This is a genomic window from Vibrio viridaestus, from assembly GCF_003856525.1.
GTDB classification, from domain to species: Bacteria; Pseudomonadota; Gammaproteobacteria; order Enterobacterales; family Vibrionaceae; genus Vibrio; species Vibrio viridaestus.
Map to the genome: position 1 here is coordinate 692,059 of NZ_RJVQ01000002.1, position 56,401 is coordinate 748,459.

General features: G+C 42.1%; 67 protein-coding genes and 1 riboswitch (2 of these 68 running past the window's edge). Of the genes, 39 read left to right on the forward strand and 28 right to left on the reverse strand.

Going from position 1 to position 56,401, the window contains the following annotated elements:
* Positions 1–230 carry the beginning of a 6-pyruvoyl trahydropterin synthase family protein gene (locus EES38_RS07155; RefSeq protein WP_124936473.1) on the reverse strand. The gene continues 367 nt to the left of window position 1, outside the view, so only the first 230 of its 597 coding nucleotides appear in the window; the start codon lies at positions 228–230; its stop codon lies beyond the left edge, outside the window.
* A 336-nt stretch (positions 231–566) separates the two neighbouring features.
* Here EES38_RS07155 and EES38_RS07160 point away from each other — a divergent pair, with 336 nt between their 5' ends.
* Positions 567–881 (forward strand): cupin domain-containing protein, encoded by a 315-nt coding sequence (locus tag EES38_RS07160; RefSeq protein WP_124936474.1) that lies wholly within the window; start codon positions 567–569, stop codon positions 879–881.
* Between the two features lie 34 nt (positions 882–915).
* The gene (locus tag EES38_RS07165; protein ID WP_124936475.1) at positions 916–1,512 is read left to right on the forward strand and encodes a DJ-1/PfpI family protein; all 597 of its coding nucleotides are present in this window, start codon (positions 916–918) and stop codon (positions 1,510–1,512) included.
* 59 nt (positions 1,513–1,571) lie between these two features.
* Here the strand turns inward: EES38_RS07165 and EES38_RS07170 are convergent, their stop codons facing one another.
* On the reverse strand, positions 1,572–2,309 hold the full coding sequence (locus tag EES38_RS07170; RefSeq protein ID WP_208020407.1) for a DUF4396 domain-containing protein: 738 nt from the start codon (positions 2,307–2,309) through the stop codon (positions 1,572–1,574).
* 191 nt (positions 2,310–2,500) lie between these two features.
* Between EES38_RS07170 and EES38_RS07175 the strand changes: the two genes are divergently transcribed.
* Entirely contained in the window at positions 2,501–3,166 is a 666-nt protein-coding gene (locus EES38_RS07175; protein ID WP_124936476.1) for an adenosylcobinamide amidohydrolase, read from the forward strand.
* On the opposite strand, the gene EES38_RS07180 is transcribed toward EES38_RS07175, so the two are convergent.
* Positions 3,163–4,050, reverse strand: coding sequence for a LysR family transcriptional regulator (locus tag EES38_RS07180; protein WP_124936477.1), 888 nt, complete (start codon positions 4,048–4,050; stop codon positions 3,163–3,165). The two genes, EES38_RS07175 and EES38_RS07180, sit on opposite strands and share 4 nt — an antisense overlap.
* A gap of 128 nt (positions 4,051–4,178) precedes the next feature.
* On the opposite strand from EES38_RS07180, the gene EES38_RS07185 reads away from it, so the two are divergent.
* From EES38_RS07185 to EES38_RS07215, 7 genes are all read left to right on the forward strand, one after another.
* Positions 4,179–4,607 (forward strand): CidA/LrgA family protein, encoded by a 429-nt coding sequence (locus tag EES38_RS07185; protein ID WP_124936478.1) that lies wholly within the window; start codon positions 4,179–4,181, stop codon positions 4,605–4,607.
* 3 nt (positions 4,608–4,610) lie between these two features.
* Complete coding sequence (locus tag EES38_RS07190; RefSeq protein WP_124936479.1) at positions 4,611–5,306, forward strand: LrgB family protein; 696 nt, start codon at positions 4,611–4,613, stop codon at positions 5,304–5,306.
* A gap of 147 nt (positions 5,307–5,453) precedes the next feature.
* On the forward strand, positions 5,454–6,044 hold the full coding sequence (locus tag EES38_RS07195; RefSeq protein ID WP_124936480.1) for an HAD-IB family phosphatase: 591 nt from the start codon (positions 5,454–5,456) through the stop codon (positions 6,042–6,044).
* Between the two features lie 29 nt (positions 6,045–6,073).
* The gene (locus EES38_RS07200) at positions 6,074–6,367 is read left to right on the forward strand and encodes an antibiotic biosynthesis monooxygenase family protein (RefSeq protein ID WP_124936481.1); all 294 of its coding nucleotides are present in this window, start codon (positions 6,074–6,076) and stop codon (positions 6,365–6,367) included.
* 21 nt (positions 6,368–6,388) lie between these two features.
* A complete protein-coding gene (locus EES38_RS07205; protein WP_124936482.1) occupies positions 6,389–7,009 on the forward strand; it encodes a class I SAM-dependent DNA methyltransferase in 621 nt (206 codons plus the stop codon).
* An 8-nt stretch (positions 7,010–7,017) separates the two neighbouring features.
* Positions 7,018–7,329 (forward strand): putative quinol monooxygenase, encoded by a 312-nt coding sequence (locus EES38_RS07210; RefSeq protein WP_124936483.1) that lies wholly within the window; start codon positions 7,018–7,020, stop codon positions 7,327–7,329.
* A gap of 90 nt (positions 7,330–7,419) precedes the next feature.
* Entirely contained in the window at positions 7,420–8,796 is a 1,377-nt protein-coding gene (locus EES38_RS07215) for an HD-GYP domain-containing protein (protein WP_124936484.1), read from the forward strand.
* Here EES38_RS07215 and EES38_RS07220 read toward each other — a convergent pair.
* Positions 8,774–9,682: a LysR family transcriptional regulator gene (locus tag EES38_RS07220; protein ID WP_124936485.1), complete on the reverse strand. Its 909-nt coding sequence runs from the start codon at positions 9,680–9,682 to the stop codon at positions 8,774–8,776. The genes EES38_RS07215 and EES38_RS07220 overlap by 23 nt on opposite strands.
* A gap of 90 nt (positions 9,683–9,772) precedes the next feature.
* On the opposite strand from EES38_RS07220, the gene EES38_RS07225 reads away from it, so the two are divergent.
* Positions 9,773–10,552 carry an NAD(P)H-dependent oxidoreductase gene (locus tag EES38_RS07225; protein ID WP_124936486.1) on the forward strand — a complete coding sequence of 260 codons (780 nt, stop codon included), beginning with the start codon at positions 9,773–9,775 and terminating at the stop codon, positions 10,550–10,552.
* Between the two features lie 21 nt (positions 10,553–10,573).
* Here the strand turns inward: EES38_RS07225 and EES38_RS07230 are convergent, their stop codons facing one another.
* Positions 10,574–11,473, reverse strand: a complete 900-nt coding sequence (locus tag EES38_RS07230; protein ID WP_124936487.1) for a response regulator — start codon at positions 11,471–11,473, stop codon at positions 10,574–10,576.
* A 102-nt stretch (positions 11,474–11,575) separates the two neighbouring features.
* Here EES38_RS07230 and EES38_RS07235 point away from each other — a divergent pair, with 102 nt between their 5' ends.
* The 3 genes from EES38_RS07235 to EES38_RS07245 all read left to right on the forward strand — a co-directional run bounded on the left by EES38_RS07235 (position 11,576) and on the right by EES38_RS07245 (position 13,663).
* On the forward strand, positions 11,576–12,295 hold the full coding sequence (locus EES38_RS07235; protein ID WP_124936488.1) for a chromosome partitioning protein ParA: 720 nt from the start codon (positions 11,576–11,578) through the stop codon (positions 12,293–12,295).
* A gap of 82 nt (positions 12,296–12,377) precedes the next feature.
* Positions 12,378–12,857 (forward strand): GNAT family N-acetyltransferase, encoded by a 480-nt coding sequence (locus EES38_RS07240; protein ID WP_124936489.1) that lies wholly within the window; start codon positions 12,378–12,380, stop codon positions 12,855–12,857.
* A 35-nt stretch (positions 12,858–12,892) separates the two neighbouring features.
* The gene (locus tag EES38_RS07245; protein ID WP_124936490.1) at positions 12,893–13,663 is read left to right on the forward strand and encodes an autotransporter outer membrane beta-barrel domain-containing protein; all 771 of its coding nucleotides are present in this window, start codon (positions 12,893–12,895) and stop codon (positions 13,661–13,663) included.
* A 39-nt stretch (positions 13,664–13,702) separates the two neighbouring features.
* Here the strand turns inward: EES38_RS07245 and EES38_RS07250 are convergent, their stop codons facing one another.
* On the reverse strand, positions 13,703–14,605 hold the full coding sequence (locus EES38_RS07250; protein ID WP_124936491.1) for a DMT family transporter: 903 nt from the start codon (positions 14,603–14,605) through the stop codon (positions 13,703–13,705).
* 357 nt (positions 14,606–14,962) lie between these two features.
* Here EES38_RS07250 and EES38_RS07255 point away from each other — a divergent pair, with 357 nt between their 5' ends.
* Both EES38_RS07255 and EES38_RS07260 read left to right on the forward strand, forming a co-directional pair.
* Positions 14,963–15,520: a sugar O-acetyltransferase gene (locus EES38_RS07255; RefSeq protein ID WP_124936492.1), complete on the forward strand. Its 558-nt coding sequence runs from the start codon at positions 14,963–14,965 to the stop codon at positions 15,518–15,520.
* A 175-nt stretch (positions 15,521–15,695) separates the two neighbouring features.
* Complete coding sequence (locus tag EES38_RS07260; RefSeq protein ID WP_124936493.1) at positions 15,696–16,112, forward strand: GFA family protein; 417 nt, start codon at positions 15,696–15,698, stop codon at positions 16,110–16,112.
* Between the two features lie 194 nt (positions 16,113–16,306).
* Here EES38_RS07260 and EES38_RS07265 read toward each other — a convergent pair whose 3' ends face one another.
* A complete protein-coding gene (locus EES38_RS07265) occupies positions 16,307–17,140 on the reverse strand; it encodes a helix-turn-helix domain-containing protein (protein WP_124936494.1) in 834 nt (277 codons plus the stop codon).
* Between the two features lie 205 nt (positions 17,141–17,345).
* Here EES38_RS07265 and EES38_RS07270 point away from each other — a divergent pair, with 205 nt between their 5' ends.
* From EES38_RS07270 to EES38_RS07285, 4 genes are read left to right on the forward strand one after another with little or no spacing between them, the layout of a single operon-like run.
* Positions 17,346–18,485: an ornithine cyclodeaminase family protein gene (locus EES38_RS07270; protein WP_124936495.1), complete on the forward strand. Its 1,140-nt coding sequence runs from the start codon at positions 17,346–17,348 to the stop codon at positions 18,483–18,485.
* A 40-nt stretch (positions 18,486–18,525) separates the two neighbouring features.
* Positions 18,526–18,945, forward strand: coding sequence for a RidA family protein (locus tag EES38_RS07275; protein WP_124936496.1), 420 nt, complete (start codon positions 18,526–18,528; stop codon positions 18,943–18,945).
* A 54-nt stretch (positions 18,946–18,999) separates the two neighbouring features.
* On the forward strand, positions 19,000–20,292 hold the full coding sequence (locus EES38_RS07280; protein WP_124936497.1) for an NAD(P)/FAD-dependent oxidoreductase: 1,293 nt from the start codon (positions 19,000–19,002) through the stop codon (positions 20,290–20,292).
* Positions 20,293–20,330: 38 nt separating this feature from the next.
* Positions 20,331–21,731 carry an APC family permease gene (locus tag EES38_RS07285; protein WP_124936498.1) on the forward strand — a complete coding sequence of 467 codons (1,401 nt, stop codon included), beginning with the start codon at positions 20,331–20,333 and terminating at the stop codon, positions 21,729–21,731.
* 60 nt (positions 21,732–21,791) lie between these two features.
* Here EES38_RS07285 and EES38_RS07290 read toward each other — a convergent pair whose 3' ends face one another.
* A complete protein-coding gene (locus EES38_RS07290) occupies positions 21,792–22,127 on the reverse strand; it encodes an SdpI family protein (RefSeq protein WP_124936499.1) in 336 nt (111 codons plus the stop codon).
* A 167-nt stretch (positions 22,128–22,294) separates the two neighbouring features.
* Between EES38_RS07290 and EES38_RS07295 the strand changes: the two genes are divergently transcribed.
* Genes EES38_RS07295 through EES38_RS07305 form a run of 3 tightly spaced genes read left to right on the forward strand, consistent with a single transcriptional unit; the run spans position 22,295 to position 25,522 of the window.
* Positions 22,295–23,320 (forward strand): sensor histidine kinase, encoded by a 1,026-nt coding sequence (locus tag EES38_RS07295; protein ID WP_124936500.1) that lies wholly within the window; start codon positions 22,295–22,297, stop codon positions 23,318–23,320.
* A gap of 7 nt (positions 23,321–23,327) precedes the next feature.
* Positions 23,328–24,815 (forward strand): TrkH family potassium uptake protein, encoded by a 1,488-nt coding sequence (locus tag EES38_RS07300; RefSeq protein ID WP_124936501.1) that lies wholly within the window; start codon positions 23,328–23,330, stop codon positions 24,813–24,815.
* 26 nt (positions 24,816–24,841) lie between these two features.
* Positions 24,842–25,522 carry a response regulator gene (locus EES38_RS07305; RefSeq protein ID WP_124936579.1) on the forward strand — a complete coding sequence of 227 codons (681 nt, stop codon included), beginning with the start codon at positions 24,842–24,844 and terminating at the stop codon, positions 25,520–25,522.
* Here the strand turns inward: EES38_RS07305 and modA are convergent.
* The 4 genes from modA to ohrR form a co-directional block, all read right to left on the reverse strand.
* Positions 25,519–26,271: a molybdate ABC transporter substrate-binding protein gene (modA, locus tag EES38_RS07310; protein ID WP_124936502.1), complete on the reverse strand. Its 753-nt coding sequence runs from the start codon at positions 26,269–26,271 to the stop codon at positions 25,519–25,521. The two genes, EES38_RS07305 and modA, sit on opposite strands and share 4 nt — an antisense overlap.
* A gap of 32 nt (positions 26,272–26,303) precedes the next feature.
* On the reverse strand, positions 26,304–27,131 hold the full coding sequence (gene modD / locus EES38_RS07315; RefSeq protein WP_124936503.1) for a ModD protein: 828 nt from the start codon (positions 27,129–27,131) through the stop codon (positions 26,304–26,306).
* Between the two features lie 189 nt (positions 27,132–27,320).
* Positions 27,321–27,464, reverse strand: coding sequence for a hypothetical protein (locus EES38_RS22135; protein WP_166434220.1), 144 nt, complete (start codon positions 27,462–27,464; stop codon positions 27,321–27,323).
* Positions 27,465–27,627: 163 nt separating this feature from the next.
* Complete coding sequence (ohrR, locus tag EES38_RS07320; protein ID WP_124936504.1) at positions 27,628–28,089, reverse strand: transcriptional regulator OhrR; 462 nt, start codon at positions 28,087–28,089, stop codon at positions 27,628–27,630.
* 111 nt (positions 28,090–28,200) lie between these two features.
* Here ohrR and EES38_RS07325 point away from each other — a divergent pair, with 111 nt between their 5' ends.
* The 7 genes from EES38_RS07325 (at position 28,201) to EES38_RS07350 (ending at position 32,554) form a co-directional block, all read left to right on the forward strand.
* Positions 28,201–28,626, forward strand: coding sequence for an organic hydroperoxide resistance protein (locus EES38_RS07325; RefSeq protein WP_124936505.1), 426 nt, complete (start codon positions 28,201–28,203; stop codon positions 28,624–28,626).
* Between the two features lie 192 nt (positions 28,627–28,818).
* Positions 28,819–29,259: a hypothetical protein gene (locus EES38_RS07330; protein ID WP_124936506.1), complete on the forward strand. Its 441-nt coding sequence runs from the start codon at positions 28,819–28,821 to the stop codon at positions 29,257–29,259.
* A 52-nt stretch (positions 29,260–29,311) separates the two neighbouring features.
* Positions 29,312–29,515, forward strand: coding sequence for a DUF1289 domain-containing protein (locus tag EES38_RS07335; RefSeq protein ID WP_124936580.1), 204 nt, complete (start codon positions 29,312–29,314; stop codon positions 29,513–29,515).
* Positions 29,516–29,675: 160 nt separating this feature from the next.
* Positions 29,676–30,497: a transporter substrate-binding domain-containing protein gene (locus EES38_RS07340; RefSeq protein ID WP_124936507.1), complete on the forward strand. Its 822-nt coding sequence runs from the start codon at positions 29,676–29,678 to the stop codon at positions 30,495–30,497.
* Between the two features lie 204 nt (positions 30,498–30,701).
* On the forward strand, positions 30,702–31,790 hold the full coding sequence (locus EES38_RS07345; protein ID WP_124936508.1) for a glycerophosphodiester phosphodiesterase: 1,089 nt from the start codon (positions 30,702–30,704) through the stop codon (positions 31,788–31,790).
* Between the two features lie 252 nt (positions 31,791–32,042).
* Positions 32,043–32,186 (forward strand): hypothetical protein, encoded by a 144-nt coding sequence (locus tag EES38_RS22140; protein ID WP_166434221.1) that lies wholly within the window; start codon positions 32,043–32,045, stop codon positions 32,184–32,186.
* Positions 32,187–32,299: 113 nt separating this feature from the next.
* Positions 32,300–32,554: a DUF1127 domain-containing protein gene (locus EES38_RS07350; RefSeq protein ID WP_124936509.1), complete on the forward strand. Its 255-nt coding sequence runs from the start codon at positions 32,300–32,302 to the stop codon at positions 32,552–32,554.
* A 42-nt stretch (positions 32,555–32,596) separates the two neighbouring features.
* On the opposite strand, the gene EES38_RS07355 is transcribed toward EES38_RS07350, so the two are convergent.
* A complete protein-coding gene (locus tag EES38_RS07355) occupies positions 32,597–33,976 on the reverse strand; it encodes an MFS transporter (protein WP_124936510.1) in 1,380 nt (459 codons plus the stop codon).
* A 362-nt stretch (positions 33,977–34,338) separates the two neighbouring features.
* Here EES38_RS07355 and EES38_RS07360 point away from each other — a divergent pair, with 362 nt between their 5' ends.
* Together EES38_RS07360 and EES38_RS07365 are read left to right on the forward strand one after the other, a co-directional pair.
* A complete protein-coding gene (locus EES38_RS07360) occupies positions 34,339–35,301 on the forward strand; it encodes a glycosyltransferase family 2 protein (protein WP_124936511.1) in 963 nt (320 codons plus the stop codon).
* Complete coding sequence (locus EES38_RS07365) at positions 35,276–37,063, forward strand: GtrA family protein (RefSeq protein WP_124936512.1); 1,788 nt, start codon at positions 35,276–35,278, stop codon at positions 37,061–37,063. The genes EES38_RS07360 and EES38_RS07365 overlap by 26 nt, the downstream gene beginning before the upstream one ends.
* Positions 37,064–37,129: 66 nt before the next feature.
* On the opposite strand, the gene EES38_RS07370 is transcribed toward EES38_RS07365, so the two are convergent.
* The 3 genes from EES38_RS07370 to EES38_RS07380 form a co-directional block, all read right to left on the reverse strand.
* Positions 37,130–38,464 carry a PepSY-associated TM helix domain-containing protein gene (locus EES38_RS07370; RefSeq protein WP_124936513.1) on the reverse strand — a complete coding sequence of 445 codons (1,335 nt, stop codon included), beginning with the start codon at positions 38,462–38,464 and terminating at the stop codon, positions 37,130–37,132.
* Between the two features lie 33 nt (positions 38,465–38,497).
* Entirely contained in the window at positions 38,498–38,872 is a 375-nt protein-coding gene (locus EES38_RS07375) for a DUF2946 domain-containing protein (protein WP_124936514.1), read from the reverse strand.
* 127 nt (positions 38,873–38,999) lie between these two features.
* Positions 39,000–39,827, reverse strand: a complete 828-nt coding sequence (locus EES38_RS07380) for a sugar phosphate isomerase/epimerase family protein (RefSeq protein WP_124936515.1) — start codon at positions 39,825–39,827, stop codon at positions 39,000–39,002.
* A 305-nt stretch (positions 39,828–40,132) separates the two neighbouring features.
* On the opposite strand from EES38_RS07380, the gene EES38_RS07385 reads away from it, so the two are divergent.
* The 3 genes from EES38_RS07385 (at position 40,133) to EES38_RS07395 (ending at position 41,900) form a co-directional block, all read left to right on the forward strand.
* Positions 40,133–41,293 carry a GGDEF domain-containing protein gene (locus EES38_RS07385; protein ID WP_124936516.1) on the forward strand — a complete coding sequence of 387 codons (1,161 nt, stop codon included), beginning with the start codon at positions 40,133–40,135 and terminating at the stop codon, positions 41,291–41,293.
* 116 nt (positions 41,294–41,409) lie between these two features.
* A complete protein-coding gene (locus EES38_RS07390; protein ID WP_124936517.1) occupies positions 41,410–41,709 on the forward strand; it encodes a hydroxymethylglutaryl-CoA lyase-like TIM-barrel protein in 300 nt (99 codons plus the stop codon).
* Positions 41,682–41,900 carry a helix-turn-helix domain-containing protein gene (locus tag EES38_RS07395; protein WP_243694163.1) on the forward strand — a complete coding sequence of 73 codons (219 nt, stop codon included), beginning with the start codon at positions 41,682–41,684 and terminating at the stop codon, positions 41,898–41,900. The genes EES38_RS07390 and EES38_RS07395 overlap by 28 nt, the downstream gene beginning before the upstream one ends.
* Here EES38_RS07395 and EES38_RS07400 read toward each other — a convergent pair.
* The 4 genes from EES38_RS07400 to EES38_RS07415 form a co-directional block, all read right to left on the reverse strand.
* Complete coding sequence (locus EES38_RS07400) at positions 41,884–42,252, reverse strand: hypothetical protein (RefSeq protein ID WP_124936519.1); 369 nt, start codon at positions 42,250–42,252, stop codon at positions 41,884–41,886. The two genes, EES38_RS07395 and EES38_RS07400, sit on opposite strands and share 17 nt — an antisense overlap.
* Before the next feature lie 121 nt (positions 42,253–42,373).
* Positions 42,374–42,973, reverse strand: coding sequence for a PqiC family protein (locus EES38_RS07405; protein ID WP_124936520.1), 600 nt, complete (start codon positions 42,971–42,973; stop codon positions 42,374–42,376).
* A 10-nt stretch (positions 42,974–42,983) separates the two neighbouring features.
* Positions 42,984–44,633: an intermembrane transport protein PqiB gene (gene pqiB / locus EES38_RS07410; RefSeq protein WP_124936521.1), complete on the reverse strand. Its 1,650-nt coding sequence runs from the start codon at positions 44,631–44,633 to the stop codon at positions 42,984–42,986.
* A complete protein-coding gene (locus EES38_RS07415) occupies positions 44,614–45,882 on the reverse strand; it encodes a PqiA/YebS family transporter subunit (RefSeq protein ID WP_208020408.1) in 1,269 nt (422 codons plus the stop codon). Before EES38_RS07415 ends, pqiB begins: the two co-directional genes overlap by 20 nt.
* Before the next feature lie 409 nt (positions 45,883–46,291).
* On the opposite strand from EES38_RS07415, the gene EES38_RS07420 reads away from it, so the two are divergent.
* Positions 46,292–47,683, forward strand: a complete 1,392-nt coding sequence (locus tag EES38_RS07420) for an ammonium transporter (protein ID WP_124936522.1) — start codon at positions 46,292–46,294, stop codon at positions 47,681–47,683.
* Positions 47,684–47,738: 55 nt separating this feature from the next.
* Here EES38_RS07420 and EES38_RS07425 read toward each other — a convergent pair whose 3' ends face one another.
* From EES38_RS07425 to EES38_RS07445, 5 genes are all read right to left on the reverse strand, one after another.
* Complete coding sequence (locus tag EES38_RS07425) at positions 47,739–48,863, reverse strand: M14 family metallopeptidase (RefSeq protein WP_124936523.1); 1,125 nt, start codon at positions 48,861–48,863, stop codon at positions 47,739–47,741.
* 57 nt (positions 48,864–48,920) lie between these two features.
* A complete protein-coding gene (locus EES38_RS07430) occupies positions 48,921–49,358 on the reverse strand; it encodes a DoxX family protein (protein ID WP_124936524.1) in 438 nt (145 codons plus the stop codon).
* Positions 49,359–49,512: 154 nt separating this feature from the next.
* The gene (locus EES38_RS07435; protein WP_124936525.1) at positions 49,513–50,343 is read right to left on the reverse strand and encodes an aldo/keto reductase; all 831 of its coding nucleotides are present in this window, start codon (positions 50,341–50,343) and stop codon (positions 49,513–49,515) included.
* A 249-nt stretch (positions 50,344–50,592) separates the two neighbouring features.
* Entirely contained in the window at positions 50,593–50,877 is a 285-nt protein-coding gene (locus EES38_RS07440) for a putative quinol monooxygenase (protein WP_124936526.1), read from the reverse strand.
* A gap of 102 nt (positions 50,878–50,979) precedes the next feature.
* Positions 50,980–51,897 (reverse strand): LysR family transcriptional regulator, encoded by a 918-nt coding sequence (locus EES38_RS07445; RefSeq protein WP_124936527.1) that lies wholly within the window; start codon positions 51,895–51,897, stop codon positions 50,980–50,982.
* Between the two features lie 134 nt (positions 51,898–52,031).
* On the opposite strand from EES38_RS07445, the gene EES38_RS07450 reads away from it, so the two are divergent.
* Both EES38_RS07450 and EES38_RS07455 read left to right on the forward strand, forming a co-directional pair.
* On the forward strand, positions 52,032–53,129 hold the full coding sequence (locus tag EES38_RS07450) for an NADH:flavin oxidoreductase/NADH oxidase (protein ID WP_124936528.1): 1,098 nt from the start codon (positions 52,032–52,034) through the stop codon (positions 53,127–53,129).
* Positions 53,130–53,330: 201 nt separating this feature from the next.
* Complete coding sequence (locus EES38_RS07455; protein ID WP_124936529.1) at positions 53,331–54,098, forward strand: MipA/OmpV family protein; 768 nt, start codon at positions 53,331–53,333, stop codon at positions 54,096–54,098.
* A 55-nt stretch (positions 54,099–54,153) separates the two neighbouring features.
* Here the strand turns inward: EES38_RS07455 and EES38_RS07460 are convergent, their stop codons facing one another.
* Genes EES38_RS07460 through EES38_RS07470 form a run of 3 tightly spaced genes read right to left on the reverse strand, consistent with a single transcriptional unit; the run spans position 54,154 to position 55,203 of the window.
* The gene (locus tag EES38_RS07460; protein WP_124936530.1) at positions 54,154–54,465 is read right to left on the reverse strand and encodes a hypothetical protein; all 312 of its coding nucleotides are present in this window, start codon (positions 54,463–54,465) and stop codon (positions 54,154–54,156) included.
* Between the two features lie 55 nt (positions 54,466–54,520).
* On the reverse strand, positions 54,521–54,832 hold the full coding sequence (locus EES38_RS07465; RefSeq protein WP_124936531.1) for a hypothetical protein: 312 nt from the start codon (positions 54,830–54,832) through the stop codon (positions 54,521–54,523).
* Positions 54,833–54,891: 59 nt separating this feature from the next.
* A complete protein-coding gene (locus tag EES38_RS07470) occupies positions 54,892–55,203 on the reverse strand; it encodes a hypothetical protein (RefSeq protein ID WP_124936532.1) in 312 nt (103 codons plus the stop codon).
* Between the two features lie 367 nt (positions 55,204–55,570).
* Positions 55,571–55,739: riboswitch (FMN riboswitch) on the forward strand.
* A gap of 87 nt (positions 55,740–55,826) precedes the next feature.
* Between EES38_RS07470 and EES38_RS07475 the strand changes: the two genes are divergently transcribed.
* Positions 55,827–56,401: the 5' portion of a DMT family transporter gene (locus EES38_RS07475; RefSeq protein WP_124936533.1), read on the forward strand. Its footprint extends 358 nt past the window's final position; the window shows 575 of its 933 coding nt (coding positions 1–575); the start codon lies at positions 55,827–55,829; the stop codon falls past the right edge of the window.

The following is a 56,401-nucleotide window of genomic DNA, read 5'->3' on the forward strand; positions in this document are numbered from 1 at the left end:
GATTCTTTATTCCACATGGAATAAGCGTGATCGAACCCGTCGATAAAGTCTTTCATGTTGTCTTTCATCAGACCAAAATCCATGACCATCATACCGTTATCAAACCCTTGCGATTTAACAAAAATTTCAACGGTATAGCTGTGTCCATGAATCGATTTTTTGCATCGTTCTGATGAACAGTTTCTGACGATATGAGCACCCTCAAATTTGAATAACTTACGAATGATCATATAACCCCTTGTGTACTCTACTTGGTAATGGCATATATTAAGAATCTGCAAATAAAGCCGATTTGTAATTATAAAATTGAATCAGCAGCATTTATTTTCATCCAACAAAAGCAATGGAATAACGTATCACTTTTACGGTTTTCCCACTTTTAGTTGGGTAAAGCGGCGCATTATATCACTGTTTTCTCTAATTGAAATATAAGAATACCGAAGGTATTGCATACATGTATATGCTTGAAATTATTAAGTTTAATGCATGTTTTTAGTGTGGTTTTATCGTTAAAACAAGCGGTTACGATTAAAGACAGTGATAGATGTGAAATTGAAGGAAATCGCATGACAAACGTATTTACCGATATCCCTGAGACATTACCGCAAGAGATATTTCAGGACATCATCACCACTGGATTAGTGCGTATCGAGCGCATTCTGTCCCAAGGACACGTATCACCTGAGAATGGATGGTATGACCAAGTTGAACATGAGTGGGTTATCGTGCTAAAAGGGAAAGGCATTATCGAGTTTGAGGATGGTCGCCAGGTGGCGTTAGCTCAGGGTGACTATTTCAATATCCAAGCTCATGAAAAGCATCGTGTTATCTATACCTCGGATAGTGAAACCACGATTTGGCTGGCGGTTTTTTATCAATAAACTTATTGCTTTCGCACCTAAGGAAATGACCTATATGGATATCGCAATACTGACCTTCGACGGTTTTAATGAATTGGATTCGTTCATCGCGCAGGGTATTTTGAATCGGATGAAATCGAAAGGATGGAATGTTCAGATCACTTGTCCGAGCGAACGCGTGACATCAATGAATGGCGTGACCATTAAAGCACAGCAACCACTGGAATTTGCAAATAATGCCGATGTGGTTTTATTTGGCAGTGGTGTACTTACCCGAGATATTGCTAAAGACGACGCCATTTTATCGCGTTTAGAACTCGATCCCGAAAGACAACTGATCGGCGCGCAATGCTCGGGGACCTTACTAATGTCGGTACTGGGATTATTAAACCAAATTCCTGCCTGTACGGATCTCACCACGAAACCTTGGGTAATCGAATCAGGTGTCGATGTCGTTGAGCAACCGTTCTACGCTAAAGGTAATATCGCGACCGCGGGTGGTTGTCTCGCCTCTCAATACCTCGCGACTTGGGTCATTGCTAAATTGGCTGGGCAAGAGGAAGCAGAGTCTGCGATTTATTATGTTGCACCAGTGGCAGAAAAAGATGACACGGTTGAGCGTTGTCTAAGCGCGATACGGGATTTTATTTAGATCGAATCTTGAGCCCATTTTATGAGGGCTCAAGTATTTACGAATAACATTGCGCGTCACTACATGGCTTCTTTTACACCCATTCGAATCAACAAATAGTTGACGGGAAATGCGGTAACTAATCCACAGAGCATGGCTATTTGCATCATCAGCCAAAAGGCAGCGCTGTTAACAACCAATTCGGTACCAAACAGAGATGGGAACAGCCAGAAGTGTGCAATGGCCATAAATCCATACATACCGATCTGCCATGCCGTGAGCGACAAAAAGTCCGCTTTTAGCGCTGCAACAATCGCTTCTCCACGAGACATATTTCCCATTGGCTTGATTGCAAAATACTGAAAGACAATTCCTAAGCCAAACGCCAAAATGAAATCCAATATCCAGATAGCAAATATTTTGTCATCAAACAACGATTGGTAGCCAAACAGAAGTGGAATACTGGGGAGCAGAAACGCAAGAGATTCAGCAATAATATCACCCAATGTACAACCGCTACCGCAGTGCAATGCGCCTTTTAGAACGCTGCCTGCTGACGGAGACTGACTATGTTGCATTTGATGGTGATGATCATGATGTTCGTGATGAGAATGATGAGTCTCAGGTTGGGAACGACCAACAGAGAGATAAATCCATACGACAAGTAAATGTCCGAACAAGCCGCAAAGAGGCCAAACCCAATGCATGATTGCCATATGTTGAGGCCGACGGTTGATATCTAACCACATCCAAAATGCAGAGATGAAGCCTAGGATAATGGAAATCCAGGCGATGATACTTATCCAGTTAGGAATCACGCGTTATCTCCTTTTTGTTTTGTTGTACCTCTCAAAAAAAAATCAATATATTACGTAATCATTACAACACTAATCATCTTCGATCACAAATTCTGGCGTTTTTATGGCAGGAGTACTCCAAGTTTTTCTTATTTTTAATTCGCTTTGTGTTTATCATAAGTAACCCTAAGTTAGGCAAATAAGAAGGTTTGATGTCGCCCGTTAAACATATTCTCCATGAGGATTATCTGGTATTAATTCCCGAGAGCCGTTGTCGTTTATTGGGCTCTGCGGTACTCAATGGCGGGATATCAGAGGCGTGTTCCTTTCTCAATTTACGAGTGGATAAAGCGGCACCACCGCCTTGGCTTCCACCGCAAGAAACACTGTCCATAAAAGCGAATCAACTGGATCTGCCTCAGCCCACGACGGCAATGATGACTGCGGCATCGATGCGCTCCTTGGGTTATAGCCAACAACAGCGACAGAATTTAGTTGTGCAATGTTGGGTGACTGCAGGGCTGAGTAATACACGTCGTGTGGGTGACCCAGCCGACGAAAAACCGCGAGCTGGGACGATCAATATTTGGCTCTATATAAACCAGCGGTTGACAGATGCGGCTCTTGCAGAGGCGTTGATTATGCTGACGGAGGGTAAAGTTACAGCCATTCGAGATGCAGACATTACCAGCCCCATTTCAGGATTACCTGCCAGTGGCACCGGCACTGACAGCCATGTCGTTTTTTGCCCCGTTGATGGAGAAGCCCAAGAATATTGTGGGAAACACACTTTAATAGGCGAGCTAATAGGACTGGCTGTTCTTAGTGCTTGTCGTGACAGTCTGGATAAGTGTTTAAGTAAAATCGAAGAACGTTAGTTTTTATTCTGGCGATACTCCTGACATAGCTTGATCCAGGCATCAGCAGTTTTCGATATATAGCGTTCTGAATGCCAAATGACGCCCAGTTTCCAGTCAATCGAAGGGGCTATCGGTTTTACCAAGACGCCTTCGCCGCGGATTCGACGACATAAAGGCTCAGGCAGGAACGCTACGCCGACACCGCTTTTGACCAGAGCGACTAAAAAGTCCCATTGACTGCTACGAGCGGAGATTTGCGGTTTAAATCCGGCTTGTTGACAGTGATAACGTATGTAATCGCTGAGGGTAAATTCTTCGGTGTAGATATAGAAAGGCTCTTCTTTTATATCATCCCAAGATATGGAATCTTGAGCTTGCCACTTGTCATTATCTGGAAGGACCGCATGCACAGGGTAGGCATCTAATGCGAGACTGGCGAGGCAGTGATCGTTATTCGGTGTGAGCATGGTCATCGCGACATCAAGGTCGCCATTAATTAAAGCCTGCTCAATTTTTCGGCCGCCATACTCCACAATTGTCAGTTCAATATTTGGATAAAGCTGTTTGTAACGCCGGATTAAGCCTGCATAAAGGTGTCCCACCATTGGTGGAATCCCCAGCCTTAGATGTCCTCGTTCTAATTCATTCAAGTCGACAATTTCTGCTTTCAACTGCGCAGCTACCTGCAGAATTTGCTGAGCCCTTGCATAAACGACTTCACCGGCATCCGTTAACCAAAATCGTCTCCCTTCCCGATGAATGAGTGGTTGGTTCAATGACTGCTCCAGATTCCGTATCATTTTCGATATGGTAGGTTGGGTTACGAACAGTTTTTCTGAAGCACGCGTAAAGCTCTGCTGATCAACCAGTTCGACGAAGTAACGTAGCGCTTTAATATCCATTTGTGGCCCATAAAAGCAGTAAATTCTAGTATGCCATTTTGGCATGATTTAGATAAAAAAAATTCATTTTATGATGGTTTATCTTGTGCATATACTGTGATTAGCCTCACAAAAGGAAACAAATAATAATGAAAAAAGTCGAAAATGGATTCCTGATCCTATTTCAGGTAGTCATTCTGTCAGTGATTTGGTTTGCTGCCGACTACTTAGTAACGCTGTTCCACTTGCCGATCCCGGCTAACCTAACGGGGATGTTGATCCTGTTAGCGTTGGTTTTCTGTAAGGTGGTTAACGTTAACTGGTTGCGTCGCGGTGCTACCTGGTTACTGGCTGAAATGTTGTTGTTCTTTATTCCAGCAGTTGTTGCTGTCGTTAACCACAAAGAGTTGATGGAGCAGGAAGGGCTTAGAATTCTGGCTGTGCTTGTTATCAGTACAATTATCGTTATTGCAGTGACAAGTCTGGTCGTTGAAAGAGTCTACTTGCTAGAGCTAAAACTGGCTCGCCGCAAAAGTAATCGTCATAGCCACATGCTGGCTAAGAATATGGAGCATTAAGAGATGTTCTGGTCAAATTATGGGTTAAGCTTTTTCTGCCTGTTTATGACATTGGCTTTTTACTACGCGAGTAAAGCTCTGTATCGTCGTAAAAAGAATATTCTACTGATGCCTTTGCTGTTTGCTCCGCTGCTGTTGGTTGTGATTGTGATGTTTTTTCAGATTCCATACCAATCGTATATGGCGGATTCACATTGGTTATTATGGATGTTAGGTCCTGCAACCGTTGCTTTTGCGATTCCAGTTTATGATAACCGCCATTTAATCCAACGTCACTGGTTGTCACTTTCAATCGGCGTATCGGTATCGGTTGTTGTAGCGGTAGGCAGTACCGTTTTATTGGCTCGGTTGTTTAACTTGCCTGAACTCCTACAGCGTAGCTTGGCAATGCGTTCAATTACCACCCCATTTGCAGTTGAAGCAACAAAATCAGTAGGTGGCGAAGCTGATTTAACCGCCTTGTTTGTTGTTATGACGGGTGTTATAGGTATGGCTGTGGGTGAGATTATTCTTACTGTTTTGTCGATTCGTTCTAGGTTAGGACGTGGAGCGAGCTTAGGTGCCTCAGCGCATGGAGCCGGTACCGCAAAAGCCTATCAAATGGGCGCCTCCGAAGGGGTTGTGTCGAGTGCGGTAATGATGATTGCTGGTATGGTAACCGTGCTTGTGGCTCCGTTTATCGGACATATTCTTTGGTAAATTACGATTCCCTGCTTCGGCGGGGAATCTCGTTTTTATCTCTTGTAGCCTTTTTCTTTCTCTTCTCTACAATTATTTGCAGAATTGCACCAAAAAATATGCGACAGTATGACGCATCATTTCTTTCCAGAATTCGGATTCTTTTGAATGAACTTAGCGCTGTTTGACTTTGATGGCACCATCACGAGTGAAGACACGTACAGTAAGTTTATTTTCTACTCGACATCTAAATGGCGTCTTGGTTTTGGCTATCTTTTCGCTTGGCCTATCGTAACCTCCTACTGGCTCGGCTGGGTAAAACCGAGTGTCACCCGTCCGATCGTTTCACGGATCGCCTTTGCTGGTCGTCGTGTCAAGGTAATCGAAGATATTGCGCATAAGTATGTCGCAGAGTATCTACCGAGCGTTATTCGTCCCGAAATGCACGCGAAAATAGCCTGGCATCAGGAGCAGGGCGACGATATTTTTGTTGTATCAGCATCGGTTGATATCTACCTTCGACTATGGTGTGAACAACAGGGCATAGGGCTTGTATGCAGCGAACTTAAAACCTGTGGAGCCTATTTTACTGGCGGTTACGTTCAAGGAGATTGCAGCCTGGAACGCAAGGTTGCATTTTTACAGCCTCATATCAATTTATCCAATTACCAAACCGTTTACGCTTATGGCGACAGTGATGAAGACAAACCGTTACTCGATATCGCTGACGTAAAATATTATCAGGGAAAGCGGATTTAAGCTTTCTAGCACACGCAAAGGAGCAGCAGGTGTTTGCAGTGATTTTTAAGGCGAAGACAGGGCAGCAAGACTCACACTATTCTGAAACGGTCAAAATCATGCGCGATTTAGCATTTGGTACCTACGAATGTCAGGACTTCATAGCAGTAACTGAAGGTGATCAAGAAATCGCTATCTCTTATTGGCTATCAGAAGACGATATTCAGAAGTGGCATCAGGACACTCAGCATGCGGTCGCGCAACAGTTGGGTAGGGAAAAGTGGTATCGCTCGTATACCGTCGAAGTTGTCGAAATCAAGCGTCAGTACAGTTTTGGAGAATAGAATACAGACAAAGGAGAGGTCATGAAAAATTACTTTGATACGGTTGCACATGAGTGGGACAACAGTCCAAGCAAAGTAGAAAGAGCAGAAAAAACCGTAGAGCAGATTAAGCAAGTTCATTTTCCAAGTACAGCCAGTTGTGTTGATTTTGGCAGTGGTACTGGATTACTTGGCGTTCAGTTACGGGGGCTATTCGATACGGTTCACCTCGTCGATGAGTCATCCGAGATGTTAAACGTTGCCCAGCAGAAATTATCCGCTGCGAATATCGACAGTATTCAGACGCATTGTATCAGTTCTCTTAGTCAACTCACGGGAACACACTCTGCCATCGTTACCTTAATGGCACTTCATCATATCGTCGATACGGCGACATTTTTTCGAGAAGCGAATAGCGCCCTTGAGCCTGAGGGAATACTTATTGTTGCCGATTTATATCAGGAAGACGGTTCTTTTCATCACCATAATCCTAACTTTAATGGGCACAACGGATTCACGGAACAGTTATTAAGAGAGCACGCTTTGGATACAGGCTTCACTGTGGAAAAAATGGCGTCATACTATGAGATAGAAAAACAAAACTCGTACGGTGAATTGGTTCGTTATCCTCTGTTTTTCTTTGTTGCCCGCAAAGCAAGTTAGGAGACAGCATGTTAACGATAATGGCTACTCTGAAAGTTAAGCCGGAGTATCTAAGTGAATATCTACTATTAGCTAAGGAGCTGACCAGAGAAACGTTTGGTAAGCGAAAAGGCTGTCTTGCATATTCTTTTCTTCAGCAGCGTGATAATCCGACCCAATTTGTTTTGTATGAGCAATGGGACTCACAGGACACTTTAAACCATCATATTCAGTGGCTTATTGAAAAGCTAGGTCCAGCAAAACCGGATGGTTTTCTACCGCAAAAGCTAATGGATATGTATCAGGATGGGCACGTTAATTATTATCGAGTGATGGAATAGTGGCTGAGCTAACATTCAAAGCCTAATTGATTTTACATTGGCGCACTTCAATCTATTCTTAAATAAGGAAAATTTTGCTGGAAGTTGAGAATGGAAACCACGCAGTCATCTGAGCTTTTACCGTTATCTGAACTGATACTCTCACTCACAACTGCTCTTGATATGACAGAAGGTCAACCACTGGAACACTGTATTCGCTGCTGTTGGATAGGAATGCACATCGGTGAACGTTATGGTTTGAAAGACCAAGAGCTCTATGATCTTTTCTTCACCTTGCTACTTAAAGATGCTGGATGCAGTAGCAATGCGGCACGTATTTGCGAACTGTATCTGACTGACGACCGCGAGTTTAAAAACGAGTTCAAAAAAGTCAACGGCAGTTTATCCAGCGTATTGAACTTTGTTTTTCATCAGGCCGGCAAGGGTCAAAGCTGGACTAAAAGAATCAGTACTACTATCGATATTCTGAAAAATGGTAGCGATTATGCACAAGATTTAATTCAAACCCGCTGTTCTAGAGGGGCTGATATAGCAAAAGAGCTTGGTTTTAGTGATGCGACTGCACAAGGGGTGCATAGCCTCGATGAACACTGGGATGGCAGTGGTCGACCGGATCAATTAAGTGGTGAAGCCATTTCTCTATTTTCTCGTATCGCTTTGATTTCCCAAGTTGTCGACGTTTTTCAGTTTGAGCAAGATATCGATTCTGCCGTCAAGGAAGCGACGCAACGGTCTGGTGAATGGTTCGATCCTGAGTTGGTTAAGATCGTGGAGCTTTTGGCACAGGATGACGAATTCATCACTGGACTGAGTAATGCAAATATCAAGCACAAGGTGATGGAGCTGGCTCCTGCACAAGCCAATATCCGTGTTGACGATGAATACTTTGATAGTATCGTCACCGCATTCGGCAAAATCATTGACTCGAAAAGCCCATATACAGCAGGGCACAGTGAGCGAGTTGCTGTTTTTACTGATCTGATCGCGGAAGAGCTAAATATACAAGAGGAAGATAGAATTTGGCTGCGCAGAGCCGCACTGCTTCATGATGTGGGTAAACTGGGTGTGAGTAATACGATTCTAGATAAGCCTGGCAAACTTGACCCGCATGAGTGGGAGGCAGTGAAAGCACATGCGGCATTTACCGAAGAGATTTTAGATAAAATTTCACCTTTCAAGTCTCTTGCCCGTATGGCTGGTGCGCACCACGAGAAACTCGACGGAACAGGCTATCCGAGAGGTGTATCCGCTAACGATATTAGCTTGATGACGCGGATTATTACCACGGCAGATATTTTTGACGCTATTACCGCTGAGCGTCCCTACCGAGCCGCAATGCCTGTAGCAAAAGCGTTGAGTATTATGCAAGAAAATCTGGAAACGGCAATCGATCGACGCTGTTTTGATGCACTTAAACTCTCGCTCGATAAACTGCCAGTGGGATTTACAGAGCGGTTGAGCGATTAGCGATTACGAACTGTTCTCTCAGCCATTGATGAGCCGGATCTCGATGACTACGCTCATGCCATAACATAACCAGTTCAAACCCCGGTATGTCAATCGGCGGCTCAATAACAGTAAGATTGGATTGGCCGATGAGTAGTCTTTCTGGCAGCAGGGCAACAATATCGGAATTTGTCACTGCGGACATTAGAAAATGGAAATGAGGTACCGATAAGACAACCTGTCTGGATAGGTTATGCTGAGCGAGAATATCGTCTGTGATGCCTTTAAAACCTCCGCCATCACTTGAAACCAAACCATATTTTAACTGGCAAAAAGTGTCTAGATTGAGGTTATGGTTGAGACTTGGATGACCTTTTCTTCCGACCAATTTATAGCGTTCGGTGAATAATGTTTTGCTGCGTAAATTGGCCAGTTTTTCGTCTCTCAGATGAAACGCTAAATCGATTTCCCCCCGTTCTAATTGTTTGCTTATCCGGCTTGGTATCATATGGGTGATGGACAGTTGGCTGTGAGGCGCCTTTTCATACAGAGAGTTTAATGCGGCTTTGATTGCTGTAAATTCGCCATAGTCAGCCGCGGCAAGCCGCCATGTATTTGTTGCGCTAGCAGGGTCAAAGATTAGACCAGTATTGACCGCCGAGCCCAAAACATCCATTGCGTCTGCCAACGGTTTTCTCAATTGCTCGGCCAGTGCTGTGGGCCGCATTCCTTTCGATTCAGGAATTAAAAGCTGATCATTGAATATATGTCTAAGTTTGGAGAGGTGAACACTGACAGAGGGTTGAGATAAATGAAGTTTCTCTGCGGTTCTAGAAACACTGTGTTCAACGAGTAGAATATTTAAGGTACGCAATAGATTGAGATCGATATGATTGAAATTAACCACGCTAATACCTCGTATAAATGAAATTAATTACAACTATATCAAAGTCCTTTCTATGATGAATCAAGACTTTTATCCAAGAGAGGAAAAATAATGAACGTACTTGTTGTCTATGCGCACCCTGAACCTACTTCGCTCAATGGTGCCATTAAATTGGAAATCGTGAAGCATCTACAGTCGCTTAGACACGATGTGAAAGTATCCGATTTGTATGCCATGAACTGGAAAGCTGTTCTCAATGAGCAGGACAGGACAGACAAAGATCCCAGCACTCCTTTTCATCCATCAGAGGATTCCCGTGAAGCCTTTGTCAATGGCACTCAATCAGCAGACATAACGCAAGAACAGGAAAAACTGCTTTGGGCTGACTTGGTTATTTTCCAGTTTCCGCTCTGGTGGTTTTCTATGCCAGCTATCATGAAAGGATGGTTTGAGCGAGTTTATGCTTTTGGATTTGCTTATGGCTACGGTGAACACTCAGATACACATTGGGGCGATCGATATGGCGAGGGTAAGTTATCCGGTAAAAAGGCAATGCTAGTGATCACTGCTGGAGGATGGGAGTCGCACTATAGTGGCAGAGGTATTAATGGTCCAATAGAAGATTTGCTGTTTCCAATCCACCATGGGATGCTGTTTTATCCCGGAATGGAAGTATTACCTCCGGTCGTTGTGTACAAAACGCATAAGATGGACGATGACGGTTTTAGTCATCTGAGCGATGAATTACTCCACCGACTTCGTCAAGTAGACACGGTGGACCCCATACCATTTCGCCGTCAAAATTTGGGTGATTATTCTATCCCAGAGCTAACACTCAAATCTGACATAACGCCTGAAACCGTTGGGTTTTCAGCGCATTTACAGGATTAATCATCAACGTGGTTGCGATAATCAGAAGCCGATCATCGTGACCTTGCCTTGGGCTAAGCCCTCAACCTGACAGGAAAAATCAATTCGCCTGCCGTCTGCGGCATTAAACAATGCCTCAAGCTTTTCAAAGCTATCATGAAAAACGTTTAGTGATTTAAGCTTGAGGCTTTTGCGCGAGTGCTGATCGAGAAAGGCCAGTGAAGTATTAACCAGGACTTTTTTGCACGTCGCCAACACTTCGTCTTCGACGTTTTTTTCCAGCATCATCGATTTAAGTCTTTGCTCGTTAAGATCGGGGTTTCTGGATGAAAAGACGCAAATGGCATAGATATCAAGTAACGCCACCGCGCGAGTTTTGTGGGTTTCTTCATCAATGTAAATCGCTGCCAAGCAAGGTAATTTCGAATTATCAAACGCTTGTGGATGAATTTTATTGATCCGGACAGAGGAACCAATCACCTTTTTTAATAACTTTTCTAATTGAGGCAGCTTGGGTAACGCGATTCCTTCGGAGTATCCACCGGAATCATGATCTGGAATAATTTGTGCGTCTTCGGTTTCTTGAACCACCCTAAGCAGGTGTCGATGCAATTCGGCGTCATCAAATGGCTTGGCAAGAACAAAACTTGCGCCCGCTTTTTTTGCCTGACGAACCATTAATTCATCATCTACCGTGGTAATCATGCCCACTTTAATGGCTAGATCTAATTTCATAACAGCCTGAATAAACTCGAGGCCAGACATTTCCGGCATGTGCCAGTCGGTAAGAATAATATCTGGCTGCCAGCTTTTCAGCAAAGAAAGCGCCTCTAACGGATTATCGAGTTTCTTTATTTCTAAACGTCGGTAATCAAATTTCATTAGCGCCCGACGCACAATCTCAAGGGTCGCTTTGCTGTCATCAACTACAAGAATATTCACAGATGCACATGTTTATTTGTTAAAACATTTCGTTAGTATATGTATAAATTGTTATTACAACTACAATTAGTGCCAAAACTATTAAAAAATGTGAGAGATATAATGACTGACTGGGTGCCAGACAATGTGCTAATGATACTTGCGGTAAATCTTGGACTACTGATTTTGCTGGTTTGGTTTATCATTTTACTGCTTATTATCCGAGAGTTTCGTAAGTTTGCTCGCCAGGTTGGTGGTAATTCACCTCAACAAGATAAAACATTGTCTCTCTGTCAGGAGTCCGTTGATAACGCAATAAATTATACCAGCGCAAATGCGGAAACTATCAATCAGCTGATGGCTATTCAGCAGGCTCTTGAAGCGCAAATCAATCATTTTTCTCAGACCACGAATCAGAATATTTCAGATGAAGACAGAAAGACTATCGAGAGCCTAAATCAACAGCTCGATCAATCTTATAAATTGATCAAGCGTCTCAAGGCGAATCTGGATAGGAGCGTTAAAGGACTCAAAGTGACACGCGGCAAGCTGTACTCTCAGTATGAGACAGTGGATGAGCTTAAAGCAGAGAAAGAAGAGATAGAAAAGAACTTTGCTCAGCTAGAACAAGAATACATTCGTATAGCTCAATCCGTTGAGCAGCAGAAGCAAGCAGCCGCAGGAGCTGGGGGAGAGGACTCGACTGCTCAGTCAAAGCAAGTCCAGGCGATGCGCCAGGAACTTGAGTCGATGCAGGCTAAATTACAGCATGTTGAAAAAGAGAAGAACTTTATCGAAAAGCGCTATCTAGATATGATGAACGAAGTTGAAGGAAAAGATTAAATATTTAAATCTTCCGTAATTGTGTGATAAAGGTATGATGTAACGAATATTTTAACTTTTTTCGTGCTACATCTTACCTGTTATGCAAATTGTTCCTGTCAATCAATCGAATCAACACATTTATCTTAATTTGGCGCAGGCATACGAAGCTGAATTTTCGCAAATAATGCAGAAAGCACCTGACACAAATGGTATTTTTCCTCTTGATACAGAATTGGGCGGTCAGGTACAGGGTTTCCTGTTGTACGTTAATGATACTCCAGCGGGACATACTGCAATCGAATTTGGCGAAGACACTCATTTCGAGGTTTGCGATTTCTATGTTGCACCTTTCTTTCGTCGCAACGGATATGCCCGTTATTTTATAAAAACCTTGTTTGCTCAGCTTGGCGGTTCATGGACGATCAAACAGGTCGCTGGCGCCGAACATGCGGTCTCGTTTTGGCGTTCTGTTCTCAATGACTATACCAATAGCCACTATACTGAAGATCAGTTTCACGACGAAAAGTGGGGCGTGGTTACCCGCCAACGTTTTATTCATAGCGAACTGGTCGATGCCTGATTTTGCTATTAAATCATTCACTTATAGGTCTATATATGAAAGTATATTTTTATACCGCTGGTGTGCTGTGTTGCTGCTTTAGTGTTGCGTCTCAAGCACAGGAAGTTGAAGGGGGGATCGATTTAATCACATCTCACTTCCGCTATGAGGAACCAAATTTCATGGAGATGAAAGGCAGTATGATCGGGATTGGTGGTGATATTGCGGTGCGAAATAATGGACTAATGTTAGGGCTCCAAGGATCTTACATTGAGGGTGACATTGACTACACAAGCAATGGTAGCGGCTCTGACGATGGCGTGCCAAATTCTATTTGGGAAGTTCGTGGTTTGGTGGGCACGGATATGGCAGGTCAAATGAACACTCGTGTAACACCCTATACCGGGTTAGGCTTTCGCCGCTTGTTTGATGATCATGGTGGAAGGCAAACGACGACAGGAGCTAACGCTTATGACCGGATTCAAGACTATCTCTACCTGCCTATTGGTATCGCGGTTCAAACAGAGTCAACAGGCTGGCAGGTACGTGGCGAACTTGAATATGATTACCTGATTCGTGGTGAGAATCAGACTAATTTGAGTGATGCTGGTAATTATCCAGATCTTAAATTTACGCAAAAGAATGGGTATGGGCTTAGAGCCTCTCTAACTCTTTCTACAGCCGTTAATTTAGGTGTGATTTCTAGTCTCGGTATTACACCGTACTTTAAATATTGGAATATCGATCGTTCAAACGTAAACAGCGGTTACTTAGAACCAAGTAACAATTCAACAGAATTAGGCCTTAAAGCCCGATTGGGTTTTTAAATTGAGTGGACGGTACTTGCTAGGTACCGCCCTTTATCATTAAGCGTATTTCTTACGTAATGCATTGATATGCGAGCCAAATACGTTGATCAACGCACCTGAAACGATCAGCACCCCACCTAGATAGGTCCATACGGATGGGATCTCATTAAACACCCAAACCCCGATTAAACCGGAAAAAATAATTTGCACATAAGAGTATGCCGATGCTTTACCCGCAGTTTGTGTCTGCATTGCCTTGGTAAGCCCATATTGTCCAACTTGCGTGCAAACTCCAATTAACACCATCATCAAAGTCTGGTGTAAATCAGGCATAACAAAATCGTCTCCGATTAATAAAGCAGAAACCGGTAGAGCGACCAAGGGGAAGTAAAAAATAATCACTGAGCTGTCTTCAGTATTACTCAGTTTTCTGACGATAACGTAGGCAATAGAGCTTCCCAATGCGCCAATCAGAGCTATCCCGACACTAAAAAGAGGCAAATGGTAGTCAATGTTGTCTTCCATACTTGGAAAAACCATGACAGATAAACCAAATAGGCACAGAACGATACAAATCATGGTTGGGACCTGAATCCGCTCTTTCAGGAAAAAAACGGCCAGTATGGCGGTAAAAACCGGATGAACATATTGTAATATTGTTGCTGCGGCGAGAGGTAGGGTGGTTACCGAGTAGTATACGCAGATTAGAGCGAACGTCCCAAACGTTCCCCGAGCGAATAACAGTTTCTTGTTATTTCCCCAGATAGAAATTCCTTTTCTCTTAACGTCCGCATAACTAATGATGAGCGAGACAAGTGCTCTTGCAGCAACAATTTCAAATAAAGGGATGCCATAGGTACCGACAAGCTTGACGGTCGCTGACATGAAAGCGAATCCTAGGGCCGAGAGCAGCATGAAGCGCACGCCCAATGGGAGATAGTTGTCTAATCGACTGGACATATGTGAGTGTTTTGACGACAGTGAGGTTAGTCACTATTTTATCACACTATGAAGCAAATTGAAGATGAGAAAAAGAGTCTTTCTCAACAGAAATAACGTGTTTTTTCATAAGAAACAGTATTTTTTAGGGAATACTCATTCATAGAAGAAGAGACTCTCCAAATCTGGAGAGCCTCTTTTGTTACACTTTAAACTGACTAATCAGCGTTTGCAGTTCTTTTACTGATGTTATCTATGACTGGGCCTGACGGGATGAAGGAGCTTCAGAAGTACAGTCATCAGCAACATCATTTATTCTGATTAAAAGATAACTTAACTTATTTAACGAACAATTCATCTAATGACGAGAGAGTATTGATGGACGAATTAACTAAAATGCGTACAGGTGAGCTCTACAATCCCTATGTTGAGCAACTCATCAACATTAGAGTAAAGACAAAAGAGCTGTTGCATCAATTCAACACTCTCAAACCGGGTAAAGACTCAAAGCCTATTCTTTATGAGCTTTTTGGCCGTTCTGGACGAGATATATCGATCAGTCCAAGTTTTCGCTGTGATTATGGCATCAATATTTATGTTGGTAACAATTTCTACGCAAACTATGACTGCGTAATATTGGATTGTGCTGAAGTTCATATTGGCAATAACTGTTTGTTGGGACCTCAAGTAGGTATTTATACCGCGTGTCATCCCATCGATCCGAAGGAGCGTGCTTCGGGTCTTGAATTCGCAAAACCAATTGTGATTGGTAACAATTGTTGGATCGGTGGTCATGCGACAATCAATCCTGGGGTGACATTGGGCAATAACGTGGTAGTTGCGTCAGGTAGCGTTGTCACTAAGGACTTTCCCTCCAATGTCGTCATCGGAGGGAATCCTGCACGGATTATTCGTTCATTAGATAGTGAGAATTAACTGATACATAAAATGACGATTCGCGTCTTTCTATCTCTCTAGTTTCAGGGTTGCATCGTGGTCAACATGAAACTTACACCTTCGTCACTGTTTATATTTTAATCGGTTGTTTTACCGTATAAGAGCACTTATTCTCGATGCGTGTGCAGTATTGAGATAGAGAAAGGTGACAACTATGGTAACTAAGCACTCTGGCTCCTGTTTATGCGGTACAGTCCATTTTGAAATAGAGGGAGATTTCGACTCTTTCTATCTTTGTCATTGTAAGCACTGTCAGAAAGATACTGGCTCCGATCATGGCGCCAATTTATTTTCTCAGTCAGCAAAACTGACCTGGCTTCAGGGGCACGAAGCCGTTAAGACGTATCAATTGCCTAACACCCGCCACGCGAAAGCGTTCTGCTCGAATTGTGGCTCTGCATTACCCAATAGTGAAAAGCCATTTGGTTTCTTAGTTGTTCCGGCAGGTTGTTTGGATAGCGCTTTGCATCAAACTCCGAACGCTCATTTGTATGCGGGAAGCCGGGCTCCCTGGTCACAACACTTAGAAGCGATCCCTAGTTTTTGGACAGTGCCTAACGCTGAAGACTGAGATTGAACAAGAAAGTGATTGGAAAATAGACAACCCGCTCTCGTTAGCGGGTTTCTTTTTATCTTTTTAGTATGAATTATTTGAAGTAAGTATAGAAAATTTTTATTCCATTCTCAGTGGAAATAAGGAATGTTTTGGTTCTATTTTGGTGCAATTGCCTCATTGTGATGCAACAAAGCGATAGTTACTAGCGGTTAATAACACTGAATTCGGTCGAGATACTCTCGTTGTTTGACGCGATTTTGGTACTCTAATGGTGTGGCGCTAACGAGCTTCTTAAATTCCCGCAGAAAATGAGACTGGTCACTGAAACCTAGGTCGAATGCGAGGTCGGTGAAGGTAACACCATTTCCATGATTAATGTCATAAATTGCTGATTGACAACGAATTGCTCGACTAAAACCTTTCGGAGTTAAACCAATATCATTTTTGAACTGGCGCTGAAGAGTTCGCGCGGTATAGCCTGAATAGCGTTCGAGATCCTGAATCTGAATATTCCCCTTATGCTCACATATTTTGGCAACGATCTGAGCAGTCAGGTTGGAAGGTCTGCGAGCTTGCTTCTTTTGTAAAAACAGCTTAACGGTTAAGACCTGTTCTTCAAATGATTGGGTTGCAGCGATCTGTTCTACGAGCTGATCTGCTCCTTTAAGAACATTTCTCAAATCACATTGTTTATCAATCACTTCACTGGCAGTAGTGTCCAAAAAGTCTGGAAACGTTCCTGGATTAAATCGGACACCAAAGTAGCGGCGATTATAATTAAACTGCACCGAACGTGCTTCTAAAGTGGTGCCACAGACCATCGCAGAGGGTGATTCGGCATCACAATCGAATAATAGATCAATACAGCCATCAGGCACAGCAATTGTTGGGTCGCTTTTCGGGCCAGACTTGAAGCTGTAGTAATGTGAAACAGACGGATTATCGGTTTTTAAATGGGTAAAAAACTGCTGTGCACTCATAACAAACCAAGGCTGCTTTGAGTGGATTCCAGCTACTTTACAAACGGTCGCTAAATTGTCCATACGCCGATACCCTTTTCCAAAATCGTTAATGTTTACCCGTTGGATATTGCAAAGTGAGTGCCAGCTTTTCTGGAGGAAAGCAGCTCTCAGTAATGTCGTAAAAGTTCAATACGCGCATAAATTCTCACCATAGTATCGATAACGAAAAGGCTACCAGACGTGATGGTAACCACTGGATACAATGTAAAAGGATGTAGGTGAGAGTATGTCGGATACTACTAAAATAGATTTTATCTATCTGTCTGAACAAGACATGATCAAAGCGGGTGTAACAGATATGCCTGCATGTGTGGATACGATGGAAGAGATGTTCACGCTACTTTATAAAGGCGATTATCGCATGGCGGGTCCAAACAGTGACTCACACGGTGCGATGATTACATTTCCCGACGAATCTCCTTTCCCTAGTATGCCAAAACCAACGGCTGATCGTCGCTTGATGGCTATGCCTGCTTATCTTGGTGGCAGTTTTCAGACCTGTGGTGTGAAATGGTATGGCTCGAATATCGCAAACCGCGAAAAAGGTCTGCCACGTTCTATCCTTATGTTCATTCTGAATGATATTGAAACTGGTGCACCACTCGCGTACATGTCTGCAAATCTACTTTCTGCTTACCGTACCGGTGCTGTACCTGGCGTCGGCGCGCGTCATTTGGCTCGTAAAGATTCTAAAGTGATTGGTCTACTTGGTCCGGGTGTGATGGGCAGAACTGCCGTTGCTGCGTTCATCGCGGCATGTCCCGAGATTGATACGGTCAAAGTTAAAGGTCGTGGACAAAAGAGTTTGGATGATTTCATTACCTGGCTCAATGTTAATTATCCTCAGGTTACGAATATCAAAGTCGTCGATACGCTTGAAGACGTTGTGCGTGACTCCGATATCGTCACTTACTGTAATTCAGGCGAAGCAGGTGATCCTTCTACTTATCCAATTGTGAAACGGGAGTGGGTTAAACCTGGAACATTTTTGGCGATGCCAGCGTACTGCAGTCTTGATGATGATATGGAAAAAAATGATGTTCGTAAGGTTCTGGATAACACTGGTTTGTACCAAGCTTGGTATGAAGAAGTGCCTAAGCCAGCCCACAACTATATCCCTCTGCCAGGCGTACGATTCATGGACATGATCGCTGAAGGCAAACTTACTCTAGAACAGCTAGAAGACATCGGCAAAATTACCGCAGGTGATGCCCCTGGACGCAAAAATGATGAAGAGATCATCATTATGTCTGTCGGTGGTATGCCGGTTGAAGACGTTGCTTGGGGAACTCGTATTTATCGAAACGCTGTGGAAAAAGGCATTGGCATCAAACTCAATCTTTGGGATGAGCCAGCGCTCCGTTAATTCATTACAACAATAAAAAACCTGTTTAGGAATAGTCCAAATGACTCGTATCGTAAAAGTAAAATCAGGCTCAAAACTGGAAGATGTCGCGAGCTACTCACGCGTAGTCTCCGTCGATAATTGGATCTTCGTTTCCAATACTGCCGGTCGTAACCCAGAAACAAATGAAATGCCAACAGATGTATTTGAACAAACCGATCAGGTGTTTAAAAACATCGAGCGCGCATTAGCTTCTGTAGATTCGTCTTTAGCCGATGTGGTGACATCAAAAGTGTTCATCCAAGACCCTAAAGATGTGCCAGCAGTAATGGAATATATCGGTGGAAAATTTAAAGGGATTGACCCGGCTACAACAGTCACTTGCCCGCCATTAGGTTCCACTATCTATAAAGTAGAACTTGAAGTCACTGCATTTCGTGGTGCGGCACAAAGTGATGTTGAGAAAGTTAGGTTGAAGTAAACAAGGTCGTTTGGCTGGCATCTTGGTGATGTCAGCTTACTTAGGAATATCGCTATGATCAAAACATTAGAGTATGTCGAAACCCCAAATGAACTGCCGAAATCGACCAGTGTGGTCATTATCGGTGGTGGTATTGTTGGTATAAGTGCTGCACTGACACTGGCTGAACGCAACATTCCAGTCGTCGTCCTAGAAAAGGGATTTGTTGGCGCGGAGCAGTCAGCCCGAAACTTGGGTTGGATCCGTAAAACCAACCGCCATGCGGAAGATATACCTTTGGCACTTGCTGCCGATCGTTTGTGGGCAGATATGCCTAATCGTATTGGGCGTGACGTTGATTACCAACGTAGCGGAATAATGTTCCTTTCTCCTAATGAACAACAAACAGCAGTGCAGGAAGCGTGGCTTAAGTCGGTTGAACACCTCAACATTGACTCAAAAATGCTGAGTAAAAAAGAGATTGACGCTATGGTTCCCGGTGGCGTTGGGCAGTGGAATGGTGGGTTATACACAGAATCTGACGGTAGAGCTGAGCCTTCTATCGCGACCAGTGCCATGGCAAAGGCGGCGATTCAGAAAGGGGCGATAGTTGTTCAAAACTGCGCAGTACGCGGCCTGTCTCGTTCCGCTGGAAAAGTTAGTGGTGTCATCACGGAAAAAGGCGAAATTCAATGTGAGCAAGTACTCTTGGCAGGAGGTGCTTGGTCAAGACGTTTCTTAGGCAATCACGGTGTTTCGTTACCGTCTCTTCATCTGATTTGTTCTGTATTGAGAACAAAACCAATGGAAGGACCGACAGATATTGCTGTTGCTGCTCCTAACTTCTCTTTCCGTAAGCATCTTGATGGTGGCTTTGTCATCATGCAGCGTGGCGCAATCGAAGCTCCATTAACGTTAGATCATCTCTTAATTGGTCACCGTTATTTACATCAACTCAAAGAGCAGGGAAGCGCACTGCGTATTTCTCTGGGCAAACATTTTCTTAAAGATTTAAAAATTCCAAGACGCTGGTCAATCGAAACACCAACGTTCTTCGAAAACATTCGCACTATGGACCCGATTCATAACCCAAGTTTGAATCAGGAAGCATTGACTAATCTTCGCAAAGCTTGGCCGCAGTTTAAGCAGGCGGATATTGCTGAAGAATGGGCCGGAATGATCGATGTAACGCCGGATTCAAAACCCGTCATTGACCAAATTAGTGCAATACCTGGCTTAACGATAGCGACCGGATTCTCTGGTCATGGCTTTGGCACAGGACCTGCAGCAGGTCATTTAGCCGCAGATCTTGTCAGTGGGGTAGAACCTATTGTTGATCCGAAGCCCTATCAGTTTAGTCGTCTATAAATAATGGATTTGATTTTAGTGACATAAGGAAGAGCAAAATGAGCGAACTAGCACAGTCGACTAAATTGAGGACCGCTGAAGGATCAGCAACTAATAATCAAAAAGCGAAAATGGGTTTACCGACCATGATGGGTATTTGCATCGGGTTGGTGATTGTTCAAGGTGCCATGATATCGGCAACTCAAGGTATCGGCTTAGGCGGAATGTCTTTTGTCGCCGCAATGATTTGTGCTTTTGTTTTGGCACAATGTAATGCCATGAGTTTTGCTGAGTTATCGCTAATGTTTCCTGAGGAAGGAACACTCGCGACTTATACTCGAAAAGCGATGGGACATTTCCCTGCTATCGTCTCGGTATTTGCCGGATATGTCGTTGTAGCTGTATTAGCGTTACCCGTCGAAATGTTTTTGGTGGAAACAATGTTAGGGCAGCTTTTCCCTGGCGCGGCGTCAGATAAGCTGATACCTATCGTTATTCTGGCACTCCTTACTGTGACCAACCTTGTGGGTACGGATATTTTTGCCAAAGTTCAGAATTTATTGGCATTTATTCTGGTTGCTGCCTTAGTGATTGTGGGCTTTTGCGCAGTAACGGGTGTGAGTGAACCTCATCCTGAATTGACTGGTACGACGGTCGATTGGAGCTTCAATGGCGTAATGGATGGTAGTTTTGTTGGTTTGATTGCGTTAGCTATGTGGCTGATGGTAGGTGTGGAATTCATCTGTCCGATGGTCAACGACGTGAAAAATCCAATGAAGAATATTCCACGCGCTATGCATCTCTCTCTTGTCATGATCTTTTGTATCTTTTTGGCATTTGCGTACGGAGCCAGTCTGTATCTGAATGTGGATACATTAGTTAATGCACCGATACCATACCTTGATTATATCAACGCAGTATTTGGTAAAAGCGGTTTGATTATCGCCACCGTTATGGCTTTAGCTGCGACTTGCAGCACGATTAATACTATCTTGGCATCGGTCCCGCGCATGTTGCATGGTATGGCTATGGAAGGTCAGGTGTTCCCAATGCTTAAAGCACAAAATAAATTCGGTGCACCTTGGGTTGGTATTCTAATGATTGCTGTGTGCACGACGATACCGTATCTGTTGGTCGATGTGGACTCGCTAATCATTCTGGTTATCGCTGCAACAACCAGTTGGTTACTAGCATATATCGTGGCGCACATTGACGTTATCGTGTTACGTAAGCGCCTTCCACAAGCGAAGCGTCCTTATAAAACACCATTTTATCCTGTGCCACAGATCGTTGGTATCGTTGCAATGATTTATGTGGCCTTGAATAACTCACCCTCTCCGGAGATGACCACGATGGTATACAGCATCACTGGCGGAATTCTAGCCTTGGTTGCTCTAATCACGGTCGTTTGGGTGAAGTTCTTTATGAAGAAAGGGTTATTTACACCTGATATGGATTAGTGTTTGCCCTAATGTCTTTCAGTCGTGTTTGGAGCTGGATGGTCCGATTCAGCTCCTTTTTTATTTTCGCAAGGTTTTGGCATACAGCATTGTCTGGTAAAAGGGCACAATCAGAATTAAAGGGGCGAGCTCTGAGAAAAAGGTTGTCGTAGTGCCAAATGTTGGCAAAAACAAAGTAGCAACCCCAAAAGCAATGACGTAATAAGACCAACTAATGAGTTTTTTGGCACCGAATTCATTAATTAAAAACCAATTATCAGTTGAATGGAAAGAGGCCTTATGTCGAATACCGTACCAAGGATTCATGCGAATTTTTCTACGTAGCAGTGGAATGGAAATAACGACGATTATCAACCCTAAGAATATATTTTCACTGCCGATCAAACTGTTATGCATATCGGTTCCCTCCGATTTCCTCTGACCTTCTATGTTGTATCAAAATACCGCTCGTGTTTCTAAGAGCAATATCTGAAAAACAATTTTACGCCTTTTTTACGCGCTTAACTTTCAAGGTGGTGTTAAAGTCTTTTGTACTCTCAATTCCAAGTATATTTGTTATCTTCATGAAAAGTTGGCGTATTAACGATTTTCTATTTTCGCTTATTGTATTGATATGCGGATTAACCAGCAGTTTGTTAATCGATGAGACTTTTCACTCGACGATTTCAGTATTGTCTATATTGCAATTAGCCGTTGTCGTGATTGCGTTGAAGTGTAATTCTAAATTGGCCTATATTTCCGCTTTTATTGAGGCCGTTAGCTACAATCTGCTATTCACATCACCACGTTACTCCTTACAAATGTTTCATACAGAAGATGTTCTGAATCTTGTGTTCTTTCTGATTGTTGCGTTGCTGACCAGTCAACTGGCAGGCCATTATCGACGCCAGCAAGATGCATTGAAGCAGGAACAATTGCGCAGTAGCATTTTGTTGTCTGTATCGCATGACTTAAGAACGCCACTTGCGGCAATTATCGGTACTCTGACAACGTTAAAAGAGTATATGGATAAGCTCGATACTGAGCAGAAACATGAGTTGCTCGACAGTGCAACGATGGAAAGTCATCGTCTGCATCAGTACATTGAAAATCTGTTACAGGCCACTAAGCTGCAACACGGTGCTTTAAAAGTAAAACGGACAGATGAGTCATTAATTGATGTCGTGCGCCAGGCAATATTGCGCTTCAATGAGAAACAAAAGCGGATTAATCTTGATTGCCACGGGGAGTTATCGAATACCAAGATTAGTGCGTCTCTTATTGAACAAGCGGTGTTTAATGTTCTTGATAACGCGCTGTTCTATTCGCCCGACGATGACATCATTGACGTAATAATCTATCAGCAAGACACATTTCTAGTGATTGATATTCAAGATCGCGGCATTGGCATTACGGCTGAACAAGCAGAGCAAATGTTCGATCTCTTTTATCGAAACGCAACAGGGAAAAAGAGTGAAGGTGGCGTAGGGCTTGGTTTGGCAGTAGCTAAGGGGATAATTGAAGCCCATCAGGGGCGTATTGAAGCAATACCTATGGAGCAGGGATGCCTGATCCGTTCTATGATCCCAATTATTCACGATACGTACTAGGGGAACTATGTTAATTCGCATAAAACCCCATGATTTCAAGACAAGTTCCCGCTTCAATACTGTTTTTCACATCTGCAGTTTTTTGGTCGTGATCTACAGTTTGACGATGCTTGTTCCTGTTGCTGTATCCTGGTACTACCGCGATGGCTATGTTTCTCCCTTTCTGGTGACCTTTTCCGTGTCCCTGAGTATTGGTCTGTTTGGCTGGAAAATTACTCAACATCAGAACCACCATTTGCAAAAGCGCGATGGGTTTATGGTAGCGTGCCTCTTTTGGCTCATCTTCTCCTTGATGAGTGCACTCCCTTTCTATATCGATACACGTTTAAACTTAAGCCTCAGTGACGCCATGTTTGAAGGGGTTTCGGGCATCACAACGACAGGAGCCTCTATATTTTCGGATATCGATAATTTACCAAAGTCTGTGTTGTTCTATCGGGCACAGTTAAACTTTTTAGGTGGGCTAGGAATTATTGTTTTGGCTGTCGCAGTTATGCCGTTTCTCGGTATCGGTGGGGCGAGGTTATATCAAGCCGAAATGCCTGGACCAATGAAAGAGGAGAAGTTGACTCCTCGGCTGGCTGATACTGCAAGAAGCTTGTGGGGGTTATACGCTGCACTTGCGGTCGCGGGAACAGTCAGTTTTCACTTCGCTGGTATGGATTGGTTCGATGCGATTTGTCATAGCCTTTCGACGGTGTCTCTTGGAGGTTTCTCGACACACGGTGATAGCATCGGTTATTACCACAGTGTTCCGATTGAAATCGTAGCCGGTGTCTTTTCGATACTCGCTGCGGTGAATTTCTCGTTGTATTACATCGCTATCGTAAGACGTACGCTAAAACCTATCTGGTCGAATGCTGAGTTTCAATTTTTCGCGCTGATCCTTTCGATTGTTGTTGGTATTAGTGTGGTGGAGCTGTCCAGAAGCGGTACATTTTCAGTCAGTGATTCGGTGGTGCATGGATTCTTTCAGGCGGTTTCAGTGATGACGGATAATGGACTCGGTTCAGCAGGTTACCCCAACTGGCCCACTCAAGTCGTGATATTACTAATCGGGATGAGTTTTTTTGGTGGCTGTTTCGGTTCAACTTGCGGTGGAATAAAAGCTATGCGTTTCTTTTTACTCTATCGGCAGGCTAACCAAGAGGTACAACAGCTTATCCGTACTAACGCGGTTTACACGACAAAAGTCAGTGGGCAACCCGTTTCTGAGCGAGTAATGCGCTCAGTGTGGGGACTGTTTTTCCTCTATATCTTCTTTAGCTGCGCCTTTATGTGGGGATTGGTCGTATTAGGCCACGATTTTGAAACGGCATTTGGTACTGTCGCTGCTTGTATTAACAATATGGGGATAGGATGGGGTGCGACCTCATCCGGATTTGAACCGTTGAGTTCTGGTGGCAAATGGTTAATGTGTGTTGCGATGCTCTTTGGAAGGTTAGAAATCTTCCCGATTTTAATTATCTGTTCACGATCATTCTGGCAATTTTAATTGGTTATATGTGAAAGGAGTCAATGGTGACCCAGACTATTCTCGTGGTTGAAGATGAACCTCAAATTCAGACGTTTATTCGTATTTCACTTGAGGCTGAGGGGTACCGATATGCAGGTGCTAAAACACTGCATTCTGCACATGAACAATTCATTTCGGTTGAGCCTGATGTGGTGATTCTCGATTTAGGACTACCAGATGGGGATGGGATCGAATTGTTAAGACGTATCCGGACAAATAGTGCTGTTCCTGTCCTCATTTTGACCGCGCGAGACCAGGAAGACGAAAAAATTCGACTCCTTGAATCCGGAGCGAATGACTATTTAAGTAAGCCTTTTGGCATAAGAGAGTTAATGGTAAGGATAAAGGTATTAGTGCGGGATTTAGTCACCCCACAAAAGCTGGATGATCGGCTAATTGCTGGAAGACTTGCTTTACAACGTAGCACTCACCAGGTTTGGCTTGATGAATGTGAAATAGCCTTAACCAAAAAAGAGTTCGCTTTTCTGGAATACCTGATACTTGATGCCGGGAAGTTGGTGTTGCAGGAAAAACTCCTTGAGAATATTTGGGGAACTTCTCATACCGAAGATACACATTATCTGCGTATTCTTGTCAGCCAGCTACGGAAAAAACTGGCTGACAGTGCTGAACAACAAGAATTGATCAAAACTGAGGCTGGATTAGGTTACCGCCTGATAATCTAATCAGGCAGGTCATAACCGTGTGCCTGAATGATCTTTTGGCCTTCCTCGCTGGTTAGAAAACTGAGTAGCTGCGTGGCTTGGGGGTTATTTTCTGCCTGTTTAAGAGCCACAGCCTGCTCTATCATTGGTGGATAAAAGGTTTGCGGTATAATCCAGTACGAACCTCGGATTTTCTTATGCTGGTGATAGATCAATGAGTAACTGATAAAGCCTAATTCGGCTACACCAGTATCGACGTATTCGAATGTTTGCAAAGCGTTTTTACCTTCCACCAGACGTGTTTTAACTTCCTCATAGATACCCATATTCTTCATTGCCTCAAGCGCAGTGCGACCATGAACGCCAACTTTAGGATTAGGAATGGCGAGATGCTGATAACGACTCGTTGTGAGAACGTGCCCTTGCGAGTCAATCAGCGTTGAGTCTGCTGACCATAACACCAATTTACTGATACTGTGGCTAATGCGACTTCCCGGAAGCGCCAGTCCAGCTTCTTCGAGGCGTTTTGGGGTATTCGTATCAGCACTTATGAACACATCGAATGGCGCTCCATGCTGTATTTGAGCAAACAGGGCACCCACTGATGCATATGAGGTTTTTAAGGTTATCCCCGTTTTTTGTGTAAATGCTTTTTCAATATCAATCATCGCAGGTCTAAAACCACCCGCTACTGCCACGTTGAGTGACGATGAAGCATGGGATAAGGTTGAAATGATGAATAGAGTCAATAGGGTGATGATATGACGCATAGCTTCCTCCCTGAAGTTACGCTTTGATTTTGTTAGTCTTCAAAGACCACTTTGATATCTTTGGGTTTCGCATAGTATGGCGCAGAGGTGACAATCAGATCTGCACCCGCTTCAGCATACTGAGCTACGTTACCTGGATTAACGCCACCCGCGATAGCTAAACGTGTTGTGCTATAGATGTTCTGACAATGGATCTTGCATTCTGTGACTTGGTCAATGGAAAACTTGTCGAGTTGCAGGACTTCGACGCCTGCTTCAATCCACATTTTTGCATCCTCAACACTGTGAACTTCAAGTACTACTTTGTGCTCCGGAGATGACTTATGAAGATAGTCGAGCATGTCTTTGGGGTTTTTATAATTAATAAATTGCCTATGCTCAGCAAAGACGAGAATCGTTTCTGAAAGGCCTAAGCGGTGCATAACCGCGCCACCGGATCGTATGGCTTTAACTGATAACGCTTTGGTGAAAGGCGTCTGCTTTCGAGTACAGGCTACAGGAGTATCACCGGCAGATAACACCATAGAGTTGGCCGAACTGGCAACGCCACTCATCCACTCCATCAGTATTTGGGTGGCTTTCCATACGATGAACAGTTGGGAAGAATGCCCCTTTGCACTGAGGATATGTTGGCCTTGACTGAGTTTGTCTCCAGACTGGCAAAAGCCTTTTACGTCAAGATTTTTCAGGCGCATCATTTGAATGGCTTCTTCTACACCACTGACGATCATGTCTTCTCTTGCGTAGAAATGAATATTGAGTTCAGGCTTATCAACGAGCAGCGACGTAGTAAGATCGCCGAAAGGCGCATCGTCAATCAGCAGTTGCATCGCTTCACCGTCGCTTAATACGGATTCCATATCTTTTCTCCCTTCCATGGGTTGATTAAGAAATGATATTCATAATGCGCTTTTTGAGTAAGGGTGTAACGGGCTAATTGATGTTTTTATGTCATGAATCAATAAATATAAACGAGAGGGAAAATGATAGGGCTAGAAACAACAACAGCCAGTAATAACTGGCTGATAGGACGGATAGCTGACGATTGATTAATTCGTATTTAGAATTTTATCAGCTGCTTGTTTATAGCTATTGCTAGCTGCACGCAGTTTTTGCGCTGTTATAACCAAGTTTGAATGAATATGCTCCAGCGCTTCACGAGCTGCTTGTTGAGCGAATTGTTGGTCAGACATAGCTACTAATCTCCTAACGATAATAAAATAATTTCGTTAGCCAGACAGTCGTTGTGTTTTCCTCTGAGAGAGGTTCTTATTATATCAAGAGTATTCCCCTTAATTCCTGACTAATATACTAGGTTATTATGTGCATATCAATAGATTATTTATTGACCGGATTCTATTGAGCCAAGATCTTTTCGCACAGCATTTTCAATGTCAGTAATTCATCCAAACTCAGATTAAATCGACAGGCGATAGAGCCGGGTACAGACTGTGCTTGTTTTCTTAGCTCGATTCCCTCTTTGGTGAGCTGTAAAACACGAACTCTTTCATCAGTTACACTTCGTTTTCTTTCGACCAGTGCTTTGCTTTCCAATCTTTTTAGTAGAGGGGTGAGAGTACCGGAATCGAGATGTAGCTTATCGCCGAGAGTTTTAACACTAATTCCCGATTCCTCCCAAAGCACTATCATCACTAAATATTGCAGATAGGTGAGATCAATTTTCTCAAGAATAGGGCGGTATGCTCTAACAATTGCATTTGCTGCGCTGTAAAGAGGAAAGCAAACCTGACTTTCCAACGTAAGCGGAACGTCAGACTCATTGAGACAGGTATTGTCACTGTTTGAGGTTTTGTTCATGGTGGAAACCTGCATTTAATAAATTGTGCACAATATACTTGCATTCCTCAGTTATTTCGATATAACATTGCAAGCAATTAGATTGTACACAATATAAATGAGAGGTAAATCATGAAAGCACTATACACAACAAAAGCGACTGCACTTGCTGGACGTAATGGCCAGGTCGCAACTGATGACGGTCTGTTATCACTAGGATTAGCCTATCCAAAAGAAATGGGTGGCTCTGGCCAGGCGACTAATCCAGAGCAACTATTTGCTGCGGGTTATGCGGCTTGTTTTTCTAACGCAATCCTTCATGTTGCAAGAGAGGCTAAAGTCACTCTAAAAGAGGCACCTGTATCGGCACATGTTTCTATTGGTCAAAATGCCGAAGGTGGATTTGAATTGGCGGTTAAATTAGAAGCGACCCTTGAACTGGACAATGCTCAAGCGCTTGAGCTTGTGGCGACAGCTCATAAAGTGTGCCCATATTCAAATGCAACACGCGGAAATATCGATGTCAATGTCATCGCAAATGGGCAAAACATCGCTTAATTCGTTCTATGAATAAGAGTGATAATCAGGGTGATAATATTCACCCTGAAATTTATTTTTATAATATATATTTATTTTAATTATAATGTTAAATAATTAAGAAAAATTTAATAAATAAGTATTGTAGTGATGTTTTGTTCATCTATTATGGAATAATAGTATTGGTTCATCTTTTTACGATTTTTTCATTTTATGAAACGACATTATTTTATATTTTTAGTTATATCCTGTGTGCTAACTGGATGTTATTTTGATCAGGGCAAATCTCGATTAGAAGCTCTTCTGGCAAAAACAATCGAAGTGAGTAAAGAAGGCTGGAAAATAGATGCGATTAAAGAGCAAGCCAGTCGCTATATGGTTATTGTGACCATGGGGGATACAGCAACATCACTCTACGATTTAAAAACCAGAATCGTAAAAAAAGAGTCAGACAGTGCAAAATCGTTGTCTCGAAATATCAACGCAATAAATGAAGAGTTTAAAGTAAGCTTGGAATATATGTGTGAGTCTGTAATACACTCATCGAGTGAAAGAGGAACACATAAAGAAATAAAACCTTTCGAATTGGTTCTTCGCAAAGAAAAAGGGGATAAAAGGCTAACAAGTTACCTATGCGAGCCCATGTCCTTTTGATATTCGCTGTTGAGTAACTATACTTTCTATATCTATTTTCTTGGTACACATGATGAAAATAATTAGGGAAAAGAATCGAGAAAAGTTAATCCCGAATCCCTGCATTCGAAACTGCTGTCTCGATGACGATGATATTTGCTTGGGTTGTAGGCGCAAGCTCAGTGAAATCCTTGAGTGGCATGATGCGTCAGTCGAACGCAAGCAGCAAATTTTGGACGATAGTCGCCAGCGAAAGTCTCATCATTCGAACCAATAGGGTGGTCAAATCTTCACCACATCATACTGATTGGAATATATTATAAAGAATAATATATTGCTAATTTTGTTTAACTCTTCGATTATTCACGCCTCCTGTAGCTAATAATATTGAATTCGGCTGCAGTCATTACAAATTATAACGATGTGGATGTATCAAAATGACTTCTAAACAGATTAAACACCGTCTGGCAAAATTGGTCTTAGCGGCTAGTTCTGCTCTGGCACTTATTTCTTCGGGGACCGTTGCTGCTCAAGAAAGCGCACTGTCTGAAATTTTAAAGTCTGGAGAGCTCAAGTTCTGTTTTGAAGCCGGATACATTCCTTTTGAAATGACAAGTAAAGATGGTCGCTATGTTGGTTTTGACATCGATATTGCCAAACAGATGGCTCGGTCGATTAACGTTAAATTTGTACCAGTAAATACGGCTTGGGATGGTATTGTACCTGCTCTTAAAACAGGTAAATGCGATTTTATTGGCGGTATGACGATTACACCTGAGCGTAATCTAAGCGTCAACTTTGCTAACCCTTATATTCAGGTTGGACAAACTGTACTGATTTCGCCAAAACTGGCAGACAAAGTTAAAACATACCGCGACCTAAATAACTCTCAGTATACGATCGCGACTCAAATGGGTACCACTGGTGCAGAGGCTGCCAAGAAATACTTATCTCGTGCCAAGGTTGACCTATATGACACATCTGCTGACGCCGTCTTGCAAGTGAGCAACGGACAGGCAGATGCGTTTGTTTATGATTTACCTTATAACGCTATGTATGAAGCTCAACACAAAGGACAAGTGATTCATCTAGATCAATCGTTTACTTTTGAACCTCTTGGGTGGGCAGTACGTCAAGGCGATCCTGATTTTCTTAACTTTTTGAATAACTTCCTTCAGCAGATTAAAGGCGACGGGACGTATCAACGAATTTATGACAAATGGTTTAAGTCAGATAAATGGACGACGACTATTCAATAATATCTTTTCTTTTAGAGAATATTACTCCGCAGTGTGGAGTAATATTCTCGCTCCACCAAAATCCTTTCTGAAATTTGTATCTTTAATACGTCATTATTTTATCTAATTACGCCTGTGATGTTTTTTTAACCTATTGACTTTGCTAGGGTAGGGAATCAAGTCGTGTAGTAACACGAGAGTTGTCCCGCAAGACAAGGAGTCAAAGTGATTAATATATTAAACAAAAAATTACGGTTATATTCGCTCAGAATCAGCGCGTTGATTATTATTTCTTTTGCTGTTAACAATGTCGCTTCAGCGGCTATTCCTAATCCGGCGATTATTGCCCATCGGGGTGATTCATATAATGCTCCGGAATCGACACTTCCTGCTTATCAGCTAGCATGTAAACTGAATGCTGATTATCTAGAACTTGATTTGCAACGGACAAAAGATGGTCAGTTAATCGCGCTTCATGACAACAATTTACAACGCACCACGAACATTAAGGATGTGTATCCAGAAAGAGCAAGTGAGCCAGTCAGTTCATTTACTCTGGCCGAACTGGAAAAATTAGATGCTGGGAGTTGGTTTAACAACACGTATCCTGAAAGAGCACGGAAGAGCTTTGCTGGCTTGAAGGTGGTTACTCTCAAGCAAGTAAGTGATATTGCTAAATCATGTCCTGGTCACCCCGGTCTTTATATTGAAACCAAAGTTCCCAAATTGTTTCCTGATATTGAAAAAGATCTACATCAATTTCTTGAGAGTAACGGCTGGTTAGAACATCCAGAGGATGGGAAAATAATTCTGCAAACCTTTGAAAAGCCAAGTTTAGTAGAACTACAAAAGGTAATGCCGAATGTGCCCAAAATATTGTTACTCTGGACTGGCGATGGTTATATCGACGAGAAGCCGGGAACAAAAAAGGCGGATTCGGAAAGTTATGCTGATTACTATGCTCGCGTGGATGTTGCCTCTAAAAAGGCGTTTGAAGAATGGTTAGATTTTGCTAAAGAAAATGGCGCGATTGGTGTTGGTCCATCAACGATACAAGACGATCATGCAGGTACATTTTCGAGTCAGTTCTCATACATGGATTTAGCGAAACCTTGGATGGTAAAGATGAGTCATGATAAAGGCTTGTTAGTACACGCTTATACGGTGGATCAGATATCTGATTTCAGTACGCTTAGAGAGCGAGGAGTGGATGGATTCTTTACTAATCGTCCTGATTTAGCGGCTAAATTTTTCAAACGATCGGTGAGTAGATCTCCAGAACAAATGTTGGATGAATTAAATTATTCGAAGTAAATTTATAAAAAGGGGTCCTGTGACCCCATTTATTTTATTTTTTAAGGTAAGACAGAATAAATATAAGGTGAATTGGAGATAACTTGGAGTATTTGTTTGGTTAAAAACTCATCATTTATTGGATTTTAGAATAATCCCATTTATTTATTATATCTGTATTTAATTGGTTGAGTTTTGTTCATTAATCTTTAGTATAAAAATTAACGAGACAGAAGTCTCACCCACACGGATCAATGATAGCAGGAGGCGCACATGAATACTTTTCGTATCGAACTACGTTTTGCGCCTCAAACTCATTCGAATTCTATGCTTCTTTCTTCGATGATAACACGTACTGATCTACCCCGAGTACATTCTAATATCGTCATTAAAGATGCAGCGAAACGTCGAGCTTAAGTTGATCCGTATGCTCATGTTAGGCTGCGGAAAAGGCAGCTTAACTAGACGACCCATCTAAATTACCTGCCTCTTCTCCCAGTTTAACAACTCGTTTGACTAAGGAGAGTAACATGAAACATTCACTATATATCACATTGGCAACTTGGCTTATCCGTGCAGATATTCGTCACGAAGAACGTCGTTGGAAAAGAAAAATCAATCGAACTGCCCGCGATATTCCTTGGGATAATCCTCATTTGCTGCGCGATATCGGTCTCAGCCCTGATGGAAGCCGAGTGAATGAAGAACGCATGGATTCAACAGCCAAAGCGACAAGTAAAGTGATGAAAATTCGTCAGTGGCTAAGTACGAGAATACCAACATGATATAACCGGCCCTTATTGCAAGGGCCGGTATTTAATACTCGCTTATTTTGGTCTTTTCAAAAATGTACCAATGCTGACTAAGAATACGATACACGAAATAGTAACTAGGGCGGTTGTGATTGCTGGAAGAAACCCGTGGGGGGAGATAACCGAGTATATAGAGCCAGTGAGCGCAGTTCCTAACGCAAAAAAACCTTGTTGAACGGTGATCAAAGCGCTGCTTGCTTCACTAGCATGTTGTTTTTCTACATTCGATAGGGTAATTCTAAAGGCTGACGAGAGCATAAAAGAGTTACCAGCTCCAACAAAACCTGTCGCAAAGAGTAGCTGCCATACCTGAACTTTATCTCTAAATGCCCACAATAGGCCCAATGTAATAAGAAATCCTACAATGGTTAGTGCCGAACCGAGCGTAAATGTAAGGTAATCTCCGATTCGTTGACTAGTGGATTTACTCACTAACGAGCCAACAAAAAACATGAGTCCCAGACCCATAAACGTATTTCCAGATTGAAATGGAGTAAAGTGGGCCGCTTGTTGAAGGGTGAGTGCCGTGACAAATAAATACCCAGCGTATGTCGATGTGACGCCTATTTCTGCAAATAAGCCAGCCTTAGCTGTCGATGTATTAAATACTGCTGGTGGAATCAAAGGGTTATTCCCTTCCAACTCTTTTTTAGTTTCTACTTTTATTAGCAGTACGGCTAAAGGAATTACACCGAACAATAACCAAAAAAGCTGAGGCCAGTGTTCCCCCATTGCTACAGGAATTAATAAACACAACATGAGGCTGGCAAATAAAAGGATCCCCTGAACATCCATTTTTGGTTTTTTTTCTGCCTGGGTTTCTGGAATAATAAAATAACCAATAATAAGGATTAGAATGCATATTGGTATATTGATATAAAAAGCAACTCTCCAGCCAAGATCAAATAGATTTGCTGAAACTAGCCAGCCTCCCAGAATTTGTCCAAGTGCAACGGAAAGTCCTGCAACGGAAGTATAAATACTGACAGCCCGACTATGACGCTCTCCATCCAAAGTCGCATGAATCGTACTTAAAATTTGTGGCATCAGTAGGGCAGCACATAGACCCTGAAGAAATCGACCGACTAACATAACGTATATGCTCTGCGACATACCGCATAAAGCTGACGCAACACCAAAACCAAATACACCGATGAGAAAAAGTTTTTTACGTCCATATCGGTCACCGAGTCGGGCACCAGATGCGATCAGTGTTGCGAAGCATAGTGCGTAAACAGCGACGATCAAAACGAGTCCTGTTTCATTCGTTTTTAAACTTTTACCTAAAACATCTAAAGCAACGTTTACGATAGAAAAATCAATTTGGGGAAGAAGTTGTCCGGCAACAAGAAGAAGTAATCCAAAAAGAGACAGAGACTTATGAGTACTTGTCATTAATTTATTTCCTTGAATGCTTGGGGATGATATTGGAAGGGTAAGAATAATTAGCCTACTAAACTCTACTTTAAAATCAAATATATGAATATTGAGTAAATAGAAATAGTCAATTGTCATTCGCGATAGAATGATACTTTGATAAAAAAAACGTATTTTTTTGGACAAAGGATATTAATTGCGAATTTAATAATTTCAGATAATATCGTTATACCCTCACTTCTGCCGCAGGTATTTGTGCCTCGTTTTACAATAAATTTACATCCCCTGTAATTGATGGTGTTAATTTCACCTTTGCTTGTTATGGTTTTTACAAACAACTGTTAACGTAATAACTCGTATAACAGATGTCAGGAGCAATTATGCGTAAAACAATTTCAGTCGTAGTACCCTGTTTTAATGAAAGTGAGGTCATCGATTTTACCGTTGAAGAGCTCCTTTCTGTGACTAATGGAATAACTCAATATCAGTTCGAACTTATCTTCGTTAATGATGGAAGCTCTGATAACACAGAAGAGAAGCTGCGTGGACACAGTCGTGCTCACAGTAATATAAGAACGATTTCGTTTTCGAGAAACTTCGGGCACCAACAAGCAGTAAGTGCGGGTTTAGATGTCAGTACCGGTGATGCCGTTGTTCTGATTGATGCTGACCTACAAGATCCTCCAGAAGTCATTAAAGATATGATTGCCAAGTGGGAAGATGGGTACGATGTCGTTTACGGTACTCGTTTAAGCCGCGATGGCGAATCAGCGTTTAAGAAGCTGACCGCAAAAATGTTTTATCGTGTTCTAAATGGGTTGTCTGAAGTGCCAATGCCATTGGATACGGGAGATTTTCGCTTAATGGACCGTCAGGTTGTTGATCAACTCGTTGCTATGCCGGAGAAATCACGTTTTATCCGTGGAATGGTGAGCTGGATTGGTTTTAATCAGACGTCGGTAACCTATGAGCGATCGCCTCGTTTTGCTGGTGAATCTAAATATCCATTGAGAAAAATGCTTAAGTTTGCATTAGATGGCATCCTGTCATTTTCAGTCAAACCTCTAAAGCTTTCTATTATGATGGGCTTTCTATCGTCTGCAATCGCATTTTGTATCCTCATGTATTCTTTCTACGTGCGTTTAATGACAGATCAATGGACATCAGGTTGGACGTCATTGCTGGTCTCGATTCTCTTTATCGGTGGTGTGCAGTTAATTTCGATTGGTATCCTCGGCGAGTATATAGCCAGAATTTACAACGAGTCGAAAGGTCGTCCGCTATATATAGTGAAAAAAGAAAGAGAAGAGAGAAAGAGTGCAGAACATAATAAAGCCGCTTAATCGGTTGTTAAGTCCTGAATTACTGCAAAAGCTCAGATTTGCTTTAGTTGGCGTGGTCAATACGGCCACTGCCTATCTGGCTTTTGTCATCTTATTTCATATTTTAGATAACTATATTGCTGCATCAGTTCTTTCGTATATTGTCGGAATGCTGGTCAGTTTTGTTCTTAACCGCGGGTTTGTATTTAAGAGCAGCGAAAAGAAAGGGCAATTTCTCTCTTTCTGCGTTGTAAACTTATTTTCGCTTGGCTGCAGTACCGGTACTCTCTACTTATTAGTTGATACATTGGGTGTTTACGTTTATCTAGCTCAAGCCCTTTCAGTCTGTGTATCTATGGTAGTGAACTATTTGGGTTACCGAGCCATATTTACTTATGGAGTCACCATGAATAAAGCACCAGCTGTCCCTAAAAGCAGTGATCTGTCACTGAATCCGGCCGGTATCGCTAAGTTTTTCATGATGTTGTTGTTCTTGGCGGTCACAATTTACAACATGCATATTGCTCTTCTCGAGACAGTCGCTCACGACGCACTGCCTTTTATGGAGTCGTATGTTGAGAAGTTTACATCCGAAGGTCGTTGGATTAACTTCGCATTTTTTGAAGGATTAAGAGAACTCCCTCAATGGGTAGCCTTTCCTTTATGTAATCTGTTTGTATTTATTTTTGGCTACCAAGTTGCTAACTCATTGGTTAAAGAAAAATGGATTGCTTTCTGTTTTGCTTTAACTTTGGTTAATATTCCTTACTTTACCATGCTGTTTAAATGGCCAATGACGCTTGTCGCTGGCATGGGATTACTGGCGCTGTTTTCCTACATCAAGGATCGCGTATCGGTAACTGCAATGTTGCTAATCTCTGGTATTGCCTTGTTTGCCACGTATCCAGCATTCTATTTCTTAATGCCTTTGCTATTTATTAGCCAGTTAAGAAACGAATCATTTACTGGGTTATTCAAATTTCTACTGATTTGGATCGCAGGTTATGCTTTAGGGTATGGTGTCGCACAGCTTTCGGTGTTTGTGTATACGTTTTTAGCTGAAGGCCACGGACACTTTATTGAGTTTGCAGGATGGCGAAAATCCACACCGATGACTGGATTGGAATCGTTGTTAAGCAACATAGAGAAGAGTGCCGGCAACTTTGAACGTAATGCCTTGTACATTTCAGAATTAAGCCCACTATTTTTTATTCCAGTTGCTTTAGTTTTACTGTGGTCTTTGAAAGCGCAATTAAAATATACCCTCGTTGTTTTATTGGTGGTGTTCTCTATTTACGCTAGTGTGATTGCATTGGGTGTTAACGTACCACTACGCTCAGGTATAACGTTACCTATTGGTATGGCGATGATCGCTCTACTGGTTCGTTCATCTTGGGGTAAAGGTCTTTTACTGGCTACGTTGTTTATTCCGTTTGCCTATAAAACATACACATACAACCATGCCTATCATGAGAAGCGCGTAATATTACGCAGCATTATTGAACCTGCGGATCCTCAAGGATTAATGAAACAGCCTCAACGTTTTGGTCAGGTAATAGTGACGGTTGATGAGAAGAAAATGAGCGAATATTTTCATAAAGAAACAGGTTCTGATGCGTTCAAAAACTTAACGAATCTACGTGAGCACTATATCAAGCCGTACTTCTACAATCATGGCTGGAAAGAGGACAGCATTAAAGTTGTCGATACGCCAGAAAAAGAAGTAACAGGTAAAGCGGAAATAGAAACAAAAGGTGATACGCTGTATCTAAATATGGATTAGAACGCTTTTATTTCTGTCGCAAGAAAAACGGGAGTGAAATACTCCCGTTTTTTAATTCTCGGTATCTTAAGATAGGTTGTAGTCGGCGTTTGCTGCCTTGCTTCGAATGGTACGCCAACGGATAATATCAATAACTAATAAAAGTAACAGACTGCATCCCATGACTGGAAGTGCTAAGCCGAGTCCTACAGCCACTATAATGCTTAAACATTTATTCAGTGGCGATAGGTTAAGCCATATGTAACTGACGGTATCTTTCGCCGAAGGGACTGGTGGTCTGCGGGTCCACCACATTTTGTAACCCCAGATAATCATGAGACAAAGAGTGATGCCAAATGCAGCCAGGATGAGTTGATTTGGTAGACCAAATAAGACCCCCATGTGAGCATCTATTCCCCAGCGAATTAATTTTGCAATCAAAGGGTAGTCACTAAACCTTGCTTCACTGGTAATTGCCATTGTTTGAGCATTCACGGAAATAGCATCGACTTGAGTTGGCCATGATCTATCAATCTCTCTTATCATCCATGCTCGAGAATTCGAATAGCTAGGTCGAAGCTCAATCTTACGTGCTGTGAGGCCAGAATCTCGTGCAATTGCCAGCATCGAATCAAACTGAGCATCTACTTGCTCTGAACTTATTGTATCCGTTGAATTACTGGTTAATGCTGTAGTGACCGATGGTGTTACCCAGCCAATCGATTTTCTCCATTCAGCAATATTGCCTCCCGCCCATTTAGACCAGGTTAAGCCTGTTGCCGAGAAAAATATCATTCCAAGAAGAATAATGAGACCTGCTTTTTGATGCCTACTTTTGTTACTTATATAAGCATTTCTGGTGGAGCGGCGATTTTGTCTTCGTGTGCTATACCAGAGAACGACGCCACCAACAGCCGCGAACCACATCCAAGATGCCGCTAACTCACTATAAATCCGTCCAGTTTCGCCAAGTAGTAAACTCCTGTGTAAAAAATCGAGTTGAGTCATAAATGGCAGCACGCCACTGGTGCCATAGGTGGGCAGAGTATCCCTTATATCTAAGGTGATTGGGTCGACAAACACCGTTAATAATTGAAGGTTATAGTCTGGATCTGAAAAGAGAATTCGAGAAGTATAACCATCGCCTATAGAAGGGCGTACTGCCTGTAGAGTTAATGGTCTATCAAGTGATTGTCGCGCTACTTTAATTTGTTCTTCAAGCGAATGTGGTGAACCATTTTTCTCGCCTGTGAGTGCATGATGATATAAGGACGCCTCTATTTGGGGCGCCAGAACGTAGAGCGTCCCTGTTAACGCGGCAGTAAATATAAATGGCCCAATAAATAGTCCGATATAAAAGTGGAGGCGTTTTAAAAGCGCAAGAATTCCGAGATACGAATCCCTGGATTGCTGGTTTTGCATAATTACTTTCTCTTAATTGATTTAATGTTAGTTTTAATTTTTTAGTGAGAAAGCTTGGGGTGGTGCCCTAGGGATTATATGACTGAGCATCCATCGTTTGAATACAACGGAATACGAAGCCAATACAGAGGATGAGTTTTTTAAGTCTGGAGCGTCGAATTGATGAATTGAAGTCGAGTGCCAACTTAAATGGGCAAGCAGTTTACAGTATTCACACCAACTGTGCTCAAGGTCGGAATCGGCGTTGTCCTGATGATGACTATCATGAGTCATCATTGTGCTGTGATGAGTCGGAGGCGCTAATGATTGAGAGATGAGTGGTGCAACATAGACAAGAGCAACGGACAACAAAGCTAGCCATAAGAATAGCTTAGATAATAATGTCTGTTGTTTATCGAATTGAAACACAGCTTAAGAATGACTCAGGAAGCGAAGGTGGGGAACTATAGCACAAATGAGAATTAGTTACAGTGAAGAAAAGGGAAAGCCTCAGTAAGGATGGGTGGTCACATCCTTACTGACAATGAAGCGATGATTAATCGATGTATTTTGACATATTGTCAAAGCACTCTTTAGCTACTTTGAAATGGTCTTGTTCCCAGTATTTAGGACTAAGCAACTCGGGTGACCAAACTCCATCAAATCCTGTCGATTTTACTGCGTCGGTGTAAGCCTGAATATCGACTTCTCCCTCACCGGGGAAGAACGCTCTTTGTACAGTTTCATCCCATTCTTCGCCCACATATGGTCTTCGTCCATCACAGAAATGAACACCAAAGATTGTTGATTTATCCAGTTTGGCAATATCTGATGGTGTAGTCTGACCTGACGCATGCAAGTGCCAGAAATCGACTACGACACCAATGTTCGAGCTACCGACAGAGTCAATAACCTGCAGGGCTTGATTTAATGTGTTGAATTGGGTTGGTGCCATCACTTCGATTTGATATCGGATACCGTACTTCTCACCGATTTTGGATATTTCACCAATACTTTCGGTCATCACTGTCATGATTTCATCAGGGGAAAGATGATCAATCATATTACTGCCCATGATTTGTACAGTAGGGCATTCAAGGTCGGCAGCGGCTTGCGTGAGTCTTTCCGCTTCTTTTAACATGATGCCGCGTAGTGCTTTATCGTAATATCTATCGATGCCTTTTTGAGCATTGATACAACCCGCTTTTAGGCCATATTTATCCAGTTCCGCTTTTAGTTGTTTCGCGGTGCCGCCGTGATCTAAATAGCGTAAGAGCTTATTAAAAATAAACTCTACTGCGTCATAGCCGGTTTCATGCGCAAGACGGACCTCTGTTATTGCATTGCAATACCAAGTAGAAACTCCATGTAATGTTTTCAGCATTTTTTAACTCCTGACGAGCTCACTTTTGAACAACTTTCCGAAAATAATATAATTAGGTATTTTTAAATCAATTCATTAATTCAATTGAATCTATTTTGTGATTTATTGATCACGTTGTTTTAGATGTTTATGATGCTTAAACATCAAGAATCCACTGGTTACTGTATCTTCTGTTTACTCTTGGCTTTGATTTTCTACCAAGAATTGGTGATTTTTATGGTGGTTGTGTTGCAAATGTGATAAAAATATAAATAACATTTCTGACCAGGTGGTTAGTGCTTTACAAACTTGAGGTTTTGTGAAAATTGTCTGCTGTTGAAGTAACCATCCTTTCTATTATCATCTCAGTTATCGTTTGTTCGGTAATTAGTTGCTTTTTTCTATATCAAGTGAGTACTAATCTAGCTGGTAATAAGAAAAAGTCGGCAAGAAGTTTCTTTTTTGCGTTCCTATTTCTGAGTTTAGCTTTTGTAACAATGGCTTCAAGGAACTGGTTTTCGCTGACATTCTCTGTGTTCGTTAATAACGCGCTATATATTACTGCATCCCATCTGCTTTTATGTGGTGTAGCCCATTGGTACCGATATAAGATCAGTAGAATAGCGCTACTTGTAAGCGGTTTCCATATTGCTCTAGTGAGTATGACGCAAATTGGGTTGTATCTGTTCGTTGAAAACTCTTTTAACACTCGGGTCTACTTTGGAGGTATTAATAACGCGATTGTTTATTGGTTTGCTGCCTCCCTTTGCTATCGTCAACGCTTAAGCAATAAAAAAGGAGAAACCTATCTTGGTTTAGCGTTATCTATTACCGCGATTGGTGCGCTACTTCCTTCTATAGCTATGGTAGTCTCCCATTCCGCATTCGCCTATCAACTTACGATGGTTGTGACGCAAAACATAGGCGTCTACTTTGTTTTTGGTGCATTACTATCGCTGTTTCTATTTGATGAAGCACACTTACATTATCTGCGTTCCATTCGTGATGAATTGACGGGTATCTATAATCGACGATATTTTCGAGAAGAAATTAATAAATTAGCTCAAGTTAGTAGCGGTAAAGCAACAGTAGCAATTATTGACATTGACTATTTTAAGCGCGTCAATGACAACTATGGGCATCATATTGGTGATAAAGCGATCAAAAGTGTCGCGAAATTTATCGATAAGCAATTAAATGATGACTGTATTCTTGCCCGATATGGGGGAGAAGAGTTCATTATATACGCGCCCTGGACAAGCAGCGAAGTTGCTCAAATTCACTTGGATCGTATTCGCTCGGATATTGAGATGAATTTTAAAGAAATGGATGAGTTACCGTTGAACATAACGGTCAGTATTGGCTATGTAATGCTGGAATCTACCGAACGTATTAATGAGTTTTTTAATTGTGCAGATCAAGCTCTGTATCGTGCAAAAGATAGTGGTCGCAATTGCGTAAATGAAATGCTAGCTAACCACGTGTAGGGCAGGCTAAACCCTTTATGTCTGTCTTGGCAGCATTGATGTCCAAACTAAGCGAGAATTAGTGCTTCTGAGTGATTAATCTTGTGGTTCGTTACCACTAGAAGAAGCGTAAAGTCATGCAAACTCACCGTAAATACGTACCTGCAGAAATTATCGAGTTCCCTCAAAGGATCTGGCCTGGAAAGCGGATACATCAGGCGCCAAGATGGTGTTCCACTGATTTAAGAGATGGCAATCAAGCTCTCGCAACACCAATGACTAACAACGATAAGCTGCGTTTTTTCAATCATTTGATTCATATTGGTTTTAAGGAAATAGAGGTTGCGTTTCCTTCTGCATCCGAATCGGATTATCAGCTCGACAGGTCTCGAGAATTTTTAAAGATACCTTGGGAACGAGTTTTGGTGAATGGCTGAGAAATTATCGAATATCTGAAGCGATGATTCTCATTGCACAGGGAATGAGCATTTTAGAAGCCTCATTAGATGTCGGCTATGACAGTCAGACGGCGTTTGGCAAAGTCTTTAAACGCCGTGTTGGAATTACGCCGGTACATTACGCGGCTCAATTTCGTAAACTGACTGCCAGTTCTAGACAGTCAGATTAACCATAGAGTGATCCCCATACATTAAGCTGTGTATGACATCTTCTATTTTCAGTCTTTTTATTAGATCTCCTGTGGACATATCACTGAGTGAAATATACGTTTGTCCATTGGTATTACTCAATTCCGCTTGCATAGCAAGGCCATGAAATTCGAGTAATTTGTTCAAATAAGATACTGTACTTTGTTGTAATACCGGGTCATTAGTATCGACACTATCTTCATGAATCGGATGATCACGATGTAACGATTCAGGTCTGTTTGGTACACCTGAACCCGTGCCTGAGTTATTTGACGACCGATTAGTAAAAGGAACATTAGTTCCGATTACTTGCTGCAATTGCGATACATTCACAATTTCGCCCTCATTTTTGTTGCTCAATTATTAATCGGCTAAATCGCCAATTGCTTGACTAATTTTTGAGCATTTATCGTCAATTTATTTGATCCCATCGATGATGTGAAGAAGGCTTTGCTTAATCAATAGGTTGTAATCTCGTTATTTGGCCGATGATATTTTCCAACACAAACTGGAACCAGGTATGTGATAGTGTTTTACTCATGGCTAGATAGCCGTCCTGACTCATTTCTGAAGTATAGTAAAAGCGTTTCTGTAGAATTTGTGTATTGTCTTTAGACCAAATACTCCAATAGCCAGACACCGTGACCTGACCAACTTGACTCGCATAAAATTTCTCAACATTAATCGTCATATAGTCTGAAGAAACCTGATATTGCGATGGTGCTAACCAGTCAATTGTTGGGAGCCGAGTCGCCAAATAAGTTAAGGTCATTTGTTCGAGCTGATGCTCTAAAGATTCAGCCCATAAGTGATTGACTGCCTGATAAACTTGTCCATCATCGTTGACTAGAACAATATTTTGCTTTTGCAAATAGTTCGGGACTGAAATTGACTTGAGGCGAATCGTTTTAACGTCAGTACTTTGTTGACTTGCCTCCACCTTCGCTGGATAAGGGAGTAAATATTGTGGCGTTGTTACTTGTTCGTTACTAGAACATGCAGACAAAAGAACGATACACAATAACGCTGAGATTTGTTTGATTAGATTTGTCATATCGTCCTGCCTATTTCGCTGCCTTTGGCTCTTCGTCGGAAATAATGGGTTTACCAAAGATAAGAGAATTGGGTTTCTGTTTTAGCTGTTGGATAACTGGCTGTAAATCCTCCAAATCTTGTCTTAGAATCATTAGGCTCTGGTTTAGGTTCTGACCCACTTCGCCTTGAGCCTGATAGGTTTGCAGAGTTTTGTTCAATGAATCTAGAGATTGTTGCAGTTGTGCTGGAAGTGCCTGCGTTTCTTTTTGCGCCAGCAGTTTATCAACTTTGTCACTAATATCCGTCAAAGAGCCCATTGCTTTTGACGCATTGGCCAACGTGTTGTTGAGTTCACTGACTGATTTATCTAAAGGCAGACTTGAGAGCATATCGAGCATATCTTCGACTTTATGCTGCATCGACGCCAGTGTATCGTTGGTTGTTGGGAACACTGGATAATTATCGTAATACTGCATCTTATAATCTTTTTCTGGCTTTATAAAACTTAAGGTAATCATTTTAGAGCCAGTTAGTAGGTTGCTACTTGAGAGGGTTGCTCTTACGCCAGCTTTAAACCCTTCAATCATCCTTTTATTCCACTGGCTTTTAGTTAATTCGGCTGTTTTAAAACGAGTACTAAAGCGTTGTGGTTCTAGGTTAATCAGAACCGGAATATGTGGTGTTGTTGAATTTGATAACGAGTCTAACGTCATTCCGCTAAAAGGCACTTCTGCAACGGTACCAATGCGAATACCGTTGAATTCAACAGGTGCTCCCGGATCGAGACCAGCGATACTGCCTTTAAACAGTGCGATGTAACTAATGTGTTCATCATAGCGGTGGTTTATAGCGTCCTCTTCCGTGTTGAAAAGCTGAAACTCAGTAAGATCATCGACTTTTTTCGGAATAGCATTTGTGTCGGTAGAACCGAAGCTGATACCACCGGAGACGAAGGTTTCTAGAGAGTCCATTTTAACCTCGAGCCCTTTAGCCGAGCCTTTAATCGAAAGTCCAGGCGTCATCCAAAACTGGATGGTATTATTGACCAGTGAGTCGTACGGTGCCTTAATAAAAAGACGGTAGGTAATCGCACTGCGTTTGATATCAAAGCCGACTTTTTCTACATAACCGACTTCGTAGCCTCGGAAATGAACGGGACTTCCTACTTCCATTTTTGAATTGTCAGTGGAGAAAAGGCGAATACGAATACCTTTATCATCTGTAGTGGATAGAGGTGGCTGATCCAGCATCTTGAAATGTTCTTTTTCTTTACCGCTATTACTTGGCTGCATGTTGATGTATGAACCAGACAATAGGGTTCCTAAACCACTGATACCTTCCTTACCAACTCGCGGCTTTACTACCCAAAACTTGGTATTTTCAGTTAAAAGCTTATTCGCTTCTTTCTGCATTCTTACGGTGATAACAGCGTTTGAATAGTCATCGCTTAGACGAATGCTTGTGACTTCGCCAAGGTCGATATTGCGTGCTTTGATCTTAGTTTTTCCCGCTTCTAATCCATCAGCATCATGGGCGACAATGGTAATCTCTACTCCACGTTCTGACCAGTCAGAATAGAGCATCCAAGCCGCCACGATGACGGCAATGATCGGAACAAACCAAATTGAATTGAAATGAAAACGTTTGGTTGATTCTAGATTACTTTTCTGGGGCATCATTATTCTCCTGAGTGTCCCAAATTAAACGGGGGTCAAAGCTAAATGCTGCAAGCATGGTTAATATTACTACCAATGAAAATGAGAGCGCTGCCTTGCCTGGGATAATATTCATTAATGTTCCTAGCTGAACTAGAGCGGCTAGTATCGCCACGACAAATACATCAACCATCGACCACTTACCGACGAATTCAGTAATGTGATAAACCGTTTGCTTTCGTTCGGGCGTAATATCCGTTTGAAATTTGGTATTCCAGCATAACCATAGCAATGACAATATCTTAGCTAATGGCACAATAATACTCGCGGCTAAAATAATCAACGCGACTGGGTAGGAGTGCATACCCCATAGCATCACAATACCTCCAATAATTGTTGAAGGTTCAGATTGCCCTAAAAATGTCGTTATCATGATTGGGTAGGCGTTCGCTGGGATATAAAGTACACACGCCGCCAATAATAGGGCGACGGTTCTTGTCAGACTGTTATTTTTACGCACATGAAGGACATGGTTACATCGCGGACAACTGTGAGCATCGCCTTTAACCAGTGCACCGCAGTAATGACAACCAATGAGATCCTGCTCTTGTGCTGTACCTTCGTGTGTGACTATGTAATCGCTTTTACCTTCCAATTGATTCCAGAACCAACGCTTATCGACCAGTGAAACGACTCTTATCAACAAGATAGCAAAGAGACAAAATGCCCAAAATGAATAGCCGAGCTCAATTTGAGCCAGACTCTTTAGCTTGATGAGAGCAACGAGGCCGCCTAAAAGAAACACATCCGCCATTAACCAGGGCTTGAGATTCTCTAACCAGTGCACCAAACGCTTAAAACGTTGTGGTACATGTTGGTGTGTTTTAATCAGAAAAAGTAGGGCGATGACAAAAGCTAGGTACAAAAAAGGGAAAACCAGCAATGGGAGCGTAACAATAATGCCAAGAACGGGATGATGTTCAACGGATAAGTTAACAATACATTCGATCAATGAAATTTCTCTCGATGCACCGTTAGCGGAGAAACCAAGAAAATTAAAACAGAATGAGAGGAAAAACATGAGTAATGCACAACCACTATTGAGCCATAGCTGGAGTGATAATTGGGCGTAATGAGTATAGATAACGTGCCCACATCGTTCACACTTTAGGCGAACACCCGTTTCCATCTCGGATATTTCATTGACCCAATCACACATTTCACAGGCAGTGCTATTTTCTTCAAAATGATCACCTTGCTCGTGTTTACACACTGTTATTAGTCCCTATTACGAACAAACATGCTGTACTGAAATTACAGTATACCTCCGGTGGTAATGATGAGGTTAATTCTTTGAAAAACTTTTCATTCCCATTCTTCTCGAGTGATTTTGTAGTGCATATGACAAAAGAAATGATCCATATTTGTGCGATTACTTCCATTTGTTACAAAGTCGACAAAGAAAATATTGAATAAAACATTAATTTTTGTATGGGTAATTAATGCCTGTTTCATCGCTAAGCTATTTATATATCTATTAATTTTTCTTATCAAAATTTAAACCGAATTAATTTCCAAGACTTAAATTTATACTTAAAAACCATGGAACTAAGTATGCATTTCACTTTTGAGTAAGGGAATAATTAGATAACTATTATTTATTAATTACGAGGCTTATAGTGATGAATGTAATAATTAAAAGGATATTAATTGGCAGTGCATTATGCTGGCCAGTGCTAAGTTTCGCTGATGATCCGATCACAGCGGATGCTGTACAAACCAACCTCAATTTTGTTTGGACATTAGTGGCTGCATTTCTAGTGTTTTTGATGCAAGCAGGGTTTGCTATGGTGGAAACAGGGTTAACCCGTGCGAAAAATGCTGCAAACATAATGATGAAAAACATGATGGACTTTTGTATCGGTTCTCTTGCTTTTTGGGCGGTTGGGTTTGGATTAATGTTCGGCGTGTCCAATGGACTCTTTGGTACCTCAGATTTCTTCTTTAGCGGTGCAACAGGCGATGATCAGGCTTGGAATTATGCATTTTGGATGTTCCAGGTAGTCTTCTGTGCAACTGCTGCCACTATTATCTCTGGTGCCGTTGCCGAACGCACTAAATTTGGTGCTTACCTGATTTACTCAGTATTTGTTTCTGCGATTATTTACCCTGTATTCGGTAGTTGGGCATGGGGAAGTCTATACCACGGACAAGGCTGGTTAGAAAATCTTGGTTTTATCGATTTTGCTGGTTCAACTGTCGTTCACTCAATGGGTGGCTGGTTAGCTTTGGCTGGCGCAATTGTCGTAGGTCCGAGATTGGGTAAATACGATGCGAAAGGCAAAAGCAAAGCGATTCCTGGTCATAATATTCCACTAGCAGCATTAGGTGTCTTTCTACTATGGTTCGGCTGGTATGGATTTAACCCTGGTTCAACTACCACGGGTGATAGCTCGATTGCGTCAATTGCTGTGACTACAACGTTAGCGGCAGCGTCTGGTTCTATTTCGGCTATGTTTTATACATGGATTCGCTTTGGTAAAAGTGATGTTGGGATGACACTCAATGGTGCGTTAGCCGGTTTGGTTGGTATTACTGCTGGCTGTGCAAACGTTTCTCCAATTTCAGCCGTTATAATTGGTATTGTCGCTGGTATTCTGGTTGTCGTATCGGTACTGACTCTCGATAAAATGAAAATAGATGATCCTGTTGGCGCCGTGTCTGCACATGGTGTGTGTGGCGCATGGGGAACTCTGGCTGCGGGTATCTTCGACCAAGGTGGCTTCTCTCTTTCAGTCGTAGGTGTTCAGCTTATCGGTATAGTCGCCTGCTTTATCTGGGCATTTGGTACTGGCATGATTTTGTTTAAAGCCATCGATGCCATTGTTGGTATGAGAGTGTCTCGCAGTGAAGAATTAGCAGGTTTGGATCTTTCTGAGCATGGCGCGAACTCATATCCTGATTTTCATACTGTTAGCGAGATCGGTGAATACCCTTCGGATACCACACAAAATGGTAAAAAAGCGGCAGACGGAGCATCAGTAGCTGCGAAAGGATCCGCAGCGCATATTTAGTTTCTATACTAATTGGAAAAGCCAGAGTGTTTTGCTCTGGCTTTTCTAATTCAAGCTAAAGTTGATTCACAATGGCTCTTATGGCTGCTAGAACATCTTGGCCGAAAGCAACGCTTCTTTCTGGAGACCAACCATAAAATTCATCTGGATGAAGAAGATGGTCTTTAAACGGCATTTCTATCGTATAAGAAAGACACTTAAATTGCTCTGCAACCCACTTTGAACCCACGGTTAAATTTGCAGTACCTGGCGCATTTTGGGGATAACCCATTTCATCCTGAAATTCTGGTGTAATAGTAAGGAGAGCCGATTTAAACAATTCTTCCAAGTTCGCTATGCGAGCGTTATAAGAGGGTACGCCTTCAGCGCCAGCGACAAAGTTGTACGGAATGGCCTCATCACCATGGATATCTAGAAACATATCAACTCCAGTAGCGAGCATACGTTCCCGAACATAAAATACCTCTGGGCTTTTATCTAACGAAGGTGTCTGCCACTCTCGATTCAAATTAACCCCAATTGCGTTTGTCCTTAGGTGACCACGAATACTGCCGTCAGGATTCATATTGGGAACAATATGAAAACAGGCGTGATCGAGTATGGCATGAGACACAGTATCTGTATCATCGAGCAGTCGCTGCAGTAAACCTTCAACAAACCACTCTGCCATCGTTTCTCCGGGGTGTTGGCGTGCTGTTATCCAGATGTTTTTTTTCGCGCTATCAGGCTCGCCAATCGTTAGGAGACTCATGTCATTGCCATCCAGCGTTTGACCGAGTGTCTCAAGTTTACAGAGGTGATTCATCTGAGCTTGATGAAGCAAGTCTAGATGTCGATCATAGCTGTAAGGTGCAAAGTAAGCGAAATAGATCGAACTGTATTCAGGTATTACATTGAAACTCAGTGTATCACCATCAAATTCGGCCGGAATACGAAACCATTCTTCGCGATCATAAGAGGCGACAACATCATATCCTTTCCAACCATCGGGATAAGCCGACTTAGACAGATTAAGAATCCTGATGGCGTGGGGTAGTTGTGCGGTTGATTCGAGACGAAAATGAAACCATTGGGCAAAGTCCGATTGGTTATCAGCAGGGATTGTGAGTTCGATATTGTCGGGCGAATCCGCTCTAACGACGTTGATATTACCGCTTTCAAAGTTACTGAATATTTTCATGATATTGTGTCGCTATAAAAGTTTTATAACGACACATTAACAATAAACTATCAAATTTTAAAGATGGTTTCTCTGAGCTTTAGCATCAAAGGAATACTTTCCTGCACCTAAGAATAAAAGGGCAATAGCGGCAAATAAATACACGCCAATACCTTCTGCTGTCCACGCTCCTAACTTATTTAAAGTGAACAGGTTCTCCGAGTGCATTAGCCAGATAACAACAAGACCAGTGCCAATCCAAATGATTGAGGCCAAACGAGTAAATAGGCCAATGATAATAAGTATAGGAACGATAACTTCGCCTAGATAAACACCATAGGCGAAAAATCCGGGTAAGCCTTTCTGGACAAATAGTCCCTGAATGAAGGCTGTGCCACCATAAATTTTGTGTATCCCATGCAGTAGGAACATCACACCGAAACTAATACGTAATATGGCTTTACCCAAATCATCGTGACTAAAAATGTTATCAGTAAATCGAATTAATGCTCTCATATGGATTCTCACTATCTATGCAACTTGATGTAAAAATACCAAGCAAAATGAAGTGAGTGAATGATAGATAGCTGTCTATCATCAACAGATTTTTCGAACAAGTTGATTGATACAGGTCATTGAGAATGGCCTGTACTTTTTGTATGAATAGTTTTTAACGAATCGCTATACTGCAGCTTGAAATTGGCGCAGGAAAACGACTGTCCAGTAGCGTCATTTCTTCTTCGGTGAGTTCGATTAATGAGGCATCAAGGTTTTCTTTAACGCGCACATTGTGGCTTGATTTTGGAATCGCTATGACGCCTTTCTGTGCCATCAGCCAAGCAAGACAAATTTGTGCCTGAGTCGCCTTATGATTACGAGCAATATCAATTATTTCTGGGTCTTTCGCCAAAGAGCCTTGATCGAGAGGGCAATAAGCCATCATCGAAATATTGCGTCGATCGCAATAAGGCTTTAACGCCCATTCGGGCTCTCGATGAGCTAGGTTATATAATACTTGATTGGTTGCACAGTCACCACGTACATCAACCTGACAAAAATGTTTGAATTCATCCGTGTCTAGATTGCTGACACCGTAATCTTTAATCTTACCCTCGTCCTGTAGTTGATAAAGGGCTTCCAAGGTTTCTTCAAAAGGGACAGTGCTCATCCAGTGCAATAGATAGAGATCAATACAATCAGTGTTAAGGCGTTTCAAACTTCGTTCACAGGCTTTTATCACATCGTTTTTACCTGCGTGATAAGGATAAAACTTACTTACCAGATATACTTGGTCTCGATATCCTTTCATTGCCTCAGCAACAATTTTCTCGGCTTCTCCTTCACCGTACATTTCCGCGGTATCGATTAAACGAGCACCGTATTCAATGCCATAACGCAAAGCGGCTACTTCCTGTTTTCTCGAGCTTCGGCTTTCTCCCATATACCAAGTTCCCAAACCTATATTGGGAATCGTTCTTCCTGATGGAAGTAAAATGTCCATATTTTTAAACCTCAATAGGGTGAGTTACACAGCGTCTATTGTATTCGTTTTAATGCATACATTATCAGATATGGCTTCTTATGCGAAATTGAAAACGACGGAATAAAAGACGATAGAGACGTCTCTGTGTTGATTAAAAAGATTGTGAAAGAGGAAGGCAACGCCTTTACTGAACGTTTTGCTGTATCTGAATAACGGCGTAAGGCAGAGTCTCAATTGGCTCTGCCTAGGCATTTCGAATCGTTAATTCTAGTCAGCAATGTTGATAGTTTCTAATTTAAACGATTTGTGGAACTGCTCATGAAAAGCAATGAACTCTTTAGTATAACCCTGCTCGCAATGCCATTCGTGCGCTTCTTTTGTTTTCCATGTTTCAATAAAGACGAGCTTGTCTGGGTCATCAGTACAGGTAAAGAAGTCATAAGAAATACATCCGTCTTCTGCACGAGTGTTTGCTTGAGCTTCAGGTGCTTTTGCTAGGATTTTTTCAAGAGTATTGGGTTGAAGTTGAATTGTAATAACAAATTTATACATTGTGGAGACCTCATTCATCATTGGAATGGAAATTACTATAAATCTGATATGTACATGGAAACAATCAACTTTTCGTCAATAGACTCTTTCCGTACGCCGTATCTATGCTCTGAGCGCGCCTTTGTGACCTAAATCAACCAATACATCGACGACATGTCGGACTTTAGGTCTTAGGTGAGCTGTCTGAGGCCAAACAGCGTATACATTGACAGGATCGCAACAGTATTCCTCTAATACAGAAATAAGTTCACCACGCTCAATGTGGGGTTTTAGTATGGTTTCTGGCATCTGACATAAGCCGAGTCCAGAGAGCGTGGTTTGTATAATCGCATCACCGTCGCCAAGTTGGTAAGTTGCTGGTGGTGAAATACGACTGTTCTCACCGTTCTGATTAACTTTCCATGTCAGAGGCTGATTACGTCTGTAGCCGACAATACATTTGTGCTGGCTGAGCTCTCCAAGGTTTTTGGGTTTGTCATGCTGACTGAAATAGGTTGGCGAACCGCAAATCAACCATCGTTCGCTGTATATTTTTTTCGCTACAAGTCCAGATGTAGAGCCCAAATCACCCAAGCGGATAGCTAAATCAACACCTTCATCAATCGGATCTATCAAGTGATCAGTGAAGGTGACTGTATATTCAAGATCGGGATAATCCTGAGCAATATCGATAAGAATAGGTAGTATTACACGTTTGCCATACGCTACCGGCATATCGATTCTTAGTCTCCCTGACGGATTGAGAGACGAAGAACCCAGACTACTCTCAGCGGAAGATATCTCATTTAGTGCATTAGAGCAGGCAAGAAAGTAGGCTTCACCATCTGCAGTAAGAGATATTTTACGAGTTGTTCGATGAAAAAGCTTCACATCTAGGCGAGCTTCAAGTCGGGCAATCGCTTTGCCCACAGCGGATTTTGATATGCCAAGAATTTCGGATGCTTCTGTAAAGCTCGCGCATCTTGCCGCAGTAACAAACGTAATAACACCATTGAGTGATTCAGACTGTAGATTTGCCATGCTAGAGGCCATTTCAATATAATTGAAGAATTTATGTCTACAAACTATAGATAAAATGCCTGTTTATCAATCCTTTTTTCCACTATAGAATGTCGGAAATAGTATCTAATTATCGCAAGCAAGGAGAGATTGATATGGCGTCTTTATTTGACCCGTTTAAGCTTAAATCTGTAACGTTAAAAAACAGAATCGCTGTTCCACCAATGTGCCAATATAGCGCGGAAGAGGGTATGGCAAATCAGTGGCATGATGTGCACTACACTGGTTTGGCCCGCGGTGGCGCAGGTCTTGTTATTGTTGAAGCGACAGCGGTTTCTCCTGAGGGGCGAATCAGTCCTAAATGTTTAGGCATTTGGAATGATGAGCAAGCCACCGCGTTATCGAATATTGCTAAAAGTATTAAAGAAAATGGCAGTATCGCAGGGATCCAAATTGGCCATGCGGGAAGAAAAGCCAGTGCCAATATTCCTTGGGAAGGCGACGATCACATTCCTGAAGGCGAACCAAACGGATGGCCAACGCTATCGCCGTCAGCTGTCGCATTTGGAGCAAACTTACCGAAAGTTCCTAAAGAGCTGACAGTTGATGAAATCCATCGTATCCAAAAGGATTTTGTCGATGGAGCCATCCGTGCACGTGATGCTGGCTTCGAATGGTTAGAACTGCATTTTGCTCACGGTTACTTAGCGCAAAGCTTTTTGTCAGTGCATGCCAACAAACGTACTGATGAATATGGAGGCGATCTCAAAGGACGCAGCCGTTTTCTACTTGAAACTGTTAAAGCCGTGAGAGCCGTTTGGCCAGAAGATTTACCATTGACCGCACGATTAGGTGTGATCGAGTTTGATGGTCGTGATGAAGAAACGATGCAAGAAGCCATCACAACTATCAATGAAATGAAAGCACTTGGACTGGAATTCTTAAGTGTTAGTTTAGGTTTTTCAACTCCTGATGCGAACGTACCTTGGGGTCCTGCATTTATGGCACCAATCGCAGAGCGGGTACGCAAGGAAACGGGCTTACCAGTGACAACCGCGTGGGGGATGGATGATCCGCAAAATGCAGCGAAAGCTGTGGCTGAAGGTCAAATGGATCTTGTTATGATGGGGCATGCTCACCTGGCCGATCCGCATTATGCTTACAAGCTGGCTAAGGAGCTCAATGTAGATGATGCTGCATGGAAAACATTGCCAGCACCTTATGCTCATTGGCTGGCTCACTATAAAGCGTGATAGCTTTAGCTTTTTTAAAAATCCGGGTATTACCCGGATTTTTTATTTTTAAACAAACATAATGGGTTACGTAATATCAAATTCATGTAAGAACTTGATACTTGGGGTGCGACTGGAAGAACTGAGTGCTAGAGTGGGGGAGGGGAACTGTATAAATACAGATTGCTTTGATTCAGTGGTTAATTAAGTAGAGAAAATAAAATGATAAAACGTCTTACGAGCAGCAGAGGATTACGCCTATCTTTTCTGACTATTTCTGTCCTCTATGCTGCTAATACGTTGGCCAATGGTTCTATTGGTGCAGGAATCGGCTTCGGTCAATCTGAGTATAAAGATTATGATGGTGATGCGATTGCATTACCCGTTATCAACTATGAAGATGATCTGCTCTATTTCCATGGCGTCTCCGGTGGCGTATTCCTACTAAAGGGAGATTATAGCGCTGTCACTTTGGGTGTTTCCTATTTCCCCAAAGACTTTGATGCTAGTGACTCCGATGATATTCAGTTACAGCAATTGGATGATCGTGATAGTACCGGGATGGTCGATGTTGGCTACCGTTATACTGACCCATTTCTTGGTAGTATTTCTGCTACTCTTTCTGCCGATTTTCTTGATAAAACAGATGGAGGTTGGAAAGCCGATCTTGGTTATCAAAAACGATTCCAACTATCGCAGCGAATTACGATAACTCCCGGTTTTGGTGTGAATTGGTTTAATGAAGATTTAAATAACCATTATTACGGCATTAATGCAGGAGAAGCAGCACGTTCTGGTCTGAATCAATATCATCCGGATGGTTCTGCAATTACTTATGCTGAATTAGGTGCGAACGTGTTTCTCACTAAAAACGTAAGTTTGTTCGTCAATGGTCGTTACAATTGGTTAGATAGTGAAGTGACTGATAGCCCAATGGTCGATACCGATCATTTCTTTGGTGCTATGATTGGCATGAACTTTATTTTTTAAAAGCAGAAGGCGCGCTCATTCGCGCCACTGCTATAAGTCCCAGACTGGTTTTTTCTTAGTGTTGGCGGCTAAGAAAACGTTTTGTTTCGGTAACGCTACCGTCTGGCTGTTGAACTGAAAAAGTATATGAGCGAGCGTTATCGTCAAAATTAGTGATTACCACGTCGCCTTGCTCGGATGTTTTGAGTATCTGGGCATTTACGCCACTAACGGTGACTGGTATGCCTGATGCAGGTTGGCCATCTTCTGTAACGACGATTTGAGCTTGATTTCCTTGAGTATAAATACTCATATGGAGTGGAGCCGCCATCACTTGTGATGCCAAACCTAATGCAGATACTGCCACGATTGTTGCTAAAGTTTTCATAATGATACTCCTAGAATTCTTGTTTGCTTATTCTTTTAAATTGTTGTTTATTTAATTAGTGTTGACGGCTTAGGAAGCGTTTTGTTTCGATAACAGAGCCATCCTGCTGTTCAACAGAAAATGTGTATGTGCGCGCATTGTCGTCAAAGTTACTTACTATGACATTACCGTGTTCTGAGGTTTTTAGAACTTGGGTATTTAGCCCCTCAACCGTTACTGGCACGCCTGCTGCTGGTTGACCATCTTCAGTAACGATGACTTCCGCTTGATTTCCTTGAGTGTAAATACTCATATGAAGTGGAGCGGCCATAACTTGAGATGCTAAACCTAGAGCTGAAATAGCTGCGATTGTTGTAATAGTTTTCATGATAATTCTCCGGAATTCTTGTTATTTAAATTTATTTATTTTGTTTAAATCTTATTTACTTAGTGCTGGCGACTTAGGAAGCGTTTTGCTTCTGTTACTGTTCCGTCAGGTTGTTGCACTGAGAAAGTATAAGTGCGTGCGTTGTCATCAAAATTAGTAACGACGATACTGCCCTGATCTGATGTTTTAAGCAGTTGAGTGTTAAGGCCGTTAACTGTTACCGGAACGTTTGCAGCTGGTGCACCATTTTCAGTTACTTTGATTTGCGCTTGGTTGCTTTGAGTAAATACGTTTACATCTAGTGGCGCGGCATTAATTTGAGCTGCAAGGGCAAATGCGGATACTGCTGCAACTGTTGCTAAAGTTTTCATATTCATATCTCCTAAAATTTGATTTTGTAGCGAGACGTTGTTTCGCTATGGGTTCATATTACGGCGATGAATCTAACGGATCGAGCGCAAAAATTAGCACTGAATGTTCGAAAAATTTGAATATGAATATTTTTGAAAAATATTAACCTAATTTGAAGGTGTCACTAATCTAACGCAAAAGTAGGCGCTATATAGGCTAAAAATATAAAAAATTTACTGATGCTCATTGAGGGGTATTACTTTTAGCTAAAATTGAAACTTTTTATTTTTTTTAATGTTCAATAATTATGATTGAGTTTTTAAGAGATTGGTTGCACTTTAAAAACGATAGTAATAAAGTGTTTTCAACGCATATTTAACTAGCGTTAATCGACTTCGGGGCAGGGTGCAATTCCCTACCGGCGGTGATTTAGAAATGTTTATAAAACGATATTTTTAACAGCCCGCGAGCGCCTGATAGCCTTAGCTAGCAGGGTCAGCAGATCTGGTGATATTCCAGAGCCGACGGTGATAGTCCGGATGAAAGAAGATCGAACGAAAACCTCACAACTCACGTGTTGTGAGCATATACGTGTGATATTTCAATCATCGCCCTGTTCATCTTTTTACACGGAGAAATCAAGATGACAGGTACATTCTTTATTATGGTAGCGTGCTTTACCTGGGCACTGGATACGTTGATTCGATATCCATTATTGAATCAAGGCTACTCAACTCTAGAAATTGTTCTGTATGAACATTTGACTTTGATATTTTTAACCGCACCTTTGCTATGGAAGTATCGGAGCAATTTTCGCCATATGAATTCAATGAGCGTTGTAAGCTTGTTTTTTATTGGTGGAATAGGATCTGCTGTTGGCACATTGGCGTTTACACAAGCCTTTCACTATCTGAATCCAACTGTGGTTATCCTGCTACAGAAATTACAGCCAATTGTAGCTATTCTTGGCGCAGCCTGGTTTTTGAAGGAGAGAATTCGAGCGTACTTTCTCTATTGGTCTGTGCTCATAATCGGTGGTAGCTTGGTGATGATGTGGCCGGACATAAGTGCTCTTTCTCTACACAATCTTCACTACAGTAATAACAGCACTGATACTTTATCTGGCTATGGTTACACATTATTAGCCGTATTTTCTTGGGGAATGGCGACTGTGTGTGGACGGTATCTATCTGATCAGAAGATGCCAGCTAATGCGAT

Coding starts and splice junctions, on each gene's coding strand:
- EES38_RS07280 (WP_124936497.1), top strand. CDS start 19,000: ATGATCAAAACATTAGAGTATGTCGAAACCCCAAATGAACTGCCGAAA.
- EES38_RS07285 (WP_124936498.1), top strand. CDS start 20,331: ATGAGCGAACTAGCACAGTCGACTAAATTGAGGACCGCTGAAGGATCA.
- EES38_RS07350 (WP_124936509.1), top strand. CDS start 32,300: ATGAAACATTCACTATATATCACATTGGCAACTTGGCTTATCCGTGCA.
- EES38_RS07335 (WP_124936580.1), top strand. CDS start 29,312: ATGAAAATAATTAGGGAAAAGAATCGAGAAAAGTTAATCCCGAATCCC.
- ohrR (WP_124936504.1), bottom strand. CDS start 28,089: ATGAACAAAACCTCAAACAGTGACAATACCTGTCTCAATGAGTCTGAC.
- EES38_RS07235 (WP_124936488.1), top strand. CDS start 11,576: ATGACTGACTGGGTGCCAGACAATGTGCTAATGATACTTGCGGTAAAT.
- EES38_RS07265 (WP_124936494.1), bottom strand. CDS start 17,140: ATGGACAATTTAGCGACCGTTTGTAAAGTAGCTGGAATCCACTCAAAG.
- EES38_RS07355 (WP_124936510.1), bottom strand. CDS start 33,976: ATGACAAGTACTCATAAGTCTCTGTCTCTTTTTGGATTACTTCTTCTT.
- EES38_RS07260 (WP_124936493.1), top strand. CDS start 15,696: ATGGTAACTAAGCACTCTGGCTCCTGTTTATGCGGTACAGTCCATTTT.
- modA (WP_124936502.1), bottom strand. CDS start 26,271: ATGCGTCATATCATCACCCTATTGACTCTATTCATCATTTCAACCTTA.
- EES38_RS07165 (WP_124936475.1), top strand. CDS start 916: ATGGATATCGCAATACTGACCTTCGACGGTTTTAATGAATTGGATTCG.
- EES38_RS07270 (WP_124936495.1), top strand. CDS start 17,346: ATGTCGGATACTACTAAAATAGATTTTATCTATCTGTCTGAACAAGAC.
- EES38_RS07330 (WP_124936506.1), top strand. CDS start 28,819: ATGAAACGACATTATTTTATATTTTTAGTTATATCCTGTGTGCTAACT.
- EES38_RS07240 (WP_124936489.1), top strand. CDS start 12,378: ATGCAAATTGTTCCTGTCAATCAATCGAATCAACACATTTATCTTAAT.
- EES38_RS07425 (WP_124936523.1), bottom strand. CDS start 48,863: ATGAAAATATTCAGTAACTTTGAAAGCGGTAATATCAACGTCGTTAGA.
- EES38_RS07420 (WP_124936522.1), top strand. CDS start 46,292: ATGAATGTAATAATTAAAAGGATATTAATTGGCAGTGCATTATGCTGG.
- EES38_RS07390 (WP_124936517.1), top strand. CDS start 41,410: ATGCAAACTCACCGTAAATACGTACCTGCAGAAATTATCGAGTTCCCT.
- EES38_RS07300 (WP_124936501.1), top strand. CDS start 23,328: ATGTTAATTCGCATAAAACCCCATGATTTCAAGACAAGTTCCCGCTTC.
- EES38_RS07160 (WP_124936474.1), top strand. CDS start 567: ATGACAAACGTATTTACCGATATCCCTGAGACATTACCGCAAGAGATA.
- EES38_RS07440 (WP_124936526.1), bottom strand. CDS start 50,877: ATGTATAAATTTGTTATTACAATTCAACTTCAACCCAATACTCTTGAA.
- EES38_RS07445 (WP_124936527.1), bottom strand. CDS start 51,897: ATGGCAAATCTACAGTCTGAATCACTCAATGGTGTTATTACGTTTGTT.
- EES38_RS07245 (WP_124936490.1), top strand. CDS start 12,893: ATGAAAGTATATTTTTATACCGCTGGTGTGCTGTGTTGCTGCTTTAGT.
- EES38_RS07205 (WP_124936482.1), top strand. CDS start 6,389: ATGAAAAATTACTTTGATACGGTTGCACATGAGTGGGACAACAGTCCA.
- EES38_RS07275 (WP_124936496.1), top strand. CDS start 18,526: ATGACTCGTATCGTAAAAGTAAAATCAGGCTCAAAACTGGAAGATGTC.
- EES38_RS22135 (WP_166434220.1), bottom strand. CDS start 27,464: ATGTCTGACCAACAATTCGCTCAACAAGCAGCTCGTGAAGCGCTGGAG.
- EES38_RS07470 (WP_124936532.1), bottom strand. CDS start 55,203: ATGAAAACTTTAGCAACAGTTGCAGCAGTATCCGCATTTGCCCTTGCA.
- EES38_RS07185 (WP_124936478.1), top strand. CDS start 4,179: ATGAAAAAAGTCGAAAATGGATTCCTGATCCTATTTCAGGTAGTCATT.
- EES38_RS07255 (WP_124936492.1), top strand. CDS start 14,963: ATGGACGAATTAACTAAAATGCGTACAGGTGAGCTCTACAATCCCTAT.
- EES38_RS07215 (WP_124936484.1), top strand. CDS start 7,420: ATGGAAACCACGCAGTCATCTGAGCTTTTACCGTTATCTGAACTGATA.
- EES38_RS22140 (WP_166434221.1), top strand. CDS start 32,043: ATGAATACTTTTCGTATCGAACTACGTTTTGCGCCTCAAACTCATTCG.
- modD (WP_124936503.1), bottom strand. CDS start 27,131: ATGGAATCCGTATTAAGCGACGGTGAAGCGATGCAACTGCTGATTGAC.
- EES38_RS07210 (WP_124936483.1), top strand. CDS start 7,018: ATGTTAACGATAATGGCTACTCTGAAAGTTAAGCCGGAGTATCTAAGT.
- EES38_RS07290 (WP_124936499.1), bottom strand. CDS start 22,127: ATGCATAACAGTTTGATCGGCAGTGAAAATATATTCTTAGGGTTGATA.
- EES38_RS07435 (WP_124936525.1), bottom strand. CDS start 50,343: ATGGACATTTTACTTCCATCAGGAAGAACGATTCCCAATATAGGTTTG.
- EES38_RS07405 (WP_124936520.1), bottom strand. CDS start 42,973: ATGACAAATCTAATCAAACAAATCTCAGCGTTATTGTGTATCGTTCTT.
- EES38_RS07430 (WP_124936524.1), bottom strand. CDS start 49,358: ATGAGAGCATTAATTCGATTTACTGATAACATTTTTAGTCACGATGAT.
- EES38_RS07340 (WP_124936507.1), top strand. CDS start 29,676: ATGACTTCTAAACAGATTAAACACCGTCTGGCAAAATTGGTCTTAGCG.
- EES38_RS07250 (WP_124936491.1), bottom strand. CDS start 14,605: ATGTCCAGTCGATTAGACAACTATCTCCCATTGGGCGTGCGCTTCATG.
- EES38_RS07455 (WP_124936529.1), top strand. CDS start 53,331: ATGATAAAACGTCTTACGAGCAGCAGAGGATTACGCCTATCTTTTCTG.
- EES38_RS07225 (WP_124936486.1), top strand. CDS start 9,773: ATGAACGTACTTGTTGTCTATGCGCACCCTGAACCTACTTCGCTCAAT.
- EES38_RS07190 (WP_124936479.1), top strand. CDS start 4,611: ATGTTCTGGTCAAATTATGGGTTAAGCTTTTTCTGCCTGTTTATGACA.
- EES38_RS07325 (WP_124936505.1), top strand. CDS start 28,201: ATGAAAGCACTATACACAACAAAAGCGACTGCACTTGCTGGACGTAAT.
- EES38_RS07460 (WP_124936530.1), bottom strand. CDS start 54,465: ATGAAAACTTTAGCAACAATCGTGGCAGTATCTGCATTAGGTTTGGCA.
- pqiB (WP_124936521.1), bottom strand. CDS start 44,633: ATGATGCCCCAGAAAAGTAATCTAGAATCAACCAAACGTTTTCATTTC.
- EES38_RS07465 (WP_124936531.1), bottom strand. CDS start 54,832: ATGAAAACTATTACAACAATCGCAGCTATTTCAGCTCTAGGTTTAGCA.
- EES38_RS07295 (WP_124936500.1), top strand. CDS start 22,295: ATGAAAAGTTGGCGTATTAACGATTTTCTATTTTCGCTTATTGTATTG.
- EES38_RS07370 (WP_124936513.1), bottom strand. CDS start 38,464: ATGCAAAACCAGCAATCCAGGGATTCGTATCTCGGAATTCTTGCGCTT.
- EES38_RS07175 (WP_124936476.1), top strand. CDS start 2,501: ATGTCGCCCGTTAAACATATTCTCCATGAGGATTATCTGGTATTAATT.
- EES38_RS07195 (WP_124936480.1), top strand. CDS start 5,454: ATGAACTTAGCGCTGTTTGACTTTGATGGCACCATCACGAGTGAAGAC.
- EES38_RS07380 (WP_124936515.1), bottom strand. CDS start 39,827: ATGCTGAAAACATTACATGGAGTTTCTACTTGGTATTGCAATGCAATA.
- EES38_RS07360 (WP_124936511.1), top strand. CDS start 34,339: ATGCGTAAAACAATTTCAGTCGTAGTACCCTGTTTTAATGAAAGTGAG.
- EES38_RS07450 (WP_124936528.1), top strand. CDS start 52,032: ATGGCGTCTTTATTTGACCCGTTTAAGCTTAAATCTGTAACGTTAAAA.
- EES38_RS07180 (WP_124936477.1), bottom strand. CDS start 4,050: ATGGATATTAAAGCGCTACGTTACTTCGTCGAACTGGTTGATCAGCAG.